Annotated in this window: 46 protein-coding genes; 32 read left to right on the top strand and 14 right to left on the bottom strand. The window is 74.6% G+C overall.

Annotated features, from left to right (window positions below):
- The first annotated feature begins 291 nt into the window (after positions 1-291).
- The 3 genes from HWY08_RS16255 (at position 292) to truA (ending at position 4,210) form a co-directional block, all read left to right on the top strand.
- Positions 292-2,388, top strand: coding sequence for a hypothetical protein (locus HWY08_RS16255; protein ID WP_176067116.1), 2,097 nt, complete (start codon positions 292-294; stop codon positions 2,386-2,388).
- A gap of 558 nt (positions 2,389-2,946) precedes the next feature.
- A complete protein-coding gene (locus HWY08_RS16250) occupies positions 2,947-3,126 on the top strand; it encodes a hypothetical protein (RefSeq protein WP_176067114.1) in 180 nt (59 codons plus the stop codon).
- 337 nt (positions 3,127-3,463) lie between these two features.
- Entirely contained in the window at positions 3,464-4,210 is a 747-nt protein-coding gene (gene truA, locus HWY08_RS16245; RefSeq protein ID WP_176067112.1) for a tRNA pseudouridine(38-40) synthase TruA, read from the top strand.
- On the opposite strand, the gene clpB is transcribed toward truA, so the two are convergent.
- Together clpB and HWY08_RS16235 are read right to left on the bottom strand one after the other, a co-directional pair.
- Positions 4,204-6,822 (bottom strand): ATP-dependent chaperone ClpB, encoded by a 2,619-nt coding sequence (clpB, locus tag HWY08_RS16240; protein ID WP_176067110.1) that lies wholly within the window; start codon positions 6,820-6,822, stop codon positions 4,204-4,206. The two genes, truA and clpB, sit on opposite strands and share 7 nt — an antisense overlap.
- A gap of 138 nt (positions 6,823-6,960) precedes the next feature.
- A complete protein-coding gene (locus tag HWY08_RS16235) occupies positions 6,961-7,236 on the bottom strand; it encodes a hypothetical protein (protein WP_176067108.1) in 276 nt (91 codons plus the stop codon).
- A gap of 156 nt (positions 7,237-7,392) precedes the next feature.
- Here HWY08_RS16235 and HWY08_RS16230 point away from each other — a divergent pair, with 156 nt between their 5' ends.
- The 9 genes from HWY08_RS16230 to HWY08_RS16190 all read left to right on the top strand — a co-directional run bounded on the left by HWY08_RS16230 (position 7,393) and on the right by HWY08_RS16190 (position 17,752).
- On the top strand, positions 7,393-8,460 hold the full coding sequence (locus HWY08_RS16230) for a type III polyketide synthase (RefSeq protein ID WP_235969666.1): 1,068 nt from the start codon (positions 7,393-7,395) through the stop codon (positions 8,458-8,460).
- Positions 8,454-9,095: an isoprenylcysteine carboxylmethyltransferase family protein gene (locus HWY08_RS16225; RefSeq protein ID WP_176067104.1), complete on the top strand. Its 642-nt coding sequence runs from the start codon at positions 8,454-8,456 to the stop codon at positions 9,093-9,095. Before HWY08_RS16230 ends, HWY08_RS16225 begins: the two co-directional genes overlap by 7 nt.
- Positions 9,092-9,355 carry an acyl carrier protein gene (locus HWY08_RS16220; protein ID WP_176067102.1) on the top strand — a complete coding sequence of 88 codons (264 nt, stop codon included), beginning with the start codon at positions 9,092-9,094 and terminating at the stop codon, positions 9,353-9,355. Before HWY08_RS16225 ends, HWY08_RS16220 begins: the two co-directional genes overlap by 4 nt.
- Positions 9,352-11,112, top strand: coding sequence for an AMP-binding protein (locus HWY08_RS16215; protein WP_176067100.1), 1,761 nt, complete (start codon positions 9,352-9,354; stop codon positions 11,110-11,112). The genes HWY08_RS16220 and HWY08_RS16215 overlap by 4 nt, the downstream gene beginning before the upstream one ends.
- Positions 11,105-12,184 carry an NAD(P)/FAD-dependent oxidoreductase gene (locus HWY08_RS16210; RefSeq protein WP_176067098.1) on the top strand — a complete coding sequence of 360 codons (1,080 nt, stop codon included), beginning with the start codon at positions 11,105-11,107 and terminating at the stop codon, positions 12,182-12,184. Before HWY08_RS16215 ends, HWY08_RS16210 begins: the two co-directional genes overlap by 8 nt.
- Before the next feature lie 121 nt (positions 12,185-12,305).
- Positions 12,306-13,304 carry an NAD(P)H-dependent glycerol-3-phosphate dehydrogenase gene (locus HWY08_RS16205; protein WP_176067096.1) on the top strand — a complete coding sequence of 333 codons (999 nt, stop codon included), beginning with the start codon at positions 12,306-12,308 and terminating at the stop codon, positions 13,302-13,304.
- 93 nt (positions 13,305-13,397) lie between these two features.
- On the top strand, positions 13,398-14,876 hold the full coding sequence (locus tag HWY08_RS21935; RefSeq protein ID WP_176067094.1) for a response regulator: 1,479 nt from the start codon (positions 13,398-13,400) through the stop codon (positions 14,874-14,876).
- 22 nt (positions 14,877-14,898) lie between these two features.
- A complete protein-coding gene (locus HWY08_RS16195) occupies positions 14,899-16,842 on the top strand; it encodes a M3 family metallopeptidase (RefSeq protein WP_176067092.1) in 1,944 nt (647 codons plus the stop codon).
- Complete coding sequence (locus tag HWY08_RS16190) at positions 16,835-17,752, top strand: ferredoxin reductase domain-containing protein (RefSeq protein WP_176067090.1); 918 nt, start codon at positions 16,835-16,837, stop codon at positions 17,750-17,752. Before HWY08_RS16195 ends, HWY08_RS16190 begins: the two co-directional genes overlap by 8 nt.
- 32 nt (positions 17,753-17,784) lie before the next feature.
- Here HWY08_RS16190 and HWY08_RS16185 read toward each other — a convergent pair whose 3' ends face one another.
- Positions 17,785-18,213, bottom strand: coding sequence for a VOC family protein (locus HWY08_RS16185; RefSeq protein ID WP_176067088.1), 429 nt, complete (start codon positions 18,211-18,213; stop codon positions 17,785-17,787).
- The gene (locus HWY08_RS16180) at positions 18,210-18,938 is read right to left on the bottom strand and encodes an SDR family NAD(P)-dependent oxidoreductase (RefSeq protein ID WP_176067086.1); all 729 of its coding nucleotides are present in this window, start codon (positions 18,936-18,938) and stop codon (positions 18,210-18,212) included. The genes HWY08_RS16185 and HWY08_RS16180 overlap by 4 nt, the downstream gene beginning before the upstream one ends.
- 136 nt (positions 18,939-19,074) lie before the next feature.
- Here HWY08_RS16180 and HWY08_RS16175 point away from each other — a divergent pair, with 136 nt between their 5' ends.
- The 8 genes from HWY08_RS16175 (at position 19,075) to HWY08_RS16140 (ending at position 27,582) form a co-directional block, all read left to right on the top strand.
- Positions 19,075-19,689: a TetR/AcrR family transcriptional regulator gene (locus HWY08_RS16175; protein WP_176067083.1), complete on the top strand. Its 615-nt coding sequence runs from the start codon at positions 19,075-19,077 to the stop codon at positions 19,687-19,689.
- 28 nt (positions 19,690-19,717) lie between these two features.
- A complete protein-coding gene (locus HWY08_RS16170) occupies positions 19,718-20,335 on the top strand; it encodes a DUF6448 family protein (RefSeq protein WP_176067081.1) in 618 nt (205 codons plus the stop codon).
- Between the two features lie 19 nt (positions 20,336-20,354).
- A complete protein-coding gene (locus HWY08_RS16165; RefSeq protein WP_176067079.1) occupies positions 20,355-20,855 on the top strand; it encodes a hemerythrin domain-containing protein in 501 nt (166 codons plus the stop codon).
- A gap of 54 nt (positions 20,856-20,909) precedes the next feature.
- A complete protein-coding gene (locus HWY08_RS16160) occupies positions 20,910-21,707 on the top strand; it encodes an ABC transporter permease (protein ID WP_176067077.1) in 798 nt (265 codons plus the stop codon).
- 6 nt (positions 21,708-21,713) lie between these two features.
- Positions 21,714-22,502: an ABC transporter permease gene (locus HWY08_RS16155; protein WP_176067075.1), complete on the top strand. Its 789-nt coding sequence runs from the start codon at positions 21,714-21,716 to the stop codon at positions 22,500-22,502.
- Between the two features lie 6 nt (positions 22,503-22,508).
- Positions 22,509-23,420 (top strand): ribonuclease Z, encoded by a 912-nt coding sequence (rnz, locus tag HWY08_RS16150; RefSeq protein WP_176067073.1) that lies wholly within the window; start codon positions 22,509-22,511, stop codon positions 23,418-23,420.
- Positions 23,421-23,559: 139 nt separating this feature from the next.
- A complete protein-coding gene (locus HWY08_RS16145) occupies positions 23,560-26,400 on the top strand; it encodes an ATP-binding protein (RefSeq protein WP_176067071.1) in 2,841 nt (946 codons plus the stop codon).
- A 9-nt stretch (positions 26,401-26,409) separates the two neighbouring features.
- Positions 26,410-27,582: a small ribosomal subunit Rsm22 family protein gene (locus HWY08_RS16140; RefSeq protein ID WP_176067069.1), complete on the top strand. Its 1,173-nt coding sequence runs from the start codon at positions 26,410-26,412 to the stop codon at positions 27,580-27,582.
- 17 nt (positions 27,583-27,599) lie between these two features.
- Here the strand turns inward: HWY08_RS16140 and HWY08_RS16135 are convergent, their stop codons facing one another.
- Together HWY08_RS16135 and HWY08_RS16130 are read right to left on the bottom strand one after the other, a co-directional pair.
- A complete protein-coding gene (locus HWY08_RS16135) occupies positions 27,600-27,971 on the bottom strand; it encodes a hypothetical protein (protein WP_176067067.1) in 372 nt (123 codons plus the stop codon).
- The gene (locus tag HWY08_RS16130) at positions 27,968-28,960 is read right to left on the bottom strand and encodes an ABC transporter ATP-binding protein (RefSeq protein WP_176067065.1); all 993 of its coding nucleotides are present in this window, start codon (positions 28,958-28,960) and stop codon (positions 27,968-27,970) included. The genes HWY08_RS16135 and HWY08_RS16130 overlap by 4 nt, the downstream gene beginning before the upstream one ends.
- Before the next feature lie 79 nt (positions 28,961-29,039).
- Between HWY08_RS16130 and HWY08_RS16125 the strand changes: the two genes are divergently transcribed.
- Positions 29,040-30,014: a ParB N-terminal domain-containing protein gene (locus HWY08_RS16125; RefSeq protein ID WP_176067063.1), complete on the top strand. Its 975-nt coding sequence runs from the start codon at positions 29,040-29,042 to the stop codon at positions 30,012-30,014.
- Here the strand turns inward: HWY08_RS16125 and HWY08_RS16120 are convergent.
- Complete coding sequence (locus tag HWY08_RS16120) at positions 30,011-30,499, bottom strand: hemerythrin domain-containing protein (RefSeq protein WP_176067061.1); 489 nt, start codon at positions 30,497-30,499, stop codon at positions 30,011-30,013. The two genes, HWY08_RS16125 and HWY08_RS16120, sit on opposite strands and share 4 nt — an antisense overlap.
- 125 nt (positions 30,500-30,624) lie before the next feature.
- Here HWY08_RS16120 and fadI point away from each other — a divergent pair, with 125 nt between their 5' ends.
- From fadI to HWY08_RS16090, 6 genes are all read left to right on the top strand, one after another.
- A complete protein-coding gene (gene fadI, locus HWY08_RS16115) occupies positions 30,625-31,944 on the top strand; it encodes an acetyl-CoA C-acyltransferase FadI (RefSeq protein ID WP_176067059.1) in 1,320 nt (439 codons plus the stop codon).
- A 24-nt stretch (positions 31,945-31,968) separates the two neighbouring features.
- The gene (gene fadJ, locus HWY08_RS16110) at positions 31,969-34,155 is read left to right on the top strand and encodes a fatty acid oxidation complex subunit alpha FadJ (RefSeq protein ID WP_176067057.1); all 2,187 of its coding nucleotides are present in this window, start codon (positions 31,969-31,971) and stop codon (positions 34,153-34,155) included.
- A 754-nt stretch (positions 34,156-34,909) separates the two neighbouring features.
- On the top strand, positions 34,910-37,924 hold the full coding sequence (locus HWY08_RS16105; protein WP_176067055.1) for an OmcA/MtrC family decaheme c-type cytochrome: 3,015 nt from the start codon (positions 34,910-34,912) through the stop codon (positions 37,922-37,924).
- A gap of 101 nt (positions 37,925-38,025) precedes the next feature.
- Positions 38,026-38,736, top strand: a complete 711-nt coding sequence (locus HWY08_RS16100) for a CxxxxCH/CxxCH domain c-type cytochrome (protein ID WP_176067053.1) — start codon at positions 38,026-38,028, stop codon at positions 38,734-38,736.
- A gap of 104 nt (positions 38,737-38,840) precedes the next feature.
- Positions 38,841-39,740 carry a sensor histidine kinase gene (locus HWY08_RS16095; protein ID WP_176067051.1) on the top strand — a complete coding sequence of 300 codons (900 nt, stop codon included), beginning with the start codon at positions 38,841-38,843 and terminating at the stop codon, positions 39,738-39,740.
- Entirely contained in the window at positions 39,737-40,423 is a 687-nt protein-coding gene (locus HWY08_RS16090) for a response regulator transcription factor (RefSeq protein WP_176067049.1), read from the top strand. The genes HWY08_RS16095 and HWY08_RS16090 overlap by 4 nt, the downstream gene beginning before the upstream one ends.
- On the opposite strand, the gene HWY08_RS16085 is transcribed toward HWY08_RS16090, so the two are convergent.
- Positions 40,405-41,466, bottom strand: a complete 1,062-nt coding sequence (locus HWY08_RS16085) for a hypothetical protein (RefSeq protein WP_176067047.1) — start codon at positions 41,464-41,466, stop codon at positions 40,405-40,407. The genes HWY08_RS16090 and HWY08_RS16085 overlap by 19 nt on opposite strands.
- 196 nt (positions 41,467-41,662) lie before the next feature.
- Here HWY08_RS16085 and HWY08_RS16080 point away from each other — a divergent pair, with 196 nt between their 5' ends.
- Positions 41,663-42,667: a NosD domain-containing protein gene (locus HWY08_RS16080; protein ID WP_176067043.1), complete on the top strand. Its 1,005-nt coding sequence runs from the start codon at positions 41,663-41,665 to the stop codon at positions 42,665-42,667.
- Positions 42,668-42,675: 8 nt separating this feature from the next.
- Here the strand turns inward: HWY08_RS16080 and selA are convergent, their stop codons facing one another.
- On the bottom strand, positions 42,676-44,178 hold the full coding sequence (selA, locus tag HWY08_RS16075) for an L-seryl-tRNA(Sec) selenium transferase (RefSeq protein ID WP_176067041.1): 1,503 nt from the start codon (positions 44,176-44,178) through the stop codon (positions 42,676-42,678).
- Positions 44,179-44,297: 119 nt separating this feature from the next.
- Between selA and nuoL the strand changes: the two genes are divergently transcribed.
- From nuoL to HWY08_RS16060, 3 genes are read left to right on the top strand one after another with little or no spacing between them, the layout of a single operon-like run.
- A complete protein-coding gene (nuoL, locus tag HWY08_RS16070) occupies positions 44,298-46,328 on the top strand; it encodes an NADH-quinone oxidoreductase subunit L (RefSeq protein WP_176067039.1) in 2,031 nt (676 codons plus the stop codon).
- Complete coding sequence (locus HWY08_RS16065; protein WP_176067036.1) at positions 46,328-47,899, top strand: NADH-quinone oxidoreductase subunit M; 1,572 nt, start codon at positions 46,328-46,330, stop codon at positions 47,897-47,899. Before nuoL ends, HWY08_RS16065 begins: the two co-directional genes overlap by 1 nt.
- A 1-nt stretch (position 47,900) precedes the next feature.
- A complete protein-coding gene (locus HWY08_RS16060) occupies positions 47,901-49,370 on the top strand; it encodes an NADH-quinone oxidoreductase subunit N (protein WP_176067034.1) in 1,470 nt (489 codons plus the stop codon).
- Between the two features lie 13 nt (positions 49,371-49,383).
- On the opposite strand, the gene HWY08_RS16055 is transcribed toward HWY08_RS16060, so the two are convergent.
- The 5 genes from HWY08_RS16055 to HWY08_RS16035 all read right to left on the bottom strand — a co-directional run bounded on the left by HWY08_RS16055 (position 49,384) and on the right by HWY08_RS16035 (position 57,192).
- Positions 49,384-50,793, bottom strand: coding sequence for a sigma-54-dependent transcriptional regulator (locus HWY08_RS16055; RefSeq protein ID WP_176067032.1), 1,410 nt, complete (start codon positions 50,791-50,793; stop codon positions 49,384-49,386).
- Entirely contained in the window at positions 50,790-53,585 is a 2,796-nt protein-coding gene (locus HWY08_RS16050; RefSeq protein WP_176067030.1) for a GAF domain-containing protein, read from the bottom strand. Before HWY08_RS16050 ends, HWY08_RS16055 begins: the two co-directional genes overlap by 4 nt.
- Positions 53,582-55,528, bottom strand: a complete 1,947-nt coding sequence (gene selB / locus HWY08_RS16045; protein ID WP_176067028.1) for a selenocysteine-specific translation elongation factor — start codon at positions 55,526-55,528, stop codon at positions 53,582-53,584. Before selB ends, HWY08_RS16050 begins: the two co-directional genes overlap by 4 nt.
- A 19-nt stretch (positions 55,529-55,547) precedes the next feature.
- Entirely contained in the window at positions 55,548-56,222 is a 675-nt protein-coding gene (locus HWY08_RS16040) for a phosphoribosyltransferase (protein ID WP_209005170.1), read from the bottom strand.
- A 79-nt stretch (positions 56,223-56,301) separates the two neighbouring features.
- Positions 56,302-57,192, bottom strand: a complete 891-nt coding sequence (locus tag HWY08_RS16035; RefSeq protein ID WP_176067026.1) for an Hsp33 family molecular chaperone HslO — start codon at positions 57,190-57,192, stop codon at positions 56,302-56,304.
- A 226-nt stretch (positions 57,193-57,418) separates the two neighbouring features.
- On the opposite strand from HWY08_RS16035, the gene HWY08_RS16030 reads away from it, so the two are divergent.
- A partial coding sequence (locus HWY08_RS16030) for a transposase (protein ID WP_503826544.1) occupies positions 57,419-57,671 on the top strand: 253 nt, incomplete at its 3' end.

Genomic DNA, 57,671 nt, shown 5'->3' with positions numbered 1-57,671 from the left:
TCTCCGGGAACTTCAAAAAAAACTGAAGGGAGGCATATAGCGCGGAGCGCTCCCCGGGGTCAACGCCACGGGGACTGTTGACGAATGGTGAATGACGCGGCGCGAGGGCTCGCCCGTGCGCTGCCCCTTCCACCGCTGGGAACGTTTGTTCCCATCGGGGCGCCCCCGCGGCGGGCAGGGCGGCTCGGGCGTGACGCGCCGGCTGCCGGGGGCGGCGCGATCCGCCCCGCGCGCGCTCCTGGCCTGGCCCGTGCAGCCCGCGGCCTCGCGCATCTCGCGCGGGGAGACGGCATGCGGCGAATCGGGGTGCTGCTGGCGGCGGCGACGCTCGCAGCGGCGTCGAGCTGCAGCAAGGGCGGCGGGGGAGGCTCCGGCGGGTCCAGCGGTTGCCCGAGCGGACAGACGCTGCAGAACGGGCAGTGCGTGGCGGCGGGGGGCAGCGGTGCCGACGGGGGCGTCTCGGCGGCGAGCGCGTGCGGCGCGGGCGGCGCCTGCGACGGCGGCCTCGTCTGCGTGAGCGGCGCCTGCCAGCCGGCGGACGCGACCTGCAGCTACGTCCCACCCAAGGGCCCGTTCACGCCCCGGGTGGCGTGGCAGTGGTCGTCCTCGACCACGCTGCCGGACGACGTCCACGTCCTCATGACCCCGGTGGTGGTGCCGCTCTCCAGGACCTCCGACGTGAACGCGCCGCCGGCGGTCGTGTTCAACGCGATCCCGATGGGCTTCGGCGCGGGCTCGGTGGTCCCGGGCGTCATGCGCGCCGTCTCCGGCCGCGACGGGACCGAGCTGTGGACGACCGACCCGGCGCACCCGGTGAACGGCCTGGCCGCCATCGCGGCGGGCGACCTCCTGGGCGACGGCCGGACCGAGCTCGTCACCGCGCGCCTGGGCAGCACCTGGCCGGCGACGGATCCGACGCGGCAGGGGCCGCCGACCGACGACGGCCTCGTCGCCTTCGACGGCCAGGGCCAGTTCCTGTGGGAGGTGAAGGGGCTGCGCGTGTTCTGGGGCGCCCCCTCCATCGCCAACCTCTACGGCGGGCAGGAGGCGCAGGTGATCCTCGGCGCCACCGTCGTCGACGCGCACGGCAAGGTGGTGTGCCAGGGCTCGAACGGCCCGGGCGGCACCGGCATCGGCGAGAACTTCCTGGGCCCGATCTCCACGGTGGCCGACGTGGACCTCGACGGCGTGCCCGACATCGTGACGGGCAACACGGTCTACGACAACCACTGCCAGCCGAAGCCGGGCTGGCCGAACGGCCAGCAGGACGGCCTGGTGGCGGTGGCGCGCTTCACCGACGACCCGCACCCGCAGATCGTGGTCGTCTCGGTGGGCCAGGTGCGGCTGCAGGACTGGCAGGGCAAGGTGATCTGGGGGCCGGTCGACATCCCCCCGGGCGGCATCGCCGGCGGCGGCGCGCCGACGGTCGCCGACTTCGACGGCGACGGGAAGCTCGAGATCGGCGTGGCGGGCAAGTCGTCCTACACCGTGTTCAAGCCGTTCGCGGCGAGCCCCATCCTCTGGAGCAAGCCGACGCAGGACCAGAGCATGGTGACCGGGAGCTCGGTCTTCGACTTCTCGCACGGCGGGCGGGCGCAGGTCGTCTACGGCGACGAGTGCTACACGCGCGTCTACGACGGCCCCTCGGGCGACGTGCTGTTCCAGGCGAAGAACCCGAGCTGCACGGTCCACGAGAACCCGGTCATCGCCGACGTCGACCGCGACGGGCGGGCCGAGATCGTCGTCGCCACGAACAGCGTGTGCAAGATCACCTGCACCGCGCCGGACGGCACGACCTGGGACCACGAGACCTCCGGACTGCACGGGATCACCGTCTTCAAGGACCTGCGCGACCACTGGGTCTCGACCCGCTCGGTGTGGAACGAGCACGCCTACCACGTGACGAACGTGAACGAGGACGGCTCGATCCCGCAGAAGGAGCAGCCGCACTGGACGGCCTCCCTGTTCGGCGAGTCGCTCAACACCTTCCGCATGAACCCGATCGGCAACAGCGACTTCCGCGCGCCCGACCTGGCCGCGGCGGCGGCCGACGCCTCCCTCGACCCGAGCGGCTGCCCGGCCAAGGTGCGCCTCGCGGTGAAGGTGTGGAACCGCGGCGCGGTGCTGGTGACGGCGGGCGTCCCGGTCGCCTTCTACCAGGGCGGCCGCGGCGGCAAGCTGCTCGGCGTCGCGAAGACGGCGGGCGCCATCCTGCCGGCGATGAGCGAGACCGTGTCGCTCGACCTCGCCCCGCCTCCGGCGGCGCCGCTCGACGTCACCGCGGTGCTGAACGACGACGGCACGGGGCAGGGCGTCGTCGGCGAGTGCCGGACCGACAACAACGCCGTCACCGTGCCGGCGGCCTACTGCCCGGCGGCGTCGAAGTAGCGGCGAGGAGGAGCCCGGCGGGACCCCATCTCCCCTCGCCCCGCATCGCGGGGATGGGAGAGGGGCTCACGGCGACGCCTCCTCACGCTGGGGGCACCGCGGCTGAACCCCGCCGCCCCTCGCCCGCGCGCGCGTCGGCGCCCGTGCTCCGCGCCGCCCGGAAGCTCCCATGGCCGGAACGCGCCCGGGGTCCTCGCGACGCGGCTGCGGAATCTTGCACCGCGGCGCTGCGCGCCGGGGTGCTTCGGTCAGTCCTCGCCGCGGTCGAGGTCCCCGTGGGCGCGTTCCGGCGACCATGATGCCCGTGGCGGCGCTCCGCAATGGCGCCTCGTGCGCGCGCGGACTCGGGGCGGCCAGTCGGGGCGGACGCGTCGTCCGAGCGCGCGCAGGATGTGCTTCACGTCGAGGCGAGTGCTCCCTCTCCTTCTGCTCCAGCCTCGCCCGGTGTGCCAGAGGCCCTTGGGGAGTTGGCACCATCATCTTCGAGCCACGACCGTCGCTGGCCGGGCGGCTACGGCTACGGGTCGGCGGAGACGAAAGGAGGGTTACCAGGCGTTCGTGTTCTCGCAGTATGGGGACGTCGAGTCGCTGAAACGGTTCTGCGAAAGCCGTCACGAGGTGTTCGCCGCGCTGCAGGAGGTACCCGCAGAGAGGCGCGTCTACACGCCCGCGGACGGACCGAAAGAACTCCTCCTGGACGGGAAGGTCGCGCTCGAACGTGACCTCTCGAGCCGGTGATGCCCTAGCCCCCGCGGCCTCGCGTCGCACCGGCGGCCGCCCCGAGTCCGCGCGCGCACGAGGCGCCATTGCGGAGCGCCGCCACGGGCATCATGGTCGCCGGAACGCGCCCGAGGGAACCCTTCCGCGGCGAGGACTGCTCGAAGATCCGCGACGCGCAGCGGCGCGGAGCAAGGTTCCGCAGCCGCGTCGCGGGGACCCTGATGCGCGTTCCGGCCGAGCGAGCCTCGGTGCGGCGCGGAGCATGGGCGCCGACGCGCGCGCGGACGAGGGGCGGTCGGGGGTCACCCGCTCCGCCCCCAGCGGCCACGGTCGTCCCTCGTGCTACCTTCCCGCCGTGCCGGTCGTGAAGCTCATCCTCGAGTACGACGGGACCCGCTACGTGGGCTGGCAGGTGCAGCCGAACGGGCCCTCCATCCAGGCGGAGGTGGAGCGCGCGCTGGGGACGCTGCACCACGCGCCGCGGCGGGTGGTCGCGGCGGGGCGCACCGACGCCGGGGTGCACGCGCTGGGGCAGGTGGCGAGCTTCCCGGAGGCCGCGCCGCTCCCGCTCTCCGCCTACGTGAAGGGCATGAACGCGCTCCTGCCGGCCGACGTCGCCGTGCGCGCGGCCTCGGTCGAGCCGGACGGCTTCGACGCCCGGCGCAGCGCGAGGGGGAAGCGCTACCGCTACCGCATCGTGAACGGTCCGACGCGCGCCCCGCTCTCGCGGCTCCAGTCCTGGCAGGTGTTCCGGCCGCTCGACGCCGCCGCCATGGCCGCGGCCGCGGCGCCGCTCCTCGGGCGGCACGACTTCGCAGCGTTCCAGGCCGCCGACTGCGAGGCGGCCCACGCGGTGCGCGAGGTGCGGCGGCTCCAGCTCGTCTCGGCTGGCGGCGAGCTGGCGGTCGTCGTCGAGGCGACCGCTTTCGTGAAGCACATGGTGCGGAACATCGTCGGCACGCTGGTCGAGGTCGGCCTCGGCCAGCGCGAGGCCGCGTCCATCCCGGCGCTGCTGGAGGGGCGCGACCGGACGCGCGCCGGCCGCACCGCCCCGCCGCAGGGCCTGTGCCTCGAGGAGGTGTTCTACCCTCCGCTTCAGTGAACGGTGGCGACCTCGACCGGCCGCTCGCCCTTCCTGAAGTCGAGGGTCTCGCCCTTGCCCTCCTCGACCACCACGTGGTCGCCGGGCTTGAACTCGCCGCGCAGGATCTTCTGGGCCAGCGGGTCCTGCACCAGCCGCTGGATGGCGCGCTTGAGCGGCCGGGCGCCGTAGACCGGGTCGTACCCCGCGTCGGCGATGGTCTCGCGCGCGCCGTCGGTGAGCTCGAGGGTGAGCTTGCGGTCCTCGAGCAGCTTGCGGAGCCGGCCGAGCTGGATCTCGACGATGCGGCCGATGTCCTCGCGCGTCAGCGGCCGGAAGACGACGATCTCGTCCACCCGGTTCAGGAACTCGGGCCGGAACTCGCCGCGCAGGTGCTCCAGCGCCGCCTCGCGGATCTCCTGCATCTGCGAGCCGGGGCGGCCCGCCAGCCGCTGGATCTCCTCCGAGCCGATGTTGGAGGTCATGATGACCACCGCGTTGCGGAAGTCGACCGTGCGCCCCTGCCCGTCGGTGAGCCGCCCGTCGTCGAGGATCTGGAGCAGCACGTTGAAGACGTCGTGGTGCGCCTTCTCGATCTCGTCGAACAGGATCACCGCGTACGGCCGGCGGCGGACCGCCTCGGTGAGCTGGCCGCCCTCCTCGTAGCCGACGTAGCCAGGGGGCGCGCCGATGAGCCGCGACACGGCGTGCTTCTCCATGTACTCGCTCATGTCGAGCCGGATCATCGCCTGCTCGTCGTCGAACAGGAACTCGGCCAGCGCCCGCGCCGTCTCGGTCTTCCCGACGCCGGTCGGCCCGAGGAAGATGAAGCTGCCGATGGGCCGGTGAGGATCCTGCAGGCCCGAGCGCGCCCGGCGCACCGCCGCCGAGACCGCCCGCACCGCCTCCTCCTGGCCCACCACGCGCTTCGCCAGCCGCGCCTCCATCTCGAGCAGCTTCTCGACCTCGCCCTCGATGAGCTTCGAGACCGGGATGCCGGTCCACTTCGAGACCACCTCGGCGATCTCCTCCGGCGTCACCTCCTCCTTCAGCATGGCGCCGCCCTTCTGCAGCTCGGCGAGGCGCTGCTGCTGCACTTCGATCTTGCGCTGCAGCTCGGGGAGCCGGCCGAACTTGATCTCGGCCGCCTTGTTGAAGTCGGCCGCGCGCTCGGCCGCGGCCTGCTCGCCCTTGAGCTGGTCGATCTCGCCCTTGGCGGCGGCCACCTCCTGGATCGCCTTCTTCTCGTTGTCCCAGCGCGCCTTCAGCGTCGCGAACTGCTCGTTGAGGGCGGCGAGCTCCTTGTCCACCTGGGCGAGCCGCGCCTGCGAGGCCTCGTCCCGCTCCTTGCGCAGCCCCTGCTTCTCGATCTCGAGCTGCCCGATGCGGCGGCGCACCTCGTCCACCTCGGTCGGCATCGAGTCGATCTCGATGCGCAGCCGGCTCGCCGCCTCGTCGATGAGGTCGATCGCCTTGTCCGGCAGGAAGCGGTCGGTGATGTAGCGGTGGCTGAGGCGGGCGGCCTCGACCAGCGCCGCGTCCTGGATGCGCACCTTGTGGTGCAGCTCGTAGCGGTCCTTGAGGCCGCGCAGGATGGAGATGGTGTCCTGCACGGTGGGCTCGCCGACGAAGACCGGCTGGAAGCGGCGCTCCAGCGCCGGGTCCTTCTCGATGTGCTTGCGGTACTCGTTCACGGTGGTGGCGCCGATGGCGTGCAGCTCGCCCCGCGCCAGCGCCGGCTTCAGCATGTTGCCGGCGTCCATCGCCCCCTCGGCCGCGCCCGCGCCGACGATGGTGTGCATCTCGTCGATGAAGAGGACGATCTGGCCCTCGGACGAGGTCACCTCCTTGAGCACGCTCTTCAGCCGCTCCTCGAACTCGCCGCGGAACTTGGTGCCGGCCACCATCGAGGCGAGGTCCAGGCTGAGGAGGCGCTTCCCCTTCAGGCCCTCCGGCACGTCGCCGTCCACGATGCGCCGCGCCAGACCCTCGACGATGGCGGTCTTGCCGACGCCCGGGTCGCCCACCAGCACCGGGTTGTTCTTGGTGCGGCGGGAGAGGATCTGGATGACCCGGCGGATCTCGTCGTCGCGGCCCACCACCGGGTCGAGCTTGCCGTCGCGCGCGAGCTGGGTGAGGTCCTTCGCGTACTTCTCCAGCGCGCGGTACTGGCTCTCCGCCTCCGGCGAGGTGACCTTGGCGCCGCCCCGGATGCCCTTCACCGCGTCTCGGATGCGGTCGGGGGTCGCGCCGGCCGCGCGCAGCGCCTCGCCCGCGGCGCCGCGCTCCTCGGAGGCGGCCCAGAGCAGGTGCTCGGTCGAGACGTACTCGTCCTTGAGCTTCTTCGCCGCGTCCTCGGCCTTGTCGAGGAGCTTGAGGAGCCGGTTGGCGGTGTAGGGCTCGGCGCCCTCGACCTTCGGCACGGTGCGCAGCTCGTCCTCGAGCCGCGAGGCGACGCGCGCCGGGTCGGCGCCGATCTTCTCCAGCACCGGACGGGCGATGCCGTCCTCTTGCTCGAGGAGCGCCAGGAGGAGGTGCTCGACGTCGACCGCCTGGTGGTCGCGCCGGCGGGCCTGGGCGGCCGCGCCCTGCAAGGCCTCCTGGGCCTTGGTGGTCAGTCTCTCGGGTCGCATGCGCGCAACGTAAGGGCGGGGAGGGGTTTGGCAAGCGGGCGGGCGGAGCGCACACCCCCCCGCCCGCGCCGGGAGGCGGCGCGGCGTCGAGGCGCCCGCGCTGGCGAAGGGCGGGGGCGCTGCGCCCTGTCGCCCGCGCTACGGCGCGTGCTGCGGCGCGGCCTCGGCGTGGTCCGAGCGGAGCGCCGAGAGCGCGTGCGAGGCGTCGCAGGCCGCCACGAAGAAGGCGGCGCGGGCGTGCTCGTGCGAGCCGGTCACCTCGAACGAGGCGTGGGGCTCGACCTCGATGGCGAAGTCGAGGTGCTCGTCCTCGAGGATGGCCTTCATCCGGCGTGCGTCGTGGAGGCTCGGCGCCAGGCCGACGCACGCTACCTCTTCCCCTTCGGGCACCAGCTCGTCGTATGCGATGCGCATGGCGGCGATGGTGACGAATCCGCTTACACCCTGCGAGTAGCCCGCGCGGGGACACCCGTCGGCAGGAGCACCCGGAGCACGCGGCCGACCCAGCCCGGCCCTTGATATCCCTCGCGATCCCCAGCATGAGAGCCCTTTTCGCCCTCCGGAGTGCCCGTGCATCACGATGCCGCACCTCGCCTGACGGCCGTCGGCCGCGCCCTCCCGCGGCACCACCTCGACCAGGAGGAGCTCATCCAGGCGCTGCGCGGGCTCTGGGCCGAGAAGCACTTCAACGTCGAGCGGCTCGAGGACCTGCACCGGGCGGTGCAGGTGTCCGGCCGCTACCTGGCCTTGCCGCTCGAGGCGTACGCCTCCCTCGACTCCTTCCGGAAGTGCAACGACGCGTTCGTCGAGGTGGCGCAGGAGCTCGGGGCGGAGGCGATCCAGCAGGCGCTCGCCCGCGCCGGCCTCCGGCCGCGCGACGTGGACCACGTCTTCTTCGTCACCGTCACCGGGGTCGCCACCCCCTCCATCGACGCGCGCCTCGTCAACCGGCTCGGGCTGAAGCCGTCGGTGAAGCGCACGCCCATCTTCGGCCTGGGCTGCCTGGCGGGCGCGGCCGGCACCGCCCGCGCCGCCGACTACCTGCGCGCCTTCCCGGGCGAGGTGGCGCTGCTCCTGTCGGTCGAGCTCTGCTCGCTCACGCTGCAGCGGCAGGACCTCTCGGTGGCGAACATCATCGCCTCCGGGCTCTTCGGCGACGGCGCCGCGGCGCTCGCGCTCACCGGCGGGGACCGCGGCGCCGCGGGCCCGCGCGTCCTCGCCACCCGCTCCGTCTTCTACCCCGACACCGAGCGCGTCATGGGGTGGGACGTGGTCGACACCGGGTTCAAGCTCGTGCTCTCCGCCGGCGCGCCCGACGTCATCCGCGAGCACCTCGGCGGCGACGTGGACGCCTTCCTGGCCGAGCACCACCTCACCCGCCGCGACGTGCGGCACTGGGTGGCGCACACCGGCGGGCCCAAGATCCTGCAGGCGATGGAGACCTCGCTGGCGCTGCCGGAGGGCGCCCTGGCGCGGTCGTGGCGCTCCCTGCGCGACATCGGCAACCTCTCCTCCGCCTCGGTGCTGTTCGTGCTGGGCGACCTGCTCGAGTCGGGCGAGGCGCGGCCGGGGGACCTCGGGGTGATGGCCGCCATGGGGCCGGGCTTCTGCGCCGAGCTGGTGCTCCTGCGATGGTGAGCCCGCGCGCCGCCTACCTCGCCCTGGTGGCGCTCTTCGCCGCCGAGCGCGCGGTCGAGCTCGCCCTGTCGCGGCGGCACGCGCGGGCGCTCCGGGCGCGCGGCGCGGTGGAGCACGGCGCGGGCCACTACCCGGCCATGGTCCTCCTGCACGGCGCCTTCCTGGCCGCCTGCGCCGCCGGCGCGCTCCTCCGCCCGGCGCCGCCCCGCTGGGCGCTCCTCGCCGCGGCCGCCGCCCTCGCCGCGCAGGCGCTGCGCTGGTGGGCCATCGCGGCGCTGGGCGAGCGCTGGACGACCCGGGTGCTGGTGCTGCCCGGCGCGCCGCCGGTGACGGGCGGACCGTACCGCTTCGTGCGCCACCCGAACTACCTCGCGGTGGCGGTGGAGCTCGCCGCGCTGCCGCTCGCCTGGGGGCTCGCCGGCGTCGCGCTGCTCTTCTCGGTGGCCAACGCCGCGGTGCTGGCGGCGCGCGTGCGCGCCGAGGAGCGCGCGCTCGGGCCCGTCTGGCGGCGCGCGTTCGAGGCGCGGGGGCGGTTCCTCCCCGGGTCGCCGCGCGCCCGGTTCATCCCCGGCGCTCCCCATGATCGCAGGGCGGGGGCTCGTCCCCCGCCGCCGATGCCCCGGGGGACGCCGTGACGCCTCGCGAGGCGGCCGTCGCGGCCGAGATCCGCCGGCTGGCGCGCGAGGAGCTCGGCCTCGAGCAGGCGGTGGAGGACGGCGAGGAGCTGGCCGGCCGGCTCGACTCGCTGGCCCTCCTCTCGCTGGTGGTGGCGGTGGAGGACCACTTCCGCGTCCGCGTGGGCGAGGAGGACGCGGCCGGTCTCCGCACCCTGGCCGACCTGGCCCGCTTCGTCGCCGCGCGCGCCGAGGGGCGCTCGGCCGAGGCCTCGCCGTGATCCTCTCCGGCGGCCCACCGCCGGCGCCTGCGGCCCCCGACCTGGTGGCGCTGCTCGCCCGCGCCGCGCGCCACCCGAGCGGCGTCACCTTCCTCGACCTGCGCGAGCGCGCGACGGCGCTCGGCTGGGGGGAGGTCCACGCCCGCGCCCGCCGCGCCGCGGCCGCGCTCGCCGCGCGCGGGATCGCGCCGGGCGACCGGGTCGCGCTGGTGCTCCGCACCGAGCCCGCTTTCCTCGACGCCTTCTTCGGCGCGCTGCTCGCCGGGGCGGTGCCGGTGCCGCTCTACCCGCCGGTGCGCCTGGGGCGCATGGACGAGTACCTCGCCGCGACGGCGCGCATGGTGAGCGTCTCGGGGGCGCGCCTCCTCGTCGCCGGCGGCGCGGTGCGGCGGCTGCTCGGGGAGGTGGTGGCGCGGGCGCGGCCGGCGCTCGGCTGCGCCGCGGCCGAGGACCTGTCCGCGGACGGGCCCGCGCTCGAGCGGCGCGTCGACCCCTCCGACCTGGCGCTGGTGCAGTTCTCGTCCGGCTCGACGGTGGACCCGAAGCCGGTCGCGCTCACCCACGGGAGCGTGGTCGCGCAGACCGCCGCCCTGCTCCAGCTCCTCCGCCCCGGGCCGGCGGACCGGCTCGTCTCGTGGCTGCCGCTCTACCACGACATGGGGCTCATCGGCGGGCTGCTGGGCGCGCTCGCCCACCCCGGACCGTGCGTCCTCATCCCCCCCGAGCACTTCCTCGCCCGCCCCGCGCTGTGGCTGCGCGCCGTGGCCCGCCACCGCGGCACCATCTCGCCCGCGCCCAGCTTCGCCTTCGCCTACGCGGCCGAGCGCGTGCGGGACGAGGACCTGGCCGGCCTCGACCTCGGCTGCTGGCGGGTCGCGCTCGACGGCGCCGAGCCGGTCTCGCCCCGGGTGCTGCGCCGCTTCGCCGAGCGCTTCGCGCCCTTCGGCTTCGACGCCCGCGCGCTGACGCCGGTCTACGGCCTCTCCGAGGCGGCGCTGGCGGTCACCTTCACGCCGCCGGGGCGCGGTTGGCGCTCGCGCCGGCTCGACCCGGCGGCGCTGGCCGCTCGCGGGGAGGTCGAGGACGGGCCGCGCGAGGTGGTCTCGGTGGGCGTCCCGGTGCCGGGCGTCGAGGTGGCGGTGCGCGGCGAGGACGGCGCGCTCCTCCCGCCGGGCCGGCTCGGGCGCATCCTCGCGCGCGGGCCGTCGGTCATGGCGGGCTACCTGGGCCAGCCGGCGGCGACGGCGCGCGCGCTCGCCGGCGGCTGGCTCGACACGGGCGACCTGGGCTTCGTGGACGGCGGCGAGCTGTTCGTCCACGGCCGCGCCAAGGACGTCGTCATCGTCCGCGGCGCGAACCACGCGCCGGACGAGCTGGAGGCGCCGCTGGCGGCGGTGGAGGGCCTGCGCCCCGGCTGCGCGGTGGCGCTCGGCTTCGATCCGGCGGGGGAGGGCGAGGAGCTGCTCCTCCTCGCCGAGCGCGCGGCCGGCGCCGATCCGGCGCAGGACCCGCGGCGCGCCGAGGCGGCGCGGCAGGCGGTGCTGGAGCGCGCGGGGGTGCGCGCCCACACGGTGGAGATCCTGGCGCCGGGCACCCTCCCGCGCACCTCCTCCGGCAAGCTGCGGCGCGGCGAGGCGCTGCGCCGCTGGCAGGCCGGCGCGCTCGCGCCGCCGCGGCGGGTGAACGCGCTGGCGCTGGCGAAGGCCGCGGTGCGCTCCTGGGCCGGCTACGCGCGGGCGCGGCTCCCGCGTGCGTGACCTCGTCATCGCCGGCGGCGGCCCCGCCGGCCTGGCGCTCGCCGCCGCCGCCGCGCGGCGGGGGCTCGACGCGCTCGTCCTGGAGCGGGGCGCGCTCCCGGCCGACAAGGCGTGCGGGGAGGGCCTCCTGCCGGCGGGCGTGCGCGCGCTGGAGGAGCTCGGAGCGCGCGCCCACCTCGACCCGTCCGCCCACGCGCCGGTCCGCGCCATCCGCTGGATCGACGGGGCGCGGGTGGCCGAGGCGCGGCTGCCGGCGCCGGGCGGGCTCGGGGTGCGGCGCACCGCGCTCTCGGCGGCGCTCCTCGCCGCGGCGCGCGCCGCCGGGGCGGAGGTGCGGGAGCGCGCGGCGGTCCTCGGGCACCGGCGCCTCGCCGGCGAGGTCCGGGTCGAGACCGGCGCCGGCGAGGAGCGCGCGCGGCTCCTCGTCGCCGCCGACGGGCTCGCCTCGGCCATCGGGCGCCGCGAGGGGCTCGAGGGACCGCCGCGGCCCGGGCGCCGCTTCGGCCTGCGCCGCCACTTCGCGATCGCGCCCTGGAGCGACGCGGTCGAGGTGCACTTCGCGGAGGGGGTCGAGGCGTACGTCACGCCGGCGGGGCCCGGCCGCGTCGGCGTCGCCCTCCTGTGCGAGGAGGCGGCGCGGGACGCCTACCCGCGGCTCCTGGCCCGCTTCCCCGCGCTGGCGGCGCGGCTCGCCGGCGCCCCGACCGACTCGCCGCTCGCGGGCGCGGGTCCGCTCGCCCGCGCCGTCCGGCGCCGGACGCTCGATCGGCTGGTCCTGCTGGGCGACGCCGCGGGGTACCTCGACGCCATCACCGGCGAGGGGCTCTCGCTCGCCCTGGCCGGCGCGCTGGCGCTCGGCGCGGCGCTGCCGGCGGCGCTCCAGGCCGGCGCCGGGGCGGCGTCCTTCGCCGCCTGGGAGCGCGGCGAGCGGCTCCGCTACGCGCGCTACGCCGCGGTGACCCGGCTCGTGCTCGCGCTGGCCCGGCGCCCCGCCCTGCGCGCCCGCGCCCTCGATCGGCTCGGGCGGCACCCGGCGCTCTTCGCCCGGCTGGTGGCCGCCGCCGTGGCATGAAGACACGCCCCTCCGTGGACCGAAGGTTGACGCGCCGCGCTGCGAGGCCGGACGGCTAAGATGAAACCTTCGGGGGTCTCTTCACCAGGCGGCGCGTCCGCGCCGCGCGGAGGTCACACAGATGCGTTGCACCATCCTCGGCGCCGGGTCCTGGGGGACCGCGCTCGGAGCCACGCTCGCCTCGAAGGGCTTCCCGGTCTGCCTGTGGGACAAGGACGCGCCGGTGCTGCAGGCCATCGCGCAGAAGCACGAGAACACCCGCTACCTGCCGGGGCTGGCGCTGCCGCCGTCGCTCGCCGCTGCCCCGGACATGGCCCGCGCGCTCGAGGGCGCCGAGCTGGTGGTGTTCGCGGTGCCCTCGCAGGCGGTGCGGCAGGTCGCCATCGAGGGGAAGCGGCTGCTCCACGCCGGGGTCCCGATCTGCTCGGTGGCGAAGGGCATCGAGGTGGACACGCTCATGACCATGAGCGAGGTGCTGGAGGACGTCCTGCCCGTCCCGATGCACCCCTACCTCACCTTCCTCTCCGGCCCGTCGTTCGCGAAGGAGGTGGCGGCGGGGCTCCCCACCGCGGTCACCATCGCCGGCCGGTGGGAGCGCATCTCGAAGCAGGTCCAGGACGCCTTCCACACCCGCACCTTCCGTCCGTACACCAGCACCGACGTGGTCGGGGTGGAGGTGGGCGGCTGCGTCAAGAACGTCATCGCCATCGCGGCCGGCCTGTCCGACGGCATGGGGTTCGGCGCCAACGCGCGCGCCGCCCTCATCACCCGCGGCCTGGCGGAGATCGGGCGGCTCGCCATGCGCAAGGGCGCGAACCCCATGACGCTCTCCGGCCTCTCCGGCCTGGGCGATCTGGTCCTCACCTGCTCCTCGGAGCAGTCGCGCAACCACACGGTCGGCTTCGAGCTCGGCCGCGGCAAGAAGCTGGAGGAGATCCAGCGGGCGCTGGGCCAGGTGGCGGAGGGGGTGCTCAACACCCGCAGCACGCGCGACCTCGCCCGCAAGCTCAAGGTCGAGATGCCCATCAGCGAGATGGTGTACCGGGTGCTCTACGAGGGGCAGGCGCCCCGCCAGGCGGTCGGCGAGCTCATGAACCGCGAGATGAAGCCGGAGAACTGACGCCGGCGGCCTGCGCGTGGCCGCGCAGTCCCCTGCGGCGGGGACGGGCCGCCTTCTCGCGGCTCCAGCCGTTTCCGGATAGGATCGGTCGACATGGCCGATCTCGCGCGCGTCCTCATCCAGGACGGCACCCTCACGCTCCCGCAGGCCGAGCGCGCCGCCAAGGCCGCGCGCGGCGGCGACGTCGCCTCCGCGGCGCTCGAGCTCAAGCTCGCCGACGAGGGGGCGCTGGTGCGCGGCATGGCGCGCGCGCACGAGTGCCCCGGCATCGACCTGTCGCGCAGCGCCATCCCGGTGGCGTGGCTCGACGCGGCGGGCGGCGCGCAGTTCTGCCGCGAGCACCGGGTGGTGCCGGTGGCGGTGGGCCGCGCCGAGCTCGCGCTCGCCATGGGCAACCCGGACGACCTCGCCGCGGCCGACGAGGTGCGCTTCCTCACCGGCAAGAAGATCCTCCGCTACGCGGCGGTCGGGACGGCGGTGGTGCGCGCGCTCGACGGGATCGAGCGCGCCCGCGCCGCCGGCGCGCCCGCCTGGCGCGGCGAGCGCGCGCCGGCCCTCCCCGACCGGGCCGCGGGGCACGCCGCCATCGTCAAGGCGGGCGACCCGGTGGCCAGCGTCGCGCTCCCGGAGGCGGAAGAGTCCATGGAGATCGTCGGCCTCGCGGACGTGATGGAGCCGTTCGAGCCGCCCGCGCCGGCACGGCAGGCGGCGCCCCCGGCGGCGCCGCGCCGGCCCGCGGCCGCCCCGGGCGCCGGCGCCCCCGAGCCGCACCAGACGCTCCGGCTCGAGGGGCTCGCCATCGGCAAGGTGGCGCTCGTCGCGGACGACGACGCGGACGTGCGGCAGCTCGTGGCGACGGTGCTCGCCAAGATGGGGTGCGTCGTGCTGCAGGCGTCGGACGGGAAGGCGGCGCTGGAGATGGTGCGCGACGCGGCGCCCGACCTGGTGGTCCTCGACGCCATGATGCCCGCCATGCACGGCTTCGAGGTGTGCCGCGCCATCAAGGGGGACCGGGCGCTGCGCACCACGCGCGTGGTGCTGTGCTCGGCCGTGTACCGGGGCACGGTCGGCACCGACGCCCAGCTGGCCTTCGGGGCCGACGCCTTCATCGAGAAGCCGTTCCGGCTCGACGAGCTGACGCGCGTCTTCAAGGTCGCGCTGGTCGGCCCGGCGGCGGCCGAGACCACCGAGGAGCGCGCCGCGCGCGAGGAGGGCATGGCGCTGTGGCGCCAGGCCGCGGACGCCCTCACCGAGAACCGGGCCGAGCGGGCCGTGGAGCTCGCGCGGCAGGCGGCGGCGAAGGACCCCTGGTCCGCCGAGGCGCACTACTACCTCGGCCACGCGCTCGTGAAGCTGGGGCAGCTCTTCGAGGCGGTGGCCGCGTACGAGCGCGCCGCCGAGCTGCGCCCGGACGTGGACGCGTCGTACCAGTGCCTGGCGCAGGCCTACGAGAAGCTCGGCTTCCAGAAGTCGGCCCGCGAGGCCTGGACGCGCGCGCTCGAGACCTGCAAGGACCCCGCGAAGAAGAAGACCATCCAGGCGCGGCTCCTCCAGCTCCTCGGCGCGAGCTAGCCCGGCGCGCTAGAACACGGCGGTGACCACGCCGCCGCCGCTCGCCGCCCGCGCCCTCACCGGCACTCCCGACGACCTCACCCGCGGCTGCCGCGAGGACGTGGCGCGCGCCCGCGCCGAGGCCGAGCGCCTCGCCGGGATGGGCCCGGCGCCCGACCCGCTCCGCGCGCTCGAGGCCTACGACGCCGCGTTCGGCGCGCTGGCCGAGGCGGGCGCCCGCGCCAGCCTGGCCCGCAACGTCCATCCGGATCCGCGCCTGCGCGAGGCGGCCGAGGCGTGCGAGCGCGAGGTGGACGCGGCCGCCACCGAGCTCTCGCTCGACCCGCGCCTGTACCGCGCGCTCGGGGCGGTGGACGGGGCCGGCCTCGACCCCGCCTCGCGCCACCTGCTCGAGAAGGCGCTGCGCGACTTCCGGCGCGCGGGCGTGGACCGCGAGCCGGCCGTGCGCGAGCGGGTGCGGGCGCTCCGCGACGAGCTCACCCGCATCGGCCAGGAGTTCGGGCGCAACATCAAGGACGACGTGCGGGCGCTGCGGCTCGACCCGGAGGAGCTGGCCGGGCTCCCGGACGACTTCCGGCGCTCCCACCCGCCGGGGCCGGACGGGCGGGTGACGCTCACCACCGACAACACCGACTACGTCCCGTTCATCACCTACGCCCGGAGCGGTCGGGCGCGCGAGGCGCTGTGGCGCCTCTACCGGCTGCGCGGCCACCCGGCCAACCTGGAGGTGCTCGGGCGCATGCTGGCGCGCCGCGCCGAGCTGGCGCGGCTGCTCGGGTACGCGAGCTGGGCCGCCTACGCCACCGAGGACAAGATGATCGGCGGCGACGCCGAGGCCGCCGCCCTCATCGCGCGCGTCACCGCCGCCTCGACGCGGCGGCTCGAGCGCGACCACGCCCAGCTCCTCGCGCGGAAGCGCCAGGACGACCCGGCGGCGGAGCGGGTCCAGCCGTGGGACTCGGCCTGGCTGCAGGAGCGGGTCAAGGCGGAGCAGTACGGCTTCGACGCCCGCGAGGCGCGCCCGTACTTCGAGTACACCCGGGTGAAGGAGGGGGTGCTGGCGCTGGTGGGCCGGCTCTTCGGCGTCGCGCTCACCCCGGTGAGCGGCGCGCCCGCCTGGCACCCCGACGTCGAGGTCTACGACGTCGCGGAGGGAGGGCGCGCGCTCGGGCGCGTCTACCTCGACATGCACCCGCGCGACGGCAAGTACAAGCACTACGCCCAGTTCACGCTGGCCTCGGGACAGGCAGGGCGGCGGCTGCCCGAGGGCGTGCTGGTGTGCAACTTCCCGCGCCCCGGCGCCGCGCCGGCGCTGCTCGAGCACGGCGAGGTGAAGACCTTCCTCCACGAGCTCGGCCACCTCCTGCACCACGTGCTGGGCGGCCACACGCGCTGGGCCACCCAGTCCGGCGTCGCCACCGAGTGGGACTTCGTGGAGGCGCCGTCCCAGATGCTGGAGGAGTGGGTCTGGGATCCGGAGGCGCTCGGCGGCTTCGCGCGCCACGTCGAGACCGGCGCGCCCATCCCCGCCGACCTGGTCACCCGGATGCGCCGCGCCGACGAGTACGGCAAGGGGCTGTGGGTGCGGCAGCAGATGTTCTACGCCGCGCTCTCGCTCGAGCTGCACCGGCGGCCGCCGGACGGGCTCGACGCGACCGCGCTCGTCGCCGAGCTGCAGGAGCGCTACACGCCCTTCCGCCACGTCGAGGGCACCTACTTCCACGCTTCGTTCGGGCACCTCGACGGCTACTCGGCGCTTTACTACACGTACATGTGGTCGCTCGTCATCGCGAAGGACCTCTTCGGCGCGTTCCGCCGGGAGGGGCTCTTCGCGCCGGCGCCGGCCCGCCGCTACCGCCGGTCGGTGCTCGAGCCGGGGGGCTCGCGGCCGGCGGCCGAGCTGGTGCAGGCGTTCCTGGGCCGGCCGTTCTCGTTCGAGGCCTTCGAGGAGTGGCTCGATGCGTGAGGGCGAGACCTCGGTCGCGCCGACCCGGAGCGGCCCCGGGCCCCAGCCGCGCCGGCGCATCAAGGAGCTGGAGGCGATGGTGGCCGACGTCGTGGTCGAGACCCACGACACCACCACGCTCGTGCTCTTCACCGGCAACGAGCGGCTCGACTACGAGCCGGGCCACTTCCTCACCATCGACCCGCACCAGTTCGAGGGGCTGGAGCGGTGGACGGCGTACCTGGAGGACCAGAAGGGCAAGCGCGAGCCGCCGCGGGCCTACTCGATGTCCTCCTCGCCGCTGGAGAAGTACCTGGCCATCACGGTGAAGGAGGAGCGCTACCAGCGCGGCGTCACGAAGTACCCGCCGCTGCTCTCGCCGCTCCTGGTGAAGCGCACCGCCCGCGGCCAGCGGCTGCACCTGGTGGGCTTCACCGGGCCGTACACGCTGCCGGCCGACGTGACCTCGCGCACCGACCACGTGGTGCACCTGGTCGCCGGCTCCGGCGCGGTGCCCAACTACGCCATCCTGAAGCACGCGCTGACGCTCTACCCGGAGCTGCGCCACACCTTCGTCTGCTCGAACAAGACCTGGCGCGACGTCATCTTCCGGCGCGGCCTGGCCGAGCTGCAGGAGCGCCACCCCGACCGCCTGCGGGTGGTGCACACGCTGACGCGCGAGGAGGAGCCGGCGCGCCGCGGCCCGGACGTGCGTCAGGGCCGCGTCGGCGCCGCGCTCCTGCGCGAGCTCGTCCCCGATCCGACCGCCTGCCTCGTCTACGCCTGCGGCCCCGCCATCGGTCCCTACGAGCGGCGCGCGGCCAAGGAGCGCGGCGAGGAGCCCGCGCCCCGCTTCCTGGAGGCGGCGCAGGCCGCGCTGGCCGAGGCGGGCGTGCCGGCCGCCCGGATCAAGACCGAGTCGTACGGCTGAGCCGGCTCCGCGAGCCCTCTTCGCCCTCTCCCTCACCCGCCCGTCGCGATCGCGTCGTACCCCGCGCCCTCGAACTGGAGCAGGCAGAAGCCGTGGCCGAACGGATCGGCGAGCACGGCCAGCCGCCCCCAGGCGTGCTGCTGGACCGGGAGGTCGCGCCGGGCGCCCGCCGCCTCCGCCCGCGCCAGCGCGGCGTCGAGGTCGGGGACGGCGAAGTCGAGGTGGACCGGCGTCCAGTGGCGATCGAACCGGCGGCGCTCCGCGGCGCCGCTGAACGGCGGCGAGCCCGCGGGCGTGGCGAGGAGGTAGATGGGCGCGGCCGCGCCGAGGAGCTCCACGCCGGCGTCGCCGAAGCGCCGCCCGACCGTGAGCCCCAGCGCGGCGGTGTAGAAGCGCTCCGCCCGGCCGAGGTCCGGGACGTCGACGTTCACGAGCACCTGCTGCGCGGCGCCGGGGGTCACGTGAAGTAGACCCCGCCGTTCACCTGGAACGTCTGGCCGGTCACGTACCCGTTGGCGAGCACCGCCACCGCGAGGTCGGCCACCTCCTCCGGGCGCCCGAAGCGCTGGACCGGGATGTGGTCGGGCCGGGCGAGCGGGTTCGAGGCGATCATCTCGGTCTCGACGAGCGCCGGGGCGAGGACGTTCGCGGTGATGCCTTCCGGCGCGAGCAGGGAGGCGTAGGCGTGCGCCAGGCCGACGAGCCCGGCCTTCGACGCGGCGTAGTGCGGCCCGATGATGCCGCCGACCTGGGCTGCCGTGGACGAGACGTAGAGCAGGCGCCCGAAGCGGCGGCTGCGCATGCCGGGGAGCACCGCCCGGGTGGCGAGGAAGGCCGCCCGCAGGTTGACGGCGAGGGTCCGGTCGAACAGCGCGGCGTCCAGCGCGTCCAGGCCCGCGGCCGCGCCGACGCCGGCGTTCGAGACGAGGAGGTCGATCGGCCCCACCGCCTCCACCGCCGCCGCCACCATGCGCTCCACCTCGCCCTCGAGCGCCAGGTCGGCGCGGACCGCCGCCGCGCGCCGGCCGCGGGCCCGGAGCTCCTCCACCGCCGCCGCGGCCTCGGACGCGCGCGACCGGAAGCTCAGCGCGACGTGCACCCCCCGGTCCGCGAGCGCGAGCGCGATGGCGCGGCCGATCCCCCGGTCGCCACCGGTCACCAGCGCGACCCGATCCCGGAGTTCCATCCTCGAGGGTTAGCCGAGCGGCCGCGCGGCCGAACGTCGAAAGCGCGGGAGCGCGCCGGCCCAGGTGGGGATCCCGGTTGCTAGTGAGTATTCACTAACTATACTCCCGCCGTCGCCGCACGACGGGAGGGGTTCGATGCCGGAGCGCAAGACCGCCGACGCACGCCGCCGCGAGATCGCCGACGCCGCGCTGCGCGTCATCGCCGAGCAGGGGCTCGGGCGCTTCACCGCGCGCGCCATCGCCCACGAGGTGGGCGTGTCGGACGCCGCCCTCTTCAGGCACTTCGAGACGAAGGAGGAGATCGTCCTCGCCGTCGTCGACCGGGTGGAGGAGATCCTCTTCGCCGGGTTCCCGCCCGCCGGCCGGGACCCGCTCGAGCGGCTCGGGCGCTTCTTCCGCCAGCGGGTCGCCGTCATCGAGGAGAACCCCGGCGTCGCGCGCCTCGTCGCCTCCGACGCGCTGGCGCAGGCCGCGCCGCCCGAAGGCGTGGCGCGGGTGGCGGAGCTGCGCCGCCGCTCGGTGCGCTTCGTGCGCGCCTGCCTGGAGGAGGCGTCGCGCGCGGGCCTGCTGGCCGCAGGCCTCGAGCAGGAGGAGGCGGCGGTGCTCGTCCTCGGCGCCATCCTGGCGCTGACGCAGGGGGGGCAGCTCGGCGCCCGGGCCGGCCGCTCCGCCGCGCTCGCCGAGCGCACCTGGCGCGCCCTGGACCGCCTGCTGCGCGGCCCCGCTTCCGTCGAACCCGTGAAGTCGTGAACCCGTGAACCTCGAACAAGGAGCCGACATGACCCGTCGCCTGGCCTTCGCCCTCGCCGCCGTCCTCGCCACCCCCGCCCTCGCCCGCGCCCACTGCGACACCCTCGACGGACCGGTGGTGATCACCGCCCGCACCGCCCTCGAGACCGGCAAGCTCGCCCCGGTCCTGGCCTGGGTCCGCGCCCAGGACGAGGCGGAGCTCCGCGCCGCCTTCCAGAAGGCGCAGGCCGCGCGCAAGGCCGGCCCCGCCGCCCGCGAGGTGGCCGACACCTGGTTCTTCGAGACCGTGGTCCGCGTCCACCGCGCCGGGGAGGGCGCGCCATTCACCGGGCTGCACCCGGCCGGTCGCGACCTCGGGCCGGCGATCCCGGCCGCCGACCAGGCGCTCCGCACCGGCGACCTCGCGCCCGTCGAGAAGCTCCTCGCCGGCGAGCTGCACGAGGGGCTGCAGCACCGCTTCGCGCGGGTCCGCAGCCAGAAGGCGCCGGGCGAGGACGTCGCCGCCGGGCGCGCCTGGGTCGCGGCGTACGTCCCCTTCGTCCACTATGTCGAGGGGGTGCACGCGGCGGCCACCGCTGCCGGGGCGGAGCACGGCGAGGGTGGCGAGGGCGAGGTGGCGGAGACCGGGGGGCACCACCACCCGTAGCGCGGCCGCTGGAGGAACGATGCCGGGTCCCATCGCGCAGCTCCTGGGCGAGGTCCACGCGCGGCTCGACGCGCTCCTCGCCCAGGCGGTCGCGGGGCCGGACCTCGACCGCGCGGCGTTCGCCGCCTTCCGGGAGGGGCTCCTCCGCCACATCGCGGTGGAGGAGAAGGTGCTCTTCCCGGCGCTGCGGGCGGCGCGGGGCGGCGAGGAGCTCCCGTACGCGCGCCGGCTGCGGGTGGACCACGGCGCGATCGCGGCGCTCCTCGTCCCGACGCCGACCCCCGGGATCGCGCGCGAGCTGCGCACCCTGCTCGACCCCCACAACGAGCTCGAGGAGGGCGAGGGGGGGCTCTACGCCACCTGCGACGCCCTCCTCGCCGGCGAGGCGGAGGCGCTCCTCGAGCGGATGCGGGCCTACCCGCCGGTCCGGGTCGCCGCGCACCGCGACGGGCCGCGGGTGTGCCGCACCGCGGAGGAGGCGCTCCGCGTCTCCTCGCTGCAGGCCGAGCGCCGCCGCTGAGCGGGCCGTCGCTTCGGCGTGGTCCCGCCGCCGCCGGCGCGTTACCCTCCGGGCGTGCTCCGCACCGCCCGCGCCCTGCCGACCCTGCTCCGCGTCGGCCTCGCCGAGGCGGTGGCCTACCGCGCCGAGTTCGTGGTGTGGCTGCTCTCCACCAACATGCCGCTCGTCATGCTGGCGCTCTGGACGGCGGTGGCGCGCGACGCGCCGGTGGGCCGGTTCGGGCAGAAGGACTTCGTCGCCTACTTCCTCGCGGCGCTGGTGGTGCGCCTCATGACCGGCGCCTGGGTCATCTGGGAGCTCAACTTCGAGATCCGGCAGGGCACGCTCGCCTTCCGCCTGCTCCGCCCGCTCCACCCGCTCGTCGCCTACGCCTGCGAGAACGTCGCCGCCATGCCGCTCCGGCTCGCGCTCTCGCTCCCCATCGCGCTCGTCCTCCTCTTCACGGTGGGCGGCACGCGCGTGACCCACGACCCGCTCCTGCTCGCCATCTTCCCGCTCACGGTGGTGGGCGCCTGGCTCATCACCTTCCTCGCCATGGCGGTCGTGGGCGCGCTCGCCTTCTACGTCGACTCCGCCGGCTCGGTGTTCGAGCTGTGGATGGGCCTGTTCGGCGTCTTCTCCGGCTACCTCGTGCCGCTCGAGCTCTTCCCGCCCTGGGTCACCGCGCTGGCCCGGTTCCTCCCGTTCCGCTACATGCTGGCGTTCCCGGTGGAGCTGCTCATCGGGATGCAGGGCCGCGCCCGGGCGCTCGGCGAGCTCGCCGTGCAGTGGGGGTTCGTGGGGCTCCTCCTCCTCGCTGCGCTCGGGGCCTGGCGCCTCGGGCTGCGCCGCTTCGCCGCCTTCGGAGGCTAGGCCCCGGTGCGCCGCTACCTCCACCTGCTCGCGGTCCAGCTCCGCGCCTCAACCGCGCTGTCGCTCCAGTACCGCGTCGAGTTCGTGGGGCAGGGCGCGCTGGCGCTCTTCTGGTCCGGCTGGTCCCTCGTCCCGCTCCTGGTCGTCTACGGGCACCGCCCGGCGGTGGCGGGCTGGAGCTTCGAGCAGGCGCTGGTGGTCATGGGCTGGTTCACGGTGATGAAGGGGGTGCTGGAGGGCGCGGTGAACCCGTCGCTCACCAGCGTGGTCGAGCACATCCGGAAGGGCACGCTCGACTTCATCCTGCTCAAGCCGGCCGATGCGCAGTTCCTGGTCTCCACGGCGAAGTTCGAGCCGTGGCGGGTGGTCGACCTCGCCGCCGGGGCCGCCCTGTTCGCGGTCGCGTTCCACCGCATGGGCCGCTGGCCGGAGCCCGGGCACGTGCTCGCCGCCGCGCTCCTGCTCGCCTGCGCCGCCGCCACCCTCTACTCGCTCTGGATCCTGGTGGTCTCGGCCGCCTTCTTCGTGGTGAAGGTGGACAACCTCTCCTTCCTCTTCGCCTCGGTCTTCGACGCCGCCCGCTGGCCCATCACCGTCTTCCGCGGCGTCTGGCGCCTGGTCTTCACCTTCCTCGTGCCGCTCGCGCTCATGACCACCTACCCGGCGCTGGCGCTGCTCGGCCGGCTCGACCTCGGCACCGCGCTCGCGGCCGTCTGCGGCGCCGTGCTCTTCGGCGCCTTCGCGCGCCTCGTGTGGCTCCGGTCCATCGGCCACTACACCTCCGCCTCGTCCTAGCGCCGCATGCTCCGGGTCACCTTCCTCGGCACCTCCGCCGCCCAGCCCACCGCCAGCCGCGGCCTGTCGGCCACCGCCGTGCGCCACGCCGGCGAGCTCCTGCTCTTCGACTGCGGCGAGGGCACCCAGCGGCAGATGATCCGGTACGCCACCGGGTTCGACGTGGCCGCCATCTTCTTCACCCACTTCCACGCCGACCACTACCTCGGCGCCATCGGCTTCCTGCGCACGCTCTCCATGCTCGGCCGCACCGCGCCCCTCCACCTCTACGGCCCGCGGCCGGCGGAGCGGCTCCTCCAGGTGATGCTCTTCACCGGGACCGACGTCCTCGCCTTCCCCATCGAGATCCACGAGATCGCCGCCGGCGCGGTGGTGCGCCGGCCGGGGGCCGAGATCCACGCCTTCGCCACCCAGCACCGCACCCCGTCGCTCGGCTACGCGCTGCGCGAGGACGCGCGCCCGGGCCGGTTCCACCCCGACCGCGCGCTCGCGCTGGGCGTGCCGCCCGGCCCGCTCTTCGGGCGGCTGCAGCGGGGCGAGGCGGTCGCCGCCGGCGGCCGCACCGTCCGCCCGGAGGAGGTCCTGGACGCGCCCCGCCGCGGGCGAGCGCTCGTCATCACCGGCGACACCCGGCCCGCCGCCGCCACCGCCGAGGCGGCCCGCGGCGCCGACCTGCTCGTGCATGACGCCACCTTCGGCGACGAGGAGCAGGGCCGGGCCGAGGAGACGTGGCACTCGACCGCGCGCGAGGCGGCGCGGGTGGCGCGCGACGCGCGCGCCGGCCGGCTCGTGCTCACGCACCTCTCCACCCGCTACGACCAGGATCCCTCGCCGCTCGTGCGCCAGGCGCGCGAGGAGTGGCCCGCCGTCGACGTCGCGCACGACGGGCTCGTGCTGGAGCTGCCGCTGCCGGACTGAGGGCGGCGCCGCCTGACCCCTCCCGGCGACCCGGGGTCCGGTCGGCCCCATGTGCGCGAAGGCGGAATCCCGCCGGATCGGGATCCGCGGGCTGGCACCCCCGTTGCGACCTCGCCGGCGAGAGGTCTCTCGCGTGCGCTTGCCTTCGAGGGTCGAGGTCGGTCACGGGCACGCGCTCGGCGGACACGCTCGCGCCGCGGGCGCCGAGGCGGCGCGCGCCGCGCTGGCCGGGCTGGAGCAGCCGCCCTCGCTCGTCCTGGTCTTCGCCTCCGCGTACGGCGATCCGGCCGCGGCGCTGGCCGGGGTGCGCGAGGTCACCGGCGAGGCGCCGCTCGTCGGCCTCTCCACCGAGCGCGAGATCGACGGCGCAGACCTGGTCGGCGCGGTGGCGGTGGCGGCCCTCGCCACCGACGCCCTGACGGTGCGCCTCGGGGTCGTGCCGCGCGGCGGGCGCGCGCTGGAGCCGGCGCTCGACGAGGCGCTCGGCGCGGCCGGCGGCGCCCCGTACCTGGGCGGCCCGGGGCCGTGGCTCGAGGCGACCCGCGCCGGGCGCGCCGTCTTCGCCTTCCTCCTCGCGTCGGGCGAGGGCAGCGGCGGCGCGGGCCGGCTGGCCGAGCAGCTCACCCGCCGCTCCGGCGGGCGGCTCCCGGTGTTCGCCTTCGCCTCCGCGAGCGCGCCCGCGGCGCCGGGCGTGGTGCTCGCCGGCGACCGCGTGCTCGACGACGGGGTGGCCTTCGCGCTGGTGGAGACCACGCTGGAGGTCGGCTTCGCCGCGGCGGCCGACGGGCAGGCGCTGCACGACGCGGTGCTGCGCGGGCGGGTCACCGATCCGGTGCTCGCGCTGACCGCCGTCCGGGGCGCGCCGCGCCCCCGGGCCGCGCCCGACGAGGTGGCGACCATGGCGGCGGCGCTGGGCGGCGTCCCGCTGGTCGGCTTCCGCGCGCCCGCCGGCGCGCCGGGCGTCACGACGCTGGTGCTCGGCCGCGACCTCTCGCGCGAGGCGCAGGTGGCGGAGCAGAACGCGCTGCTGCTCGAGCGCGCCCGGCGCGGCGAGGCGCAGGTCCGCGCGCTGCTCGACAGCATCCCGGACCTCGCCTGGATGAAGGACGTCGAGGGGCGCCTGGCGGCCGTGAACCAGCCCTTCGCCGCCTTCGTGGGCAGGCCGCGCGAGGAGCTCCTGGGCCAGCGCGGGGTCGAGGTCCTGCCGCCGGCGCTGGCCGCGGCGGGCGGCGGCGGCGCGCGGAGCGAGGGAGCGTCCACGCGCGAGGAGCTCCGCGTCGCGGACGCGGCTGGGCGGCCGGTGTGGCTCGAGGCGCTGCAGGCCCCGGTGCGCGACGAGCAGGGGCGGGTGACCGGCACCGCCGGCGTGGCGCGCGACGTGACCTGGCGGCGCGAGCTGGAGGAGCTGCGCCACGCCGCCAACGACGAGCTGGAGCGCCTGGTGCGGCGGCGGACGAGCGAGCTGGCGGAGAGCGAGGAGCGCTACCGCATGCTGGTGCGCGGGACGCCCAACTCGGCCGTCTTCCTCGTCGACGCCGAGCTGCGCTGCACGCTCGCGGAGGGCACGCTGGTCGAGCGGATCGCGCCGGCGGGCGGGGTGGTGGGCCGGCGGCTCGACGCGTCCCCGGAGCACGCGGGCGGGCCCATCGAGGCGGCGCTCCGCCGCGCGCTGGCGGGCGAGACGGTCGAGCTGGAGGCGGTGGTGGGGAAGCTGCTCGTCCTCCTCCACGCGGCGCCGTTCCGGAGCAAGGGCGGCGGGAGCACCGCCGCCATGCTGGTGGCCACCGACGTGAGCGAGCGCCGCCGCCTGGAGGAGCAGGTGCGGCAGGCGCAGAAGATGGAGGCCATCGGGCGCCTCGCCGGCGGCATCGCGCACGACTTCAACAACATCCTCACGGTGATCCTCGGCTCGGCCCGCGACCTGTACCGGAGCGCCGGCGGGGCCGAGGCGCGCGAGCTGGCGCAGGAGGTGCTCGACGCGGGCGACCGCGCCGCCGCGCTCACCCGGCAGCTGCTCGCCTTCAGCCGGCAGCAGGCGCTGCGCCCGCGCGAGCTCGACGTGAACGAGGTGGTGCGCGACCTCGAGAAGATGGTGCGGCGGCTGATCGGGGAGCACATCGCGGTCACGAGCGCGCTCGCGCCCGGCCGCGCGGCGGTGCGCGCCGACCCGGGCCAGCTCGAGCAGGTGATCCTCAACCTGGTGGTGAACGCCCGCGACGCCATGCCCGGGGGCGGGCGGCTCACCCTCTCCACCGCCCTGGTGGACGGCGCGCCCGGCGACGCGCAGCGCCCGCCCACGCCCGGGCCGCACGTGCTCCTGACCGTCCGCGACACCGGCCGCGGGATGTCGGCCGAGGTGCTGGAGCACCTCTTCGAGCCCTTCTTCACCACCAAGGAGCGGGGCAAGGGCACCGGCCTCGGCCTCGCCACCGTGTACGGGGTGGTGCAGCAGAGCGGCGGTGCGGTGGCGGTGCGCAGCGCGCCGGACGCCGGCACCACCTTCGAGATCTACCTGCCGCGCCTGCCCGAGGACGAGGACCGCGCGGCGGACGACGAGGGGGCGGCGAGCTCCGGCGAGCGCCGGCCGCGCGGGCACGAGACGGTCCTGCTGGTGGAGGACGACCTCGCCGTCCGCACGCTCATGCGGCGCATCCTGGAGGGAGCCGGCTACCGGGTGGTGGAGGCGCGGCAGCCGGCGGAGGCGCTCGTCGGGGCGCGGGCGCAGGCGCCCGACCTCCTCCTCACCGACGTGGTGATGCCGGGCATGGGCGGCCCGGAGCTGGCGGCCGAGCTGCTCGCCATCCAGCCCGCGCTGCGGGTGCTCTACGTCTCCGGCTACACCGAGAACGAGGCGCTGCGCAGCGGCGCGCTGCCGGAGGGCCAGGCCTTCCTGCAGAAGCCGTTCACCGGCGACGAACTCGCCCGCGCGGTGCGCGAGACGCTCGACGTCCCGCTCGCGGCCGCGGCCGCGCGCTGCTAGAACCCTGCGGTGCAGACCGCCACCGACGACCTCGCCCGGCTCGCGCCGCGGCTGCTCGCCGCCTGGCGCGCGCTCCGGGGCGGCCCGCCGCGGCGCGGGCCGCGGCCGCCGCCGGACCGCCTCGCCCCCGAGGAGCTGACCGAGGTCGCGCGCGGCGTGGAGCGGCTCTCGACCGGCCTCACCCGCGACCGGGCGCTGGCGGGCGCCCGCTACCTCGACGACCCGCGGCTGCTCGGCGCGTACCTGCTCTTCTACTGGCCGACCTCCTACCTGCAGGCGCGCGGTGTCTTCAGCGAGCTGCCGCGCGCGCCGGGGGCGGTGCTCGACCTCGGGAGCGGTCCCGCCCCGGTGGCGCTGGCGGCGCTGCACGCCGGCGCCGCCGCGGCGATCGCCGCCGACCGCTCGCCGCGGGCGCTCGCCGCGGCCCGCGCGCTCGCGGCCGAGCTGCGCCTCCCGCTCACCACGCACCCCTGGGACCCGACCCGGCCCGGCGCCCTGGCGCAGGCGGCGGGTGGCAAGACGTTCGACGCCGTCACCTTCGGCCACGTCCTCAACGAGCTCTTCTCCGGCGAGGGCGCGGCCGAGCGGCGCGCGGCGCTGCTCGAGGAGGCGGCGGCGCTGCTCCGGCCGGGCGGGTCGCTGGTGGTGATCGAGCCGGCGCTGCGCGACACCTCGCGAGCGCTGCTCGAGGTGCGCGACCTGCTCGTCGCGCGCGGCTTCGCGGTGCGCGCGCCCTGCCTGTTCCGGGGGCCGTGCCCGGCGCGCCTGCGCGAGAGCGACTGGTGCCACGCCGAGCGGCCCATCGAGCCGCCGCCGATGGTGGCGGAGCTGGCGCGCGCCGCCGGGCTGCGCCGCGAGGCGGTGAAGATGAGCTACCTCGTGCTCGCTCCGCGCGGCGAGCCCTGGCGCGCGCCGCCCGCCGGGCGCGTCTTCCGCGTCGTCTCGGAGCCGCTGCCGTCGAAGGGGCGGCTCCGGTACATGGCGTGCGGCCCGGAGGGCCGGCTCGGGCTGGCGCTGCAGGAGAAGCACGTCACCGACGCGAACCGGGCGTTCGAGGGGCTCCTGCGCGGGGACGTGGTGGAGCTGTCGGAGGTGGAGCCGCGGGGCGACGGGCTCAGGCTCGGGCCCGAGACGCGGGTGACGGTGGTGGCGAAGGCGGGGGAGCCGCTCCCGGGCGTTTGAGAGCGGGGGCGGTACCCCTAGCCCAGCCTGGCTCGCGCGATGAGGATGAGGTGGACGGCGGTGAGCGCGAGCAGGAGCGCGCCGCGCAGGGCGTCGCCGAGCGGCGGGCGGCTCCGGCGGCCCACCGCGAGCGACACCACCGCCGTCGCGTAGGCGAGCGCCAGCGCGAAGGCGGCGATGAGCGCGTAGGCGAGCAGCTGCGACGCCGCCGCGGCGGCGCGGTGCAGGCCGGCCGCGAGCGCCAGGTCGACCAGCGCGAACGCGAGCAGGCCCGCCCAGAAGAGCCCGCGGCCGGCGCGCGGCGGGGCCTCGGACGCCGGCTCCGGCGGCTCCGGCGGCTCCGGCGGCGCGGGCGGCCCGGGCGGGGGCTGGGGGCGCGGGCCGCTCACCGCGCCGCCTCGCCCGCGGCCCGGCCGCTCCGGAACAGCTCGCTCATGACCTCCTCCAGCGGCGGGTCCTCGACGGTCAGATCGGTCACCGGCAAGGCCGCCAGGATCCGCCCCACCGCCGCCGAGACCTCGGCCGCGTGCACCTGGATGACCGCCTGGGCCGCGTCGGCCGAGACCACCGCGCCGAAGCGCGACAGCTCGGCCGCCGGCACCGGGTGCTCGAGCCGCACCACGATCCGCTTGTCGGGCCGCACCGCCCGCTGCAGCTCTCGCAGGTCGCCGTCGTGGATGATGCGCCCCTTGTCGATGACGATGACGCGCGGGCAGAGCGCCGCCACGTCGTCCATGTCGTGGCTGGTGAGGAGCACGGTGGCGCCGAACCGCTCGTTGTAGGCCTTCACGAACCCGCGCACCGTCGCCTGCATCGACACGTCGAGCCCGATGGTCGGCTCGTCGAGGAAGAGCACCTGCGGCCGGTGCAGCAGCGCCGCCGCGAGCTCGCACTTCATCCGCTCGCCCAGCGAGAGCTGGCGCGTGGGCTTCCCGACCAGGTCCTGGAGCTCGAGCAGCCGGGTGAGCTCCGCCACCGTCTCCTCGAACTGCGCCGGCGGGACGTCGTAGATGGCGCGGTTGAGCGCGAAGGTCTCGGCCGGGGGCAGGTCCCACAGGAGCTGCTGCTTCTGCCCCATGACCAGGGTGACCCGCTTCAGGAACTCGGCCTCGCGCCGGCGCGGGACGTGGCCGGCCACCCGCACCTCACCGCTCGTGGGGTGGAGCAGGCCGGAGAGCATCTTGAGGGTGGTGGTCTTGCCGGCGCCGTTCGGGCCGAGGAAGCCCACCCGCTCGCCCGGCGCGACGTGGAAGTCGATGCCGTCCACCGCCTTCACCGTCTCGTAGGAGCGGTGCAGGAGCGAGCGCAGGGCCGCACCGAGCCCGGGCTGGCGGCGGTGGACGCGGTAGTGCTTGGCGAGGCGGCGGACGTCGATCACGCGAGCCACGGGTCATAACACGGGCGGGCGCCCCGCGCGTGCCCTCACGCCGGGCCGCGGCGCCGGTTACCATGCGCGGATGGCCCCTCGCGCGCGACCCGTCACCAAGCGTGGAGTTCCCCGCAAGCGCAAGGGCGTGAAGCTCGAGCCGACCGGGCTCACCGCGCCGGAGCTGCGCCTCGCCGACCCGCCGCCCGAGGTGGCGGAGCTGGCCCGGCAGATCGAGGAGGACGGCGGGGCGGTGCTGGCGCTCTACCGGGAGCCGCTCGGCGGGAACGCCCTCGTCTTCGCCGCCCTGCCGCTCGAGAAGGTGGAGCGCACCGCCTTCCAGCGGGACGTCTCCGACGCCCACGTCCGCAAGCTCACCGTGGCCATGGACAAGACGCGCCGCTACCTCGACCCCATCATCGCGGTGCGCGAGGACGGCCGTTACCTGTCGCCGAACGGCGGCCACCGGCTCACCGCCCTCAAGGAGCTGGGCGCCAAGGCGGTGCTGGCGCTGGTCGTGCCCGAGCGGCGCGTCGCCTACCAGATCCTCGCCCTCAACATCGAGAAGGCGCACAACCTCCGCGAGAAGGCGCTCGAGGTGGTGCGGATGTACCGCGACCTGGCGCGGCTCGACGGGACGGTGAAGGAGGCCGACCTCGCGCTCGAGCTGGAGGAGCCGGCGCTCGCCACGCTCGGGTTCGCGTACGAGCAGCGCGGCCGCCTCTCCGGGGGCGCCTACCAGCCGGTGCTGAAGCGGGTGGACGCCTTCCTCCCCGAGCCGCTCGCCGCGTCCCTGGCCGAGCGCGAGCGGCGCGCCGGGGTGGTGCTGGCCTTCGACGACGCGGTCGGGGAGGCGGTGGCGAGGCTGAAGGAGCGCGGCTTCGACTCGCCCTACCTCAAGGCGTTCGTGGTGGCGCGGGTGAACCCGCTGCGGTTCATGAAGGGCGAGCCCCCCGGCTTCGACGCGCTCTTCGAGCAGATGACGAAGAAGGCGCGCGGCCTCGACCCGGGCAAGGTGAAGAGCGAGGACCTGGCGCGGTCGGGCGGGGCGCCCGAGGAGTCCTAGGCGCGCTTCGCCGCCTTTGCGTCCACCCGCTGCAGCACCAGCCGGCGCTCGAGCTCCGTGCCCACCAGGGCCAGCGCCGCCTCGCCCATCGCCAGCTCGCAGGCGCCGAACAGCTCGCGCTCCTCCCAGCGGACGTGCCGCTCGAGGAGCTCGGCGAAGGCGCTCAGCGCGTGCCGCGCGTCCTGGGGCCCCCCCTGCTGCGCCGCCTCGAGCAGCCGGGCCAGCTCGCGATGCTCGACCGCCAGCCGCTTCACGTCCACCTCGGGCAGGTGCTCGCCGAGCAGCTCCTCCTCCGCCCGCCCGTGGGCCCGCAGCACCGCCGCGTCGAAGCGCTTCGCCAGGCTCACCAGCCCCGCCAGATCCTTCGGCGCGCCGGCGCTCTCGGCGTGGCCGGCCAGCCCGTTCTTGAGCTGGAAGGCGACGAGGAGCGCCTGGTGATGCTCGCTCGAGAGGGGCTTCAGCTGCCGGCTGCGCTTCTGGGCCATCGACCCATCGTCCCGCAAGAACCCCCCACCCGCAAGCGGCCGCCCGGACGAGGGTTGACGCTCTGCGTTGCGCCCTTTAGATGAACTGAACCGCTCTTTGATTCCAGAATCAACGGAGACCGACCATGCCCAGCAACGGTACCCCCAGCCCCGGCCGCCGCGCGGCGATCGTGGCCGGCCTTCGCACCCCCTTCGTGAAGTCGGGCGGTGACTTCCGCGACCTCTCCGCGGTCGAGCTCGGCGCGGCGGTGGTGAACGAGCTCGTCGCGCGGACGGGCCTCGACCCGAAGGAGTACGACGCCGTCGTCTTCGGGCAGGTCATCCCGTCGCCGCTCGTCTCGCTCATCGCGCGCGAGGTGGTGCTCCGCACCCAGCTGCCGAAGTCGGTCGAGGCGCACACCGTCGCGCGGGCCTGCGCCACCTCCATCCAGGCCGCCACCGACGCCGCCGACCAGATCCAGCTCGGCCACGCCGACGTGGTGCTGGCGGGCGGCGCCGAGTCGCTCTCCGACGCGCCCATCTTCGCCTCCGGCCCGCTGGCGCGCGCCATCGTGGACGCCTCGCGCGCGAAGAACGTGGTCGACAAGGCGAAGGCGTTCGGGAAGCTCGGGGCGAGGGACCTCGCCCCGGTGCCGCCGGCGCTCAAGGAGCCCACCACCGGGCTCACCATGGGCGAGAGCGCCGAGAAGATGGCGCAGGTGAACGGCATCAGCCGCAAGGCGCAGGACGAGCTCGCCTACCAGAGCCACCGCCGCGCCGCCGGCGCCTGGGCGGCCGGCCGCTTCGACGGCGAGGTGATGCACGTGGCGGTGCCGCCGCGCTACCAGCGGGTCTCGGCCAAGGACAACATCGTCCGCGAGGACACGAACCTCGAGGCGCTGGCGCAGCTGAAGCCCGTCTTCGACCGCCGGTACGGCACCATCACCGCCGGCAACTCCTCGCCGCTCACCGACGGGGCGGCGGCGCTGGTGATCGTCTCCGAGGAGAAGGCGAAGGCGCTCGGCCTCGCCCCGCTCGGCTACGTGCGCAGCTACGCCTACGCCGCGCTCGACCCGGGCGATCAGCTCCTGCAAGGGCCGGCCTACGCGGCCCCCAAGGCGCTCGACCGCGCCGGGCTCCGGCTCGCCGAGATGGACCTCGTCGACATGCACGAGGCCTTCGCGGCCCAGGTGCTCTCGAACCTGCAGGCCTTCGCCTCGAAGAAGTGGGCGGAGGAGAAGCTCGGGCGCGCCGAGCCGCTCGGGGAGGTGGACCCGGAGAAGCTCAACGTGAACGGCGGGTCGATCGCGCTCGGCCACCCGTTCGCGGCCACCGGCGCGCGCATGATCCTGCAGACGCTGCGCGAGCTCCAGCGCCGCAAGGGCGCCCACGCGCTCCTCACCGTCTGCGCCGCCGGCGGCATCGGCGCCGCGCTGGTCCTCGACGGCCCCGAAGTCGCCGCCTAGCCACCGCTCACGAGGGAGAACAGCATGATGCCCGCCGAGAAGATCGTCCGGAGCTTCCGCGTCGAGGTGGAGGGCGGGGTCGCGCTCTGCCTGCTCGACGTCCAGGGCGAGCCGGTCAACACGCTCTCGCCCCAGGTCGGCGCCGAGCTGGAGGACCTGCTCGCCGCGCTGGCCAAGGACCCCGCCGTCGAGGGGGTGGTGATCGCCAGCGGCAAGAAGGAGGGGTTCATCGCCGGCGCCAAGATCGACGTCATCCGGTCGGCGCGCAGCGCGGCCGAGGCCGAGGCGCTCTCGCGCTCGGGGCAGCGGCAGTTCGACGCGCTGGAGCGCTTCCCGAAGCCGGTGGTGGCGGCCATCCACGGCGCCTGCCTCGGCGGCGGGCTCGAGCTCGCGCTCGCCTGCCGCTGGCGCGTCGTCTCGGACGACCGGAAGACGCAGCTCGGCCTGCCGGAGGTGCAGCTCGGCCTCATCCCCGGCGCGGGCGGCACGCAGCGGCTGCCGCGGCTCGTCGGCATCGCCGCCGCCCTCGACCTCATCCTCACCGGCAAGGGCCTCAAGGCGAGGAAGGCGCAGAAGCTCGGCCTCGCCGACGAGGTGGTCCCGGCGCCCATCCTCCTCGAGGTGGCGCGGCGCCGGGCGCGGGAGCTCGCCACCGGCCAGCTCCGCCGGCCGCAGCCGGGCGGCGTGAAGCAGCTCCAGCGGGGCGGGCTGGGCGCGCTGCAGAAGCTCGCGCTCGAGGACAACCCGCTCGGCCGCGAGCTGCTCTTTCGCGAGGCGCGGCGGAAGGTGCTGAAGAAGAGCGGCGGCCACTACCCCGCGCTCGAGAAGGCGCTCGAGGCGGTGAAGCACGGCCTCGACAAGGGGATGGAGGCCGGGCTCGAGCGCGAGGCGAAGCTGTTCGGGGAGCTGGCCGTCTCCGAGGTCTCGAAGCGGCTGGTCGACATCTTCTTCGCCACCACCGCGCTCAAGAAGGACACCGGGGTAGACGACCCGGCGGTGAAGGCGCGGCGGGTCGAGACGGTGGGCGTGCTGGGCGGCGGGCTCATGGGCTCGGGCATCGCCTTCGTCACCGTCGGCGCGGGGCTCGCGGTGCGCGTCCGCGAGAAGGACGACGCGGCGGCGGCGCGCGCGCTCGCCAGCGTGCGGGGGCTCCTCGACGAGAAGGTGAAGCGCAGGTCGATGACGCCCATCGAGCGCGGCGCCACGATGCGGCTCCTCACCGCGTCGACCGGCTGGGCCGGCTTCGAGCGGGTGGACCTCGTCATCGAGGCGGTCTTCGAGGACCTGGCGCTGAAGCAGGAGATGGTGCGCGCCTTCGAGCAGGTGAACCCGCGCGGCATCTTCGCCTCGAACACCTCCTCCATCCCCATCGCCAAGATCGCGGAGGCCTCGACGCGGCCCGAGCGCGTGCTCGGCATGCACTACTTCTCGCCGGTGCAGAAGATGCCGCTCCTCGAGGTGATCGTGACGCCCCTGACGGCGCCCGACGTCACCGCCACCGCCGTCGCGGTGGGCAAGAAGCAGGGCAAGACGGTCATCGTCGTGAACGACGGCCCCGGCTTCTACACGAGCCGCATCCTCACCCCGTACATGAACGAGGCGGCCGAGATCCTGATCGAGGGCGCCTCGGTGGAGGACCTCGACGGCGCGCTCACCGCCTTCGGGATGCCGGTCGGGCCCATCACCCTCCTCGACGAGGTGGGCGTCGACGTCGGCGCCAAGGTGGCGAAGATCCTCCACGCCGCCTTCGGCGACCGCATGACGCCGCCCGCGGCGCTGGAGAAGCTCACCGCCGACGGCCGGCTGGGGCGGAAGTCGAAGAAGGGCTTCTACACCTACGGCGGCAAGAAGAAGGAGGTCGACGTCACCGTCTACGACCTCCTCCCGGGCGGCCGGCAGCGCAAGCGCGTCTCCCGCGACGAGATCGCCGAGCGGGTCACGCTCCAGCTGGTGAACGAGGCGATCCGCTGCCTGGGCGAGGGCATCCTGCGCAGCGCCCGCGACGGCGACGTCGGCGCCATCTTCGGGCTCGGCTTCCCTCCCTTCCTGGGGGGACCTTTCCGGTACGCGGACGCGGTCGGGCCGAAGACCCTCCTCGAGCGGCTGGAGCGGTGGCACGACAAGTTCGGCGACCGCTTCGAGCCGGCGCCGCTGCTCGTGGAGGTCGCGCGCGACGGGCGGCGCTTCTATCCGGACGCGCGGCCTGTGTGAAAACGCTCCGCCCCGCGTGAAAAGCCCCAATCGAGTCGCGCTCCACGCGTCGGCCCGAGCGCGGCTTCATTCACGCAAAGTCATGCGACAAAGTGCGCTTTCCCCGGCGGCGAGCGACCTTGCGGGACCGCTGCGGCACAGGCGCACAGCGCACGTTCTGCGGCAAAGCGCCGCAGCGCGCACCGGGTGCGCGTGGCCTGGTCGTCGCAAGAGCATCCCCCCGCTCGTCCGGGAGCGTCGCTGCGAGTCTCCGCTCTGAGGGGGGTAGGAAGACGGCCGATCCCCGGCGCGAGCAATTGATGAGGTGAGGGGGAGGGGGATCGGGGCCTGCTGGGACGCCAGCAGGCCCTTTTTTTTGACCTGCGTCAGACCCCTGAAATGGGATGGGGCAAAAGGCGCAGTCGAGGTCACCCCGGGTGCGCCAGGACCCCCACGGCCACACGTGCGCCAGGGGATCACCTGTCGCCTGGGTAACCTACAACTGCCCGGATCTACGGCTGGTCGGCGGGCCCGGGGGCGAGCCCGAGGCGGCTTTCGCATCCCCCCGCGGTCGCGTCTGAAATATTGACCCATCCCTGGCGAGGGCGCGTAAGCTACCCGCGCGTGACGGGGGAACGCTTCCCCTGCCGCGTGAAGAGCTGGCGCGCGCTGTCACGAGCCGATCAACTGGCGCGGCTCTGGCACAGGCCCACCCGGCTGGGACAGCAGTACTGAAACGGTTGTCCATCCGCACACAAGCGGGAGACCTACGGAAATGAACGTACTCCAGAAGAGAGCTCTGACGCTGCTCGCCGCGATCGCGGTCGCGGGCGCGGGCTGCAAGGGCGACACGGGCCCCGCCGGTACTCCGGGCCAGGGAAGCAACACCACCGTCAACCTCCCGCTCACCACCAGCGGGCTCGTGGTCGCGGTGAAGGGCGTGACCGTCAACGCCGACCAGTCGGTCTCGGTGAACTTCACGACGAAGGACGATCAGGGCAACCCGGTCGACCTCGCCGGGAAGTACTCCACCAACGCCCCCTTCAATCCCCGGTTCTCGCTGTCCAAGGTGAACGTGGCGGCCGACGGCTCGCTGCCGCCGTACGGCGTCCTCACCAGGACCGGGAGCGTCGCGTACGCGCCGGGCACCACCCCTCCTGACGTCAGCGCGGCCACGCTGAACCCGACCGCCATCGCCGCCAACGCCGCCGCCCCCGCGACCACGGGCGTCCTCGCCGAGAACGGCTCGGGCGCCGGTGACTACACCTACACCTTCCCGGCCGGCCCCTTCGCCGACGCCGACGGCACCGGCAGCAACGCCGGCAAGACCGTGCGGACCTTCGCGAGCGCGGTGAAGGTCGATCCGAAGGCCACCGACACCTACGTGGTCTGGATCGAGGCCGCCCGCCAGACGAACACCACCAACACCACCGACGCGGCCGGGTTCAAGGCCGTCAACGTCGAGTACGACTTCGTCCCGGGCAACCCCTCGGCCACGCCGCTCAAGCGCCAGGTCGCCTCGACGGCGGCCTGCAGCAAGTGCCACAACGCGTTCAAGCCCGAGAGCCTGACGACGAACGCCTTCCACAACGGCACGCGGGTCGAGGCCGCGTACTGCGACGTCTGCCACGCCATCGACCGGAAGAGCACCGCCACGGTGAGCGACGGCACGACGCCGGCCGCCTTCTCGGGCATCTTCGTCCACCGCATCCACGCGTCGAAGGAGCTGCTCCTCAAGATCACCACCGGGACGCAGACGACCGGCTACCAGGGCGCCACCGCCTGCACGACGAAGGCCCCCTGCACCTGCACGGTCGCCGCCCCCTGCCTCCCGAACTCGTTCCACGGCATCTCCGACGTGACCTACCCGCAGGACCTCCGGAACTGCGACGCGTGCCACAAGGACGCGGCCCAGGGCGCGCAGGCCAAGACCACCGCCAGCCGCGCGGTCTGCGGCTCCTGCCACGACTACGTGGTGTTCGATCCGGCGAAGGTGGCCGGCCTCCCCGCGTGCGTCGACACGGCCGGCAACGAGGCGGTGGACGCCAATGGCAACTGGCTGCAGTGCGCCCACGCCGCCGGCGCCAACACCGACGACACCTCCTGCAAGGGCTGCCACGTCGCGGGCGGCGCTGGCTTCATCGGTGACTTCCACGTCGCGGTCGTCCCGCCGGATAGCGGCAGCACCTACAACTTCCCGGTGACCACGGGGACGTCCACGACGGGCGCCGACTTCTTCGGCAACGCCTGCTCCGCGGCGGCTCCCTGCACCTGCACGGTCGCGGCGCCCTGCTTCAACTCCGGCAACAACAACACCAATGCGGGCTTCCTGCCTGCTGCCGGCGCGGTCCCGGCCGGTTCCATCCAGGTCACCTACGTCGTGAAGAGCGTGTCCGCGTTCAAGGACACGTCCGTGACCCCGAACGTCCTCCGCCCGCAGATCGTCTTCAAGTTCCAGCAGTCGCTCAACGGCGCGGCCCCGTCCGACGTCGTCTTCAATACCTTCGGCGCCAAGACGGAGCTCATGGACAACTTCGTCGGCTCGCCCAGCGTGTACTTCGCGTACGGCGTGCCGCAGGACGGGATCACCGCCCCGGCCGACTTCAACGCGTCCCAGAGCGCCTACATCAAGGCCGTCTGGAATGGGAACGCCGCGGGCGCCAGCTCCGGCACGATGACGGGTCCTGACTCGAGCGGCTTCTACACGATCACGCTGGGCGTCGGGCCGAAGAGCGTGGACACCACCACGACCTCGCTCAAGACCGGAACGCAGAATGGCGTGGCCTGCACCTCGGCCGCTCCGTGCAACTGCACGACGGCGGCCTGCCAGGTGGGCGCGGTCATCCCGGATAAGGCGGTGATGCTCACGGGTGGCGTTGGCTATACGTACGGCCTGCAGACCACCCAGCCGCTCACCCAGACCAACCTCGCGTCGTACAGCTACAACTCGGCCACCAAGATCGGCGGCCTCGTCAACGTGGCCCCCGACGTCTGGAGGACGGGCGTCGACGCCTCCGGCAAGGCTTACGCTCCCCGCCGCGCCGTCGTCGACAACGCCAAGTGCAAGAACTGCCACGTGCAGCTCGGGGCGGCGCCGACGTTCCACGCTGGTCAGCGCAACGACGGCCCGACCTGCTCCTTCTGCCACAACGTCAACCAGGTCAACTCCGGGTGGGCGGGCAACGCGAAGGATTTCATTCACGCGCTGCACGCTGGTCTGGACGCCTCCACCAAGCTGCCGGACGGCACGCCCGTCGCGGGCGGCAGCGGCATCCGCACGGTTCCGTTCGGCTGGCACGCGGTCAGCGCCACCGAGGGGTACTGGGACATCACCTTCCCCGGCCAGCACAACTACTGTGATGCCTGCCACGCCACGCCGGCGGACGGGACGCACACGTACGACTTCAGCGCCGCGGCGTCCGCTGCTGCGCTCCCGAACCTGCTCTCGAGCACGGCTGCCACCGGCACGACCGCCGCGCCGACGTTCTCGAGCTCGCCGTACATCGCGCAGACGGCCGGCACGGTCTACGGGTCGGGCTTCTCCATCGACAAGGCCAACAGCATCATCACGAACGCTGCGGCGACGACGCTCGTGACCTCGCCCATCACCGCCGCCTGCGTGGCCTGCCACGACAGCCCGGCTGCGAAGGGCCACATGGTCGGCAACGGCGGTCTGTTCTACTCGCCGCGCTCGGTGCTGACGCAGCAGGTGGCTACGGGCGTCGGCGAGTCCTGCCTCCTCTGCCATGGGGCCGGCAAGATCGCCGCCATCGCCGACGTGCACCGGTAGTCCGAAAGCACCGGGGAGGACCTGACGTCCCGGTGTAAACTGCATGGGCGGACCCCTGTGACGGGGGTCCGCCCTTTTTCCAAGACTTCCGGAGGATGCACATGACACGGCGATTCGCCGTCTACCTCGGAGCTCCGGTCGCGGCCGCGCTGCTCGCGTCCATCGCCGGCTGCGGCAGCGCTCGCGAGCCGGTGACGGCCGAGGCGACCACCTCCTGCGCCACCTGCCACGGCGATCGCAGCCCCGGCATCGAGCCGGGCGATCCGCACGCCGCCCCCGGGTTCAACGGGGGCACCGACGTCAACGGCCGGACCGCAGGCGATCCGGCCGCCACCGCCATCGGCGCCCACGCCATCCACCTCACCGGTGGCGCGCTGGGCGTGGCCGTGAGCTGTGACCAGTGCCACGTCGTGCCGGCCACGGTCGACGCGGCCGGCCACCTCGACAACCAGGTGACCATCGCGTTCGGCGCGCGGGCGAAGAAGAACGGCCTCGCGCCCGCCTACGACCCGGCCACCCAGACCTGCTCCAACACGTACTGCCACGGCGGCACGCCCGGCTGGAAGGCCAACCCGGTCGTGGCGCCGAAGTGGTCGCAGGGCAACGAGGCGATCGTCTGTGGCGCCTGCCACGACCTGCCGCCCCCCAGCCCGGTCCACGTGAAGATCGACAAGGCCACCCAGGGGTGCGGGACGTCGACGAACCCCGCCTTCGCCTGCCACCCGGCGGGCTACTCGCCCTTCACGGTCGACCCCAAGCTCCACATGGACGGGCAGATCTGCCCGCCGTTCTGCACGCCCGTCTCCCCGTAGCGGCCGCAGGACGCACCGTCTCTCCGAGGGCGTGGCCACCCGGCCGCGCCCTCTTTCTTTTCGCGGCGCGGGCGGTCCGGCCGGGCGCTCGCTAAGATGGCGCCGTGAAGCTCCGCCGCGTCCTCCCGCTCATGATCGGGTTCGTCTTCGTGCCGGCGGCGCTCATGCTGTCGGTCGGGATCCTGATCCTCGTCTTCGGCTCGGCGGCGCGCGACTACGTCTTCGGCACGCTCATCGTCGCGCTGGTCGCGACCACCATCATCGGCACCGCCGCCACCCTGGGCGTCATCTACCGCGAGTCGCGGCTGGCGCGGCTCCAGACCGACTTCGTCAACAAGGTGTCGCACGACCTGCGCACGCCGCTCACCAGCATCCGCATGTTCGTGGAGACGCTGCAGATGGGCCGGCTGCAGGACCCGGCGCGCCAGGCGGAGGCGCTCGAGATCATCTCCGACGAGGTGGCGCGGCTCTCCGACCTCATCAACCGGCTCCTCGACTGGGCGCGGATGGAGTCGGGCCGGCGCAGCTACAAGCTCGAGCCGTGCGAGGTGGGGGTCCTCGTCGACCAGGCGGTGGCGGCGCTCGAGCCGCTGCGCCTGCACCACCCGGCCGAGGTGACGCGGGACGTGCCGCCCGGGCTGCCGCGCGTGCGGGTGGACCCGGCGGCGCTGGGCGACGCGCTGCTCAACCTGCTCCACAACGCCTACAAGTACACCGGGCCCGACAAGAAGATCGCCGTCTCGGCGCGGGCCGCGAACGGGACGGTGCTGCTCACCGTGGCCGACAACGGCCCCGGCATCGCCGCGCCGGACCAGAAGCGCATCTTCGAGAAGTTCTACCGGGCCAAGGACGCGCTGGACCGCACCATCGAGGGCTCCGGGCTCGGCCTGTCGATGGTGAAGCACATCGTGAAGGCGCACGGCGGGAAGGTGAGCGTCTCCTCCCAGCCCGGCCACGGCGCCGCCTTCACCATCGCGCTGCCGGCCGAGGAGGTGGCGCGGTGAAGGGCAAGATCCTGGTGATCGAGGACGACCCCTCCATCCTCCGCGGGCTGCAGCTCAACCTCTCCATGGAGGGGTACGCCGTCCGCTCGGCCATGGACGGGGAGACCGGCCTCGCGCTCGCGAAGAGCGAGAGCCCGGACCTCCTCCTGGTGGACGTCATGCTCCCGAAGATGGGCGGCCTCGACGTCATCCGCGCGCTCCGGGAGAGCGACCGCGAGACGCCCATCCTCATCCTGTCCGCCAAGGGGCAGGAGGCGGACAAGGTGACCGGGCTCCAGCTCGGCGCCGACGACTACGTGGTGAAGCCGTTCTCGCTCAAGGAGCTGCTCGCCCGGATCGCCGCGGCGCTCCGACGGCGCGGCCCGCGCGAGCCGGAGGAGGCCGGTCCGCGCCGGTTCGGCGAGGTCGAGGTGGACCTGGTGGCACGCCGGCTGACGGTCCGCGGCGAGCCGGTGGGGCTCACCGCGCGCGAGTTCGACCTGCTCGCCTTCTTCGTCGCGCACCCCGGCCGCGTCTACTCGCGCGAGCAGCTCATGCAGGCGGTGTGGGGCGCGCGCTACAGCGGCACCGCGCGGACGGTCGACAACTTCGTGGGCCGGCTGCGCGCCCACCTCGGCGACGACGCCGAGCACCCGCGGCACCTGGAGACGGTGCGGGGGTACGGCTACCGCTTCACGCCCTGACGGCGGCGGCGGCGCGCGAGGAGGAGCGGCGGGAGGAGCGCCAGCACCGCGAACCCGGCGCCGGCGGTGGCGCAGCTCGCGCCGGGCGGGGTGCCGAGGCCGCCCGGGGCGCCGTTGCCGCCGGGGGTCGTGCCACCTGGCGTGCCGCCGTCGGTCCCCCCGTCGGTGCCGCCGTCCGTGCCCCCGTCGGAGGGGGCCGGGTTCTGGAGATAGGCCTCGAGCTGCGTCGCGATGGGCGCGAGCGAGCGATCGCTGCCCCCTGCCTCGAAGAGCGCCGCCCCGAGGACCGCGGGATCCTGCGCGAGCTGGAAGTCGAACCAGGCGAGCCAGGTCAGGTCGGAGGTCTGCCACGCCCCGGCGGTGCGGCCGGCCTGGGTGAGAAAGATGTTCGCGCCCGCGGGCGCGCCGTTCGCGGCGCACTGGTCGGCGATGGTGCGGTAGGTGAGCGCCGCGCTCTGCGCCGACTGGTCGAGCGTCGCCGCGAGCGCGTGCTGGCTCCAGGCCCAGGTGGCGATCCCGGCGGTGGCCATCCTGCGCAGCGTCTCGCAGATCACGGGCTCGGTGCCGCCGTCGCCCAGCAGCACGGTCGGCGGCGCGCCGGGGGCGAGGCCGCCGACGACGGGGTGGAAGCCGCCGTTGTTCACGGCCGTGGCGAGCTGCGTCCAGTAGTTGGCGAGCTCCGTCGCGGTCCCACCCGAGATCTCGGTCGGGCCCTCCACCCAGTCGCCCGACCTCGCACCAGCCGCCGCGAGCTGGGGCTGCCAGGTCTGGCTCCAGTCGGTGCCCTGGGTCGCGACGAGCGCCGAGAGCGCGCTGCCCGTGCCCCCGACCTGGAACGCGACCACCGTCTGCGGGCAGGCCGTGCGAAGCGCCGGGACCTGCGCCGCAGCGGCGCCGTCGCCCGGCAGGGGGAACACCGCCACTTCCGGGCACCCCGGCCCGGCGAGCAGCGCGGGGGCCGGAGCGGCGGAGCCGGCCACGTACACTCCGAGCTTGGTGGAGGCCGTGGCGGAGAGGGCCAGCGCGAGCAAGGCAGGGAGCATGCGCCGATTCTACGCGCCGGCGCGCCCCGCACGCCAAGGAAACCCGGGCTGCCCGCCAGGCGCGTGCAAGCCGAGCACCTGTGTCCGGGTTCCGCCGCGCGGGGCGCCCAGCCCGGGCGCTGACGGCGCCTCTCCACCCGAGCAGGTTCCTGCCCTCTCGAGGTCGAGCCGCTCGGGTGCGGCGAAGGAGACGCGCATGACGTTCCGCAAGACCACCCTTCCTCGGCGATGGGCGTGGGCCGCCCTCGCCGCCTTCGCGTCCGCGCTGCCGGCGCGCGGCGCCGCGTCCAGCATCCAGTGCGGCGACACGCTCTCCGCCGGCGCCTGGCTCCTCGAGACGGACCTCGTCTGCCCCAGCAACTCCGGGTCCGGCGTGGGGATCACGCTCCAGAGCGGCGCGGCGCTCGACCTGGGCGGCCACAGCGTGGCGATGAGCATCGCCGGCTCCGGCGTCAGCATCGAGCTCACCGGTACCGGGGCGAGCCTCGCTCACGGCACGGCCAAGAACGCCGAGCGGGCCATCCTGCTCTCCGGCGGCGGCGGCCACCACCTGAGCGACCTCCGGGCGACCGGGAGCAACATCGGGATCTACCTCGACCACTCCGACGGGAACGCCATCGCGACGACCGACGTGAGCGGCAACGCGGTGTTCGGCGTCTCCTCCGACACCTCGAACGGCAACCACTACGACCAGCTCGTCGCCGACGACACGAACGGCATCGGGCCGGCGGCCGGGATCCTGCTCTTCGCGTCGAACGACAACACCCTCACGCGGAGCGAGGTGCTTCGCAGCCAGTGCACGGGCATCCGGCTCGTCGACGCCAGCCGGAACACGATCGCGTTCAACTCCGTGCAGGACTCGTTCATCTCGATCTTCAAGGACAAGCCGTCGGTCGACATCCTCGTCATGGGCGCCTCGACCCACAACCTCATCCTGAAGAACGAGGTGAGCGCCACCGCCACCCCGCCCGTCACCTCCGACGGCATCAACATCGGGTGCAAGGACGGGTGCAACTGCGGCCTCGGCGGCCCCGGGATCTCCGAGCCGACCACCGGCGCGACCCACAACGTGGTGGTCGGCAACACCGCCGACGGCGAGCTCCGCTACGGGATCGCGCAGGCGACGGGGAACCCCAAGAACGTCTATGCCGCGGACGAGGCGAGCGGGAACGGGACGGCGAACTTCGCCATCGACCCGTGACCGGCGGACTAGGTCCCCGCCGCGAGCGCCGCCCGCACCGCCCGCACCAGGAGCTCGTCCTCGCCCGGCGCCACCGCGCGTGGATCGAGGACGAGCGCGCCCTCCTCGATGCGCCCCACCACCGCCGGGTCGCCGCGCCGGAGCCGCGCCGCCAGCGCGTCGGGCGCGCGGGAGGGGAGGGCGAGCACCCGCGTCGGGAGCGTCACCTCGGGGAGGGAGCCGCCGCCCACCGCCGAGGTGCTCTCCTTCACCGTCGCGCCGGGCGCGAGGTCGCCCAGCGCGACGAGCCAGCCGCGCGCCCGCGCCTCGAGCGCGGCGGGCGGCTGCGCGATGGCGCGCCAGACCGGGACCCGCTCCTCCGCCTCGCCGCGCTCGTAGTGGGCGAGCGTGGCCGAGAGCGCGGCCAGGGTGAGCTTGTCGACGCGCAGCGCGCGCATGAGCGGGTGGCGCTTCACGCGCTCCACCGCCTCGCGCCGGCCGACCAGGATCCCCGCCTGCGGGCCGCCGAGGAGCTTGTCGCCCGAGAAGCAGACGAGGTCCGCCCCGGCCGCGACGCGCTCCTGCACGGTGGGCTCGCGGCCGAGGCCGAAGCGCTCGGTGGGGAGGAGCGTGCCCGAGCCGAGGTCGTCCAGCACCCACACCCCGAGCCGCCTCCCCAGCGCGACCAGCTCGGCGAGCTCGGCGTCGTGCACGAAGCCCGAGAGGCGGAAGTTGGAGCGGTGCACCGACAGGAGCATGCGGGTGCGCGGGGTGGCGGCCGCCTCGAAGTCGCGCAGGTAGGTGCGGTTGGTGCTGCCGACCTCCACCAGCGCGGCGCCCGAGCGGCGCAGCACGTCGGGGATGCGGAAGCCGCCGCCGATCTCGACCAGCTGGCCGCGGGAGATGACGACCTCGGGGAGCGACGCCTGCTCGCCCCGCCCCGCTCCCCGTGCCCCGCCCCCCTCCCCCTCCGAGAGGGGGAGGGCCGGGGAGAGGGTGGGCGCGCCGCGGTCCGGCCCCTCGCCGAAGCACAGCGCCGCCAGCGCGATCAGCACCGACGACGCGTTGTTGTTCACCACCACCGCCGCCTCGGCCCCGGTGAGCCGGCACAGCGCCGCCGCCGCGTGGCCGTAACGGTCGCCCCGCTCGCCCGCCTCCAGGTCGTACTCGAGGTTCGAGTACCCCTCGCCCACCGCCCGCATCGCGGCGAGCGCGTCGTCCGAGAGCGGCGCGCGGCCGAGGTTCGTGTGGATGACGACGCCGGTGGCGTTGACGACGCGCCGCAGCGAGCCGCGGGCCGCCTCGGAGAGGCGCGCCAGGACCTCCGCCTCGAGGACCTCCGCCGGCGGGCACGGCTCGCCGGCGAGCACGCGGGCGCGCACCTCGTCGAGCGCGCCGCGCACCGCCTCCATGACCTGAGCGTGCCCGAGCCGCGCCACCAGCCCGGCCTCGGCCGCCGCGGCCAGGAGCCGGTCCGCCTTGGGAATCCTGCGGACCTGCGCGGCGGGGCCGGTGTCCTTGTCCGGGGTCATGTCCTGTCGCATAGCACGGCGGAGGTCCCCCATCCGCTCCGCGGCCGGGTTGCACGCTCTGTCCTGCGACAACCCAGTTGCCTGAATTCGTTGGGCAAGGTAATCCTTCGCCCCACCTTATGTCTCCATCCCTGGGTGACGCGGCTGCGGCGCAGTCCTATCTGTGGCTGATCATCGCGCTGCCGCTCGCCGGCGCGCTGGTGAATGGGCTCATCGGACGGCGGCTCGGGAAGGCCAACGCCGCCGTGATCGCGGTGGGCGTGATGGTGGCGGCCTTCGTCCTCGCCGTCATCGCCTTCGCGGCGGTGGTCCAGGGCGAGCCGCTGCACTTCCGCGGCGGCACCTGGTTCCGCGTCCCCGGCCCGGACGGCCGCGCGCTCGTGGACGTGAGCTGGGGGCTCTTGCTCGACCGGCTCTCCGGGACCCTGGCGCTCGTCGTCACGGGCGTCGGCTCGCTCATCCACCTCTACGCCGCGTCCTACATGTCGCACGAGGACGACTTCGGGTACGCGCGGTTCTTCACGTACCTGAACCTCTTCGTGGCGGCGATGATGACGCTCGTGCTGGGCGACAGCCTGGTGCTCACCTTCGTCGGGTGGGAGGGCGTCGGCCTCTGCAGCTACCTGCTCATCGGCTTCTGGTACACCGACCAGCAGAAGGCGTACTGCGGCCGCAAGGCGTTCGTCACCAACCGCATCGGCGACTTCGGCTTCCTCATCGGCCTCTTCGCGCTGCTCTCCATCTTCGGCACCGTGGAGTACGGCGCGATGTCGAGCGCGGTCCACGGCGCCTCGGCCGAGACGGTGCTCGGCGCGGGCGTCTTCTCCGGCAAGACGCTGGGCTGGGCGCTCACCTTCGCCACCCTCGGCCTCTTCGTCGGCTGCACCGGCAAGAGCGCGCAGCTGCCGCTCTACGTGTGGCTGCCCGACGCCATGGCCGGCCCGACGCCGGTCTCGGCTCTCATCCACGCCGCCACCATGGTCACCGCCGGCGTCTACCTGGTGGCGCGCACGAGCTTCCTCTTCGCGCTCGCGCCCGCCTCGATGGCGGTGGTGACGCTCGTCGGCGCGCTCACCGCGGTGGTGGCCGCGGCCATCGCCTTCGCGCAGAACGACATCAAGAAGGTGCTGGCCTACTCCACCGTGAGCCAGCTCGGCTTCATGTTCATCGGCGTCGGCGCGGGCGTCTTCTTCGCCGGCGTCATGCACCTCGTCACGCACGCCTTCTTCAAGGCCTGCCTCTTCCTCGGCGCCGGCTCGGTGATGCACGGCATGCACGAGGACACCGACATCCGGAACATGGGCGGCCTGTGGTCGAAGATGCCGAACACGGCGAAGACCTTCGGCATCGCCACCCTGGCCATCACCGGCATCGTGCCGCTCTCCGGCTTCTTCTCGAAGGACGCCATCCTGGCCGGCGCGCTCTTCAGCGCGAACCACGCCTACCCGTGGGTGGGCGTCACCGCCTACGTGCTCGGTACGCTCGCCGCCGCCGGGACGGCCTTCTACATGGTGCGCTGCTTCGCGCTCACCTTCGCCGGCAAGCCGCGCACCGACGTCGCCGCCCACGCGCACGAGTCGTCGCCGGTCATGACCGTGCCGCTGTGGGTGCTCGCCATCCTCTCGGTGGTCGCCATCGTCCTCGGCCTCCCGAAGGTCGAGGCGCTCGGGCACTGGGGCGAGGTGTTCGGCGAGTTCTTGCACCCGGTCTTCGCCCAGGCGGGCGAGATCCTGGGGGAGCACGAGGAGCACGTGGTGCTCTGGCCCTTCCTCGTCGCCTGGGGCATCGCGGTGGCGATGGGCGCCCTCGCCTGGCAGATGTACGCCGGCGCCTGGCGCGGCGCGCCCGAGAAGATCGTCCGCGCGTTCCCGGCGCTGTACCGGTTCACGCTCGACAAGTTCCGCGTGGACGAGCTGTACGACCTCTTCCCCATCGGCTTCATCCGCGGGCTCGCGTACTGGCTCTGGCGGGCGGTGGACGCCTTCCTCATCGACGGCGTCCTGGTGAACGGGGTGGCGCGCTTCTTCGGCTTCCTGGGCCGCGCCTTCCGGGTGTTCCAGAATGGCGACGCGCAGCGCTACGCGGCGGTGATGGCCATGGCGGCCGCCGTCATCCTGCTGTGGACCGTGTTCGGCGTGGGAGGCCGCTAGTGGCGCAGGCGAACTTGCTGTCGATCGTCGTCTTCCTGCCGCTCATCGGGGCCATCGCCGCCGCCTTCTTCCCGGCGGCCGAGCCGAAGCAGCACAAGGCGCTGGCCCTGGTCGTCACCCTCGCCACCTTCGGCGCCTCGCTCGGCCTCTGGTTCGGGTTCGACGCCTCGCCCGGCGCGCCGGAGTTCCAGGCGGTGGTCCACGTCCCGTGGATCCCGGCGCTCGGCGTCTCGTACCACGTGGGCCTCGACGGGGTGGCGCTGCTGCTCGTCATGCTGACCACGGCGCTCACGCCCATCGTGGTGCTCTCGGCGTGGAACGCGGTCCAGGAGCGCGTGAAGGAGTTCATGATCGCGATCCTGGTCCTCGAGACCGCGATGATCGGCTCCTTCGCCGCCCTCGACCTCATCCTCTTCTACGTGTTCTGGGAGGGCGTGCTCATCCCGATGTACCTCCTCATCGGGATCTGGGGCTCGGAGAACCGCCTCTACGCGACGGTGAAGTTCTTCATCTACACCTTCGTGGCGAGCGTGCTCATGCTCGTCGCCATCATCTACGTGGGGGCGAAGGCCGGCGGCACCTTCGACTACGTGCAGGTGCGGCAGGCGCTCGAGGTCTCGGCCTCGGCCCAGCGCTGGCTCTTCCTCGCCTTCGCGGTGGCCTTCGCCGTGAAGGTCCCGATGTTCCCGCTGCACACCTGGCTGCCCGACGCCCACACCGAGGCGCCCACCGCCGGCTCGGTGATCCTGGCGGGCGTGCTGCTCAAGATGGGGACGTTCGGCTTCTTCCGCTACGCGCTGCCGCTCTTCCCCGAGGCGGCGCTGCACTACCGCCCCGCGGTGGCGGCGCTGGCCGTGATCGGCATCGTCTACGGCGCGCTCATGTGCCTGGTGCAGAAGGACATGAAGCGCCTCGTCGCCTACTCCTCGGTCTCGCACATGGGCTTCGTGATGCTCGGGCTCATGGCGCTCACCGCCGAGGGGCTCACCGGCGGCGTCTACCAGATGCTCAACCACGGCGTCTCGACGGGCGCGCTCTTCCTCATGGTCGGCATGCTCTACGAGCGGCGCCACACCCGCCTCATCGCCGAGTACGGCGGCGTGGCGCGGCAGGTGCCGTGGATCGCCACCGCCTTCGTGATCGTGACGCTCTCCTCCATCGGGCTGCCCGGCACGAACGGCTTCGTCGGCGAGTTCCTCATCCTCTCCGGCACCTGGCTCGCCCGGCTGGCGAGCGCCCCGTGGTTCTCCGCGGTCGGCGCGACCGGCGTCATCCTGGGCGCGGTCTACATGCTGCTCCTCGTCGAGCGCGTCTTCTTCGGCGCGCTCTCGAACGAGAAGAACCGCACCCTGCTCGACCTCTCCTTGCGCGAGTGGGTGGTCATCACGCCCCTCGTCGCGCTCATCGCCGTGATGGGCTTCTTCCCCCAGCCGTTCCTCGACCCCGCCCGCCCGGCGGTGGACCGGCTCCTCGGGCGCTTCGCCGCCGTGGAGCACCGGCTGGAGGAGCGCGACCCGGGGCGCCCGCCCACCACCGGCACCCAGCCTCCCGCGCTGGCGGGGAGGGAGTGACATGACCGGCCTCTCCCCGACGGACCTCGCGGCCATGCTGCCCATCGCCATCCTGGTGGCGGGGGCGCTGGTCCTGCTCATGTCGGAGGTGTTCCTCACCTCCGGCCGCCGCGGCTTCATGGCCGGCATCACCGTCGCCGCGGCCGCCCTGGCCGGGCTGGCGGCGCTGCTCGCCCCGCCGGCCGGCCGCGTCTTCGGCGGTCAGGCGGTGGTGGACGGCTTCTCCGTCTTCGTGACCGTCACCGTCTGCGGCGGGCTCGCGCTCTCGGCGCTGGTGGGCGCGCAGTGGCTCCACGCCCGCGACGCCGAGCGCGGCGAGTTCTACGCGCTGGCGCTCTTCGCGGCGGCGGGCATGTCGCTCCTCGGCAGCGCCGCCGACCTGCTCATGACGTTCATCGCCATCGAGGTGATGAGCCTCGCCACCTACGCGCTGGCGGCCTACATGCGGCGCGGCCGCAAGCCGGCCGAGGCGGCGTTCAAGTACTTCGTGCTGGGCGCCTTCTCTTCGGCGCTCCTGCTGTACGGGACGGCGCTCGTCTACGGCGTGACCGGCTCCACCCTCTTCTCGGACTTCGCCCGCGGCTCGGGCGCGCTGCTCGTCATCGGGCTCGGCCTCGTCGGCGCCGGCCTGGCCTTCAAGATCGCGGCGGTGCCGTTCCACCTCTGGACGCCCGACGTCTACGAGGGCGCGCCCACCCCGGTGACCGCCTTCATGGCGGCGGGCGTGAAGACGGCCGGGTTCGCGGTGCTGGTGCGCGTGCTCATGGCGGTGTGGGGCGGCGCGGTGATGGGCTCGGCCCGCTTCGGCGCGGTGGCCGCGGCGCTGGCGGTGCTGACGATGCTGTTCGGCAACCTGCTGGCGGTCCCGCAGCGCAGCGTGAAGCGCATGCTGGCGTACTCGTCCATCGCGCACGCCGGCTACCTGCTCGTCGGCGTGGTCTCGGCCGGCGCGGCCGGGGCGCGCGAGAGCGCCCTGTCGAGCGTGCTCTTCTACCTGGCCGCCTACACCGCCACCGTCATCGGCGCGTTCGCGGTGGTGGGCGCGGTGGAGCGGACCGACGTCCGGGCCGAGCCCGCCGACGCCTGGGACCTGTCGCGCCTGGCCGGCCTGGCGCGCCGCCGCCCGGGCCTCGCCTTCGTGATGGCCGTGTTCATGCTGTCGCTGGCCGGCATCCCGCCCACCGCGGGGTTCGTCGGGAAGTTCCTCATCTTCAAGGCCGCCATCAACGCCCAGGCGTACGGGCTCGCCATCATCGGCGTCCTGACGAGCGCGCTCGGCGCGTACTACTACCTGCGCGTGGTGGTCTACATGTACATGCGCGCGCCGGAGGCGGGCGAGGAGGGCGCGCTCGCGCTCGGCCCCGCCCTGTCGGTGGCGCTGGCGGCCTCGGCGGTGGCGGTGGTGGTGCTCGGCATCGGCCCCGGCCCCATCGCCGACCTGGCCCGCGCCGCGTCGATGCTGACGCAGTAGCGGGAGGGGCCCGCTAGCCCCCGTCGCGCGCCCGGAGGCCCAGCGCCTTCATCTTGCGCCACAGGGTGGTCGGCGAGACCTCGAGCTCGCGCGCGACGCGGCCCAGGTCGCCGCCGCAGCGGCTGAGGGCCGCCTCGACCGCGCGCCGCTCGGCGGCCTCGACCGCGCCGGCCAGGGTCTGGGCTGCGCTCGCGCCGGGCACCTCCGGGGCGGGCTCGAAGTGGATGTCCGCGTCCGAGAGCACGGCGTGCGGCGTCAGCGCGGCGGCCTGCTCGATCATGTTCTCGAGCTCGCGCACGTTGCCGGGCCACGGGTAGCCGAGCAGCTTCTGCATCGCCTCCGGCGAGAGGGACTTCCGCTCGCCGGTGCGCTCCGCGAACCCCTCCAGGAAGCGCTGGGCCAGGAGCGGGATGTCCTCGCGCCGCTCGCGGAGCGGGGGGATGCGCAGCGGCACCACGTTGAGCCGGTAGTACAGGTCCTCGCGGAAGCGCTTCTCGGCCACGGCGGCCTTGAGGTTCTGGTTGGTGGCGGCGATGACACGGACGTCCACCTTCACCGAGAGCGACTCGCCCACCCGGCGGATCTCGCCCTCCTGGATGGCGCGCAGGAGCTTCGCCTGCGAGCCGAGCGCGGTCTCGGCGATCTCGTCGATGAAGAGCGTGCCGCCGTCCGCCTCCTCGAAGAGGCCGCGCCGGGCGCGCGTGGCGCCGGTGAAGGCGCCGCGGGCGTGCCCGAACAGCTCCGACTCGAGCAGGGTCTCGGTGATGGCGGCGCAGTTGATGGGCACGAACGGCTTGTCGCGGCGGCGGGAGGCGGCGTGCAGCGCGCGGGCGATGAGCTCCTTGCCGGTCCCCGACTCGCCGGTGACGAGCACGGTCGCGTCGCTGGGCGCGACCCGCACCACGCGGTCGAGCAGCTCGCGCAGCGCCGCGGAGCGGCCCACGATGTGCTCGAGCCCGTAGCGCGCGCGGAAGTCGCGCCGGAGCAGGCTCACCTCGCCGAGCAGCCGCCGCTTGTCCATCGCCTTCGCGACGCGCAGGAGCAGCTCGTCCTCCTTGAACGGCTTCGCGATGTAGTCGTAGGCGCCGCGCCGGATCGCCTCCACCGCCGATTCGATCGTCCCGTAGGCGGTCATCACGATGACCTGGGCGGTGGGCGCGGCCTCGAGCGAGGCCCGCAGCACCTCCATGCCGTCCACCGCGCCCATGCGCACGTCGGTCAGCACCACGTCGAACTGCTCCGCGCCGAGCCGCTGGACGGCGGCGGCGCCGTCCTCCGCCTCGGTCACGGCGTAGCCCGCCTCGCGCAGCAGGAGGGCGGTGGTGGCGCGCATGTTCCGCTGGTCGTCCACGACCAGCACCCGGCCCGCTCCCCCGGCCTCGAGCGGCTGCGCCCGCGTCGCGTCGGCTGCCGCCTCGTTCATGGCTCATCCTCGGCCGAACCGGCGTCCGGTTTCAACGGGGACGTCGGGCGGATCGGCAGGCGGAGCGAGAACACCGTGCCGCCCTGCGGGCCGGGGCGCGTCTCGATGCGGCCGTGGTGGTCGTCGACGATGCGCTTCACCACCGCCAGGCCGAGCCCGGTGCCGGTGGCCTTGGTGGTGAAGAAGGGCTCGAAGATACGGTGGCGCACGTCCTCCGGGATCCCGGGGCCGGTGTCGCCGAGCTCCAGCACCACGCCCCCCTCCTCGGCCCGGGCGCGGACGGTGAGCGTCCCGGCGCCGCCCATGGCCTGGGCTGCGTTGAGGACCAGGTTCAGCACCGCCTGCCGCAGCAGGCGCGCGTCCATGGGGACGGGCGGCAGGTCGTCCGCCAGCTCGCGCTCGACCCGCACCCCGCGGCCGCCGTCGCCGAGGGCGGCCGCCAGGGCGGCGTCGACCACGGGCGCGAGCGGCTCCGCGCGCACGGTCGGCCGCGACGGCCGCGCGAAGTCGAGCAGGTCGCCCACCATGCGGTTGAGCCGCTCCGCCTCCTCGCCCACGATGTCGAGCAGCATCCGCGCGTCGCCGCGCTGCGGCACCAGCCGCCGCAGCGAGCCGAGCGAGTTGAACACCACGCCCAGCGGGTTGCGGACCTCGTGGGCCACCACCGCCGCCAGCTCGCCCAGGGCGGCCAGCCTCTCCTGCCGCACGAGCTGGTCCTGGGCCCGCGCCAGGTCGGCGTAGGAGCGGCGCAGGTCCTCGTACAGCCCGGCGTTCTCCACCGCCACCGCCAGCTGGTTCGCGATGGCGGTGGCGCGCTCGACCTCGGCCGGCGTGAAGCGGCGCGGGCCGCGCGTCTCGGCGATGAGCGCCACGCCGATGGGCCGCTCGCGCACCACGAGCGGCAGCCCCAGGTAGGCGCGCGCGCCGGTGAGCGTCTTGAGCTCCGCGTCGACGCGGACGTCCTGGGTCACGTCGGCCATGGCGATGGGCGTCCGCTGCTCGTAGACGAGCCGCGACAAGCTGTGCTGGAGGCGCAGCGAGATGCCGTGGCCGACGAGGCGCGCGCCGCTCCCGGAGGCGGCGCGGACCACCATCCGGTCGCGCTGCGCGTCCGCCAGGAGCAGGTACCCGTCGGGCGCGTCCACGATGCGCGCCAGGTTGCGCACGCCGGCCTCCAGCACCTGGCTCAGCTCCAGGGTGGCGACGAGCGAGCGGCCTACCTCGTGGACGAGCGACAGCTCCTCGACGCGGTGCCGCGCCTCGGCGTAGAGCTCCGCGTTCTCGAGCCCCATGGCCGCCTCGCCCGCCAGCGCCAGGGCGAGCGCGATCTCCGCCTCGCTGTAGCGCCGCTCCGGGCCGTCGGCGAGCGCCACCACGCCGCGCGTCGCCCCGCGCGCCGAGAGCGGCACGAGCAGCACCGAGAGCGGCGGCGGCGCGATCTCGCCCGGCCGGGGCGCGTCGATGACCTGCAGCCCCCACGCTGGCTCGCACGCGCCGAGCGCGCGCCGGACGAGGTCGCTGCGGGCGAGCGGGATCGCGATCTGCGCCGGCGGCAGCGGGGTCCCGAAGCCGGCCACGCCGGTCAGCCCCTCGCCGTCCTGGTCCAGCTGCAGCACCACCACCGACCGGACCGCGAGCGCGCGGGCCATCTCCTGGCTCGCCTCCTCGAGGAGCCGGCGCGCGTCGCCCGGCGCGGTCGCGAAGACGCGCAGCGCGAGCGCGTTGACCGCCTCCAGGTCGGCCACGCGGCGCCGGGTGTCCGCGAACAGGCGGGCGTTCTCGACCGCGACCCCGAGCTGCACGCCCACCGCGGTGAGGAGCGAGAGCTCGCCGTCGGTGAACGGCTCGGGCCGCCGGCGGCCGAGCACGAACGCGCCCAGCACGCGGTCCTTCGCGAGCAGCGGGACGCCGACGGCGGCGTGCACGCCCTCCTGGTCGCGCATCCAGGCCTGGCCGGGGCTCGCCGGCCGGAGCTCCGGGTGATGGATGATCTTGCCCTCGGCGGCGGCCTGGCCGGCGGGGCCCTTGCCGAGCGGCAGCCGTGACGTCCGGGCCGCCGTCTCGGCCGAGACCCCGAGGCAGGCGGTCTGGCGGAGCTCGCCCGCCTCGAGCAGGTAGGCGGCGGCGGTCTCGGCGCGGAAGGTGGCCGAGGTGCGGCGGAGCGCGTTCTCGAGCAGGAGCACCGGGTCGAGCGTGGCGGTCGCCACCGCCATGTCGTTGAGGAGGGTCAGCTCGGCCACGCGCCCGCGCAGGTCGCCCAGCAGCCGGTGCGTCTCGACCGCCGAGGCGAAGTGCGCGCCGAGCGCCTCCAGCAGGTCGGTGCGGCAGGCCTCGGGCGAGCGCGGCTCGCGGAAGCCCGCCGAGAGCACCCCGACCGTGCTCGAGCGAAAGCGCGCCGGCGTGCTCGCCACCGTCGCGAGGCGCAGCGGCGCGAGCAGCTCCTGGAGCGCTCCGGGCAGCTCCGCCACCTGGCGCACCCGCACCTGCCCGCCCAGGCCCACCGACTCGAAGACGTTGCCGGTGACCGGAGCGCGCCCGAGCCGCCGGCGGTCGGCCTCGTCGCCGCCGTGCAGGTGGAGCAGCACCGCCTCGCGCCGGTCGCGCTCGAGGAGGAAGAAGCCCACCACCGGGGCGCCGAGCAGCGCGGAGGCCTCCTCCCCGGCGCGCGCGAGGAACAGCTCGAGGTCGGGCGCCGCGCCGGCCGCCTCCGCCACCCGGTTGAGGGCGGCCAGCTCGGCGTTGCGCGCCTGGAGCGCGGCCAGCTCGCCCTCGCCCGGCGGCACCGCGGTCACCGCCCCTCGCCCCGCAGCACCCGCTTGTCGCCCACGCGCAGCGTGACCTTCTCGCGGTCGAAGTACTCGGCCAGCGGGATGACGTGCTTGCGCGTCGCGCCGACGAGCTCCTTGAACTCCTGGGTGGTGATCTCCCGGCGCACCGCGAGGTGCGCCACCAGCCGCTCGCGCAGGCCGTGGATCGCCCCCGCGTCGTAGTAGAGCTCGGAGGAGACGCGCACCGCGGCGCCCTCGGCGAGCAGCAGCTTCAGCACCGCCGCCACCTCCTCCGGCGCGGCGCCGGCGAGGCCGGGCAGCTCGGACAGCCAGGGCGGGGTGAGACCCCCCTTCACCAGCGCTGCGGTCACGGTGGCTTTGAGCGCGCCGCCGGCCGCGCCGCTGGCGGCGCGGTGGGTGGGGAGGCGCACCTGATCGGCCTCGGTGACGAGCTCGCCCTTCTCGACGAGCTGCGCGAGCAGGCGGGCGAAGAGCCTGGCGTCCGTGACCGGCGGCAGCCGCCCGCGCAGCTCCTCCCGCGAGATGCCGGTCGCGAGCGGGTGCGAGGCGTGGAACGCCTTCACCGCCTCGACCAGCCGGGCCGCCAGCCCGCGCGCAACCTCGCCGGCCACGTAGGCGCGCTTCTCGCGGTCGAAGAGGACCGCGCCGCCCTTCGCCCCCAGGCGCTCGAGCGCGCCCTGCAGCGCCTTGGGCGAGAGGCCCGTTCGGCCGAGCAGCGCGTCCGCGGCGAGGCCCGCCGGGCCGGCGCTGGCGAGCACCGCCGTGAGCCGCGCCTCGACGTCGCCCTTCGCCAGCGCCTCGAGCTGCTCCACCTCGGCCGGGCGGCCGCGCCGCCGGCGCCGCACCGCCACCGCCAGGACCCGCCCGCCGGCGAGCGTCTTGCCGCGCCCCTCGAGCACCGCGAACCCGCGCAGGATGAAGCGCTGGCCGGGGAGGGCGGCGGCCGGCGACGCCAGCCGGAGCTGCGCCAGGGCGGTCGCGCCGGGCGCGAGCTCGGCGCGGTCGAGCAGCGACACCGCCGCCTGCACCTGCGCCGTCCCCACGTGGAGCAGCAGCTTCGCGCGGTGGCGCAGCGGCTTCGGCGCGGCGGCGAGCAGCGTCAGCTCGACGTCCAGCGCGTGGCTCAGCGGGACCACCCCGGCGTGCACCAGCGCCTGCCCGCGCGAGATGGTCTGCGCCTCGACGCCGGGGAGGTTCACCGCCGTGCGCTGGCCGGCGAGCGCGCGCTGCACCGGCTGCCCGTGGACCTGGACCGACCGCACCCGCAGCCGCCCCTGGCCCTGGGCCGGCGGCGAGAGCACCACCTCGTCCTCGACCGCCACCGCGCCCGAGAGCAGCGTCCCGGTGACCACGGTCCCGAACCCCTTCAGCGAGAAGGCCCGGTCCACCGGCAGGAAGAGCGGGCCGTCGGCGGGGCGTTCCGGCACCTCCCGCGCCAGCCGGGCCACCTCGGCCACCAGCGCCGGCAGCCCCTCGCCGGTGCGGGCGGAGACCGGGACCAGCGCGGCCTCCTCCAGGAACGTCCCCTTCGCGGCGGCGCGGACGTCCGCCTCGAGCAGCGGCAGCCAGTCGGCGCCGAGCTCCGGCAGCAGGTCGGACTTGGTGATGGCGACCACGCCGCGCGGGACGCCGAGCAGCCGGCAGATGTCGAGGTGCTCGCGCGTCTGGGGCATGACGCCCTCGTCGGCCGCGACCACCAGCACCACCAGGTCGATGCCGCCCGCGCCCGCCGCCATCGCGCGCACGAACCGCTCGTGGCCGGGGACGTCCACCACCCCGGCCACCGTGCCGTCCGGCAGCGCCAGGTGCGCGAAGCCGAGCTCGATGGTGATCCCGCGGCGCTTCTCCTCCCGGAGCCGGTCGGTGTCGACGCCGGTGAGCGCCTTCACCAGCGCGGTCTTGCCGTGGTCGATGTGCCCCGCGGTCCCGAGGACGATCCGCTTCATTCGCGCCTGAACCGGGAGATCACACCCCGACCTCGCCCGGGTCGCTGCCGGGCTCGCCGCTGCCGCCGTGGAGCTGGTAGTCCCAGCCGAAGACGACGAGCTCCTCCGTCTCCAGGGCGAAGAAGTCGGCGTGGTGGCCGGCCGGGCGCACCACCATGGCCGCGGTGCGGATGTCGCGGGCGCCCGCCTTCTCGGCGGTGACGCGGCCCGCCCCCAGGGTCTGGCCGCTCACGGTGACGTCGTCCACCACCAGCACCTTCTTCCCGCGCAGGGCCATGACCGCCTGCGCCACCGAGCGGCGGCCGTACTTGCGGACGCGGATGGGGCGGAACTCGGCGCGGAAGTAGCTGGCGATGGCGCCGCCCAGGAACACGCCGCCGTTCACCACCCCGAGCACGACGTCGGGCTTGAACTCCGGCTCCATCCGCTCCGCCAGCTCGCGCGCGATGTCGCCGAACTCGGCCCAGCCGATCTCGCGGAGCCGCTCGTCCGGCCGGGCGCGCGACTGGGAGGCGGGGACCTGCAGGCGCTGCACCGCGAACGCGTCGCCCACCCCGACCCCGAGCGGCTGCTCGGCGCGAGGACGGCGCGGCGCGGGCTTCCGGCGCGGCGGAGAGGACACCGCGGCACGGGCGGTGGCGCGAGGGCGGCGAGCGGCCTTGGCGGCGGGGGTCTTCGAGGTGCGCGGCGGCATGGCGTCCTTCCGTCTCAGCTCGAGCCGCCCCACGCGGCCTGGAGACGCCGGATCTGTACCACGGCGGCCTCGCGTTTCGTCACGTGCCGTCGCCCTTCTCCTGGCGCTCCAGGCGCGCCAGCATGTCGCGCAGCTCCGCCTGGCCGACGACGTAGCGCTCCCGGCAGAACTCGCAGGTGACGACCGCCTCGCCCTCCTTCTCCAGCACGTCGAGCAGGCCATCCTTGCCGAGCGCCGAGACGGCCACCCGGGCCCGCTCCATGCTGCAGCCGCACCGGTAGGCGACCTCCAGGTCGGCGAGGAGGTCGAACCCCGTCCCGACCACCTCGCCGATGGCCTCCTGCGCCGCCGCGGCCCGCGCGAGCGCCGCCCGGAGCGCGCCCGCCCGCAGGCGCTCGCGGATCCGCTCCAGCGCCGCGCCGTCGCCGTCCGGCAGGCGCTGCACGAGCAACCCCGCCACCTCGCCCAGCGGCTCGTCGGCGCGAGGCACCACCGCCAGGTCGAGCGCCGTGCCGACCTGCTCGGAGTCGAGGAAGTACCGCTCCAGGTCGCGCCCCAGCTCGCGCGCCTCGAGCGCAACCTGGCCGCGGTAGAACTGCCCGCCCCCCAGGTCGCGCATGACGGAGAGGTAGCCGGACCCTCCCAGCGCCGCGCGCGCGCCCGCGGCCGGATCTCCCGGGAAGTTCACCTGCGGCGCCCGCACGTAGCCGCGGACGTTGGCGTCGGTGTCCGCGTCGACGAACAACCCGCGCAGCGGGCCGTCGCACTCGAGCTGCAGGTTCACCCGCGTGTGGTCCTTCGCCAGCGAGGCGACGAGCAGGCCAGCGGCCAGGCCCTCGCCGAACAGGTAGGCGGCGGTCGGATAGAGGCCGTGGAGCATCCGCGCGATGCGCGCGGTGTCGGTGACGCGGGCGTAGAGGACGCGCAACCCCTGCGACGGCAGGAGTCCGCGCACGAGGCGGTCGGACATGGAGGTGGTCAGTTTAACCCGAGCAGGCGCCGCCCGCAGGCGGCGGGGGGCGGAGTTGGACTTGTGGACTTGGACTTGACTTGGGTGCCGGACATCCGGTTCCGGACTTGGGTGCCGGACATCCGGCTCCGGTTCGACACCCGGTTCTGAGTTGGGCTTGGGTGCCGGCACTCGGGCGCCGGACACCGACGACTGCTGGCGCGCCACTTGCTCTCACTGGCTCGCAGTGTCCCGGATCCCGCGCCGCCTCCTGGTCGAGGAGAACTCCACCAACCACTGCACGTGGCGAAGCCACGGGTTCAGTCTCGTCCTCGACTGCGACGAGGCCTGCGAGAAGTTCCTCGCACTCATTCGGAAGTACAAAGAGAAGTTCGGAATCCAGATCCTCTCCTACTGCCTCATGGGTACCCACCCGCACGTCATGTGCACGGCCACCCGCGGGCAGCGCGCCTTCAGCGACTTCTGGAAGCTCGTCAACT

Source organism: Anaeromyxobacter diazotrophicus (genome assembly GCF_013340205.1).
Taxonomy (GTDB): domain Bacteria; phylum Myxococcota; class Myxococcia; order Myxococcales; family Anaeromyxobacteraceae; genus Anaeromyxobacter_A; species Anaeromyxobacter_A diazotrophicus.
Note: the sequence above shows the minus strand (reverse complement) of the source record. Positions and strands in the feature narration are given on the sequence as shown.

What these genes read in the sequence shown, in the direction of transcription:
- HWY08_RS16255 (WP_176067116.1), top strand. Translation starts at nt 292, where the DNA reads ATGCGGCGAATCGGGGTGCTGCTGGCGGCGGCGACGCTCGCAGCGGCG.
- clpB (WP_176067110.1), bottom strand. Translation starts at nt 6,822, where the DNA reads ATGCGACCCGAGAGACTGACCACCAAGGCCCAGGAGGCCTTGCAGGGC.
- HWY08_RS16235 (WP_176067108.1), bottom strand. Translation starts at nt 7,236, where the DNA reads ATGCGCATCGCATACGACGAGCTGGTGCCCGAAGGGGAAGAGGTAGCG.
- HWY08_RS16225 (WP_176067104.1), top strand. Translation starts at nt 8,454, where the DNA reads ATGGTGAGCCCGCGCGCCGCCTACCTCGCCCTGGTGGCGCTCTTCGCC.
- HWY08_RS16205 (WP_176067096.1), top strand. Translation starts at nt 12,306, where the DNA reads ATGCGTTGCACCATCCTCGGCGCCGGGTCCTGGGGGACCGCGCTCGGA.
- HWY08_RS21935 (WP_176067094.1), top strand. Translation starts at nt 13,398, where the DNA reads ATGGCCGATCTCGCGCGCGTCCTCATCCAGGACGGCACCCTCACGCTC.
- HWY08_RS16190 (WP_176067090.1), top strand. Translation starts at nt 16,835, where the DNA reads ATGCGTGAGGGCGAGACCTCGGTCGCGCCGACCCGGAGCGGCCCCGGG.
- HWY08_RS16180 (WP_176067086.1), bottom strand. Translation starts at nt 18,938, where the DNA reads ATGGAACTCCGGGATCGGGTCGCGCTGGTGACCGGTGGCGACCGGGGG.
- HWY08_RS16175 (WP_176067083.1), top strand. Translation starts at nt 19,075, where the DNA reads ATGCCGGAGCGCAAGACCGCCGACGCACGCCGCCGCGAGATCGCCGAC.
- HWY08_RS16170 (WP_176067081.1), top strand. Translation starts at nt 19,718, where the DNA reads ATGACCCGTCGCCTGGCCTTCGCCCTCGCCGCCGTCCTCGCCACCCCC.
- HWY08_RS16165 (WP_176067079.1), top strand. Translation starts at nt 20,355, where the DNA reads ATGCCGGGTCCCATCGCGCAGCTCCTGGGCGAGGTCCACGCGCGGCTC.
- rnz (WP_176067073.1), top strand. Translation starts at nt 22,509, where the DNA reads ATGCTCCGGGTCACCTTCCTCGGCACCTCCGCCGCCCAGCCCACCGCC.
- HWY08_RS16125 (WP_176067063.1), top strand. Translation starts at nt 29,040, where the DNA reads ATGGCCCCTCGCGCGCGACCCGTCACCAAGCGTGGAGTTCCCCGCAAG.
- HWY08_RS16120 (WP_176067061.1), bottom strand. Translation starts at nt 30,499, where the DNA reads ATGGCCCAGAAGCGCAGCCGGCAGCTGAAGCCCCTCTCGAGCGAGCAT.
- fadI (WP_176067059.1), top strand. Translation starts at nt 30,625, where the DNA reads ATGCCCAGCAACGGTACCCCCAGCCCCGGCCGCCGCGCGGCGATCGTG.
- fadJ (WP_176067057.1), top strand. Translation starts at nt 31,969, where the DNA reads ATGATGCCCGCCGAGAAGATCGTCCGGAGCTTCCGCGTCGAGGTGGAG.
- HWY08_RS16105 (WP_176067055.1), top strand. Translation starts at nt 34,910, where the DNA reads ATGAACGTACTCCAGAAGAGAGCTCTGACGCTGCTCGCCGCGATCGCG.
- HWY08_RS16100 (WP_176067053.1), top strand. Translation starts at nt 38,026, where the DNA reads ATGACACGGCGATTCGCCGTCTACCTCGGAGCTCCGGTCGCGGCCGCG.
- HWY08_RS16085 (WP_176067047.1), bottom strand. Translation starts at nt 41,466, where the DNA reads ATGCTCCCTGCCTTGCTCGCGCTGGCCCTCTCCGCCACGGCCTCCACC.
- HWY08_RS16080 (WP_176067043.1), top strand. Translation starts at nt 41,663, where the DNA reads ATGACGTTCCGCAAGACCACCCTTCCTCGGCGATGGGCGTGGGCCGCC.
- selA (WP_176067041.1), bottom strand. Translation starts at nt 44,178, where the DNA reads ATGACCCCGGACAAGGACACCGGCCCCGCCGCGCAGGTCCGCAGGATT.
- nuoL (WP_176067039.1), top strand. Translation starts at nt 44,298, where the DNA reads ATGTCTCCATCCCTGGGTGACGCGGCTGCGGCGCAGTCCTATCTGTGG.
- HWY08_RS16060 (WP_176067034.1), top strand. Translation starts at nt 47,901, where the DNA reads ATGACCGGCCTCTCCCCGACGGACCTCGCGGCCATGCTGCCCATCGCC.
- HWY08_RS16055 (WP_176067032.1), bottom strand. Translation starts at nt 50,793, where the DNA reads ATGAACGAGGCGGCAGCCGACGCGACGCGGGCGCAGCCGCTCGAGGCC.
- selB (WP_176067028.1), bottom strand. Translation starts at nt 55,528, where the DNA reads ATGAAGCGGATCGTCCTCGGGACCGCGGGGCACATCGACCACGGCAAG.
- HWY08_RS16040 (WP_209005170.1), bottom strand. Translation starts at nt 56,222, where the DNA reads ATGCCGCCGCGCACCTCGAAGACCCCCGCCGCCAAGGCCGCTCGCCGC.
- HWY08_RS16035 (WP_176067026.1), bottom strand. Translation starts at nt 57,192, where the DNA reads ATGTCCGACCGCCTCGTGCGCGGACTCCTGCCGTCGCAGGGGTTGCGC.